The sequence below is a fragment of the candidate division WOR-3 bacterium genome (assembly GCA_039803925.1).
GTDB lineage: Bacteria > Hydrothermota > Hydrothermia > Hydrothermales > JAJRUZ01 > JBCNVI01.
In genome coordinates, this window is the sequence record JBDRZL010000008.1 from 1 (window position 1) to 57,671 (window position 57,671).

The following is a 57,671-nucleotide window of genomic DNA, read 5'->3' on the forward strand; positions in this document are numbered from 1 at the left end:
TCAGAAACCAGGCCACACTTTTTTAAATAGTAATAATCATGAACAAATGGGTACAAAAAAGTATAAAGTTAGCAAAGAGTGAGTTTTATTTAGATAAATTATTGGAAATATATCCTCCAGAAGAAATAAGTAGAGAAAAAATTCTTAACAAAGAGCAATTTCAGCTCTTGAAACAACTCTTTCAAGAAAAAAACTGCAAAGGTTTAGTTAAAGAATTAATCCATTTGAAAAAGCAGGGATTTAAATTTCCAATTGAAAATCCATATGTGAGTTTTTTAACGCATTATGAAGAAGCAATTGATAAAAATCCAAAAACCATTAAAAAAATTTGTGATAAATTGTTTGAAATGAATTTTAACGAATTAAGAGAAAAATTAGAGGCACCTAAAAAGGCTAGTAGAAGAATAGGTCCAATGTTTAAGGTTTGGGTTAGAAGAAAGTTTAATTTTTTAGACATTAATGAATTTAAAAATACAACCGATATAGCTTTTCTAAATGGAGGTGATAAATTCTTAAAAGAATATGCAATAAAAGAATTGAATTGTAAATTTAGAGAATTAAGCAAAGGATTAGATTTTGTGGCAAAGATTAGTAATAAATACATAATAGGAACTGCTAAATTTATTACCGATTTCGGTGGTTCGCAAGGTAATCAATTTAATGAAGCAGTGAGTTTGGTAAAAGAAACCATCTGTCCTTACAATGTAATAAAGGTTGCTATAATAGATGGTGTAGCATGGTTAGGCGGAGAAATGAAATTAACCCTTGAAAAACTCAAGAGCGATGAATTTTGTTTTAGTGCCTTATTATTGGAAGAATTTATAAAAAAGCAGCTATAGAAAATAATTTTTCACAAAAGTAAAATAGCTTCCGAATAAAGAAAAAATTTAAGTATTAAGAATAATGAGAAAAAAATTAGTGAGAGTGTTTTACCAGTTAAAAATGTTGTGCTATTCTACAAAATATTGCTTTTTTGTCTTTTTTGTATTATATTATAAAGATGAAAATTTTTCTAAAGGAACTTAAAGAAGGAAAAACTGATTTTTCTTATACTCTTGAAGATAAAGAAAGTGAAGAGTTATTTAAAGATTCTGAAATTAAAAGAGTAAATTTAAATTCTTCTGGATGGATACAAAGAAAAGGTCTTGACTATATTTTTTATTTACATGTTATAGGTTCCGGAACCTTAATTTGTGCAAGATGTCTTGATGAATTTCAATTTTTTTTCAATGAAGATTACACCTATAATATTTTTCTGGGAAAAGACCCTTCCATCTCAAAAAAAGAATATAACATTTCTGATAGGGATGTAGCATCAATTTATGTTGAAAATTATGAGCTAAATGTTTTACCATTAATAAAAGAAATTGTTCTTCTTACAATACCTATGAAGCCTCTATGTAAAGACAATTGTAAAGGATTATGCCCTGTTTGTGGAGCAAACAGGAATAATAAAAATTGTGGACATGAAACTAAGGAAACTTATTCCCCCTTTACTTATTTACTTAAAAGGATAGAAAAAAAAGAATAAGGGTTCAACCCCCATTTAAAAATTAAAAAAAAAATGCCCGTACCAAAAAGAAGACATTCCCGTGCAAGAGGAAGAAAAAGGAGAACCCACTATAAAGTAAAACCAATTAGTTTGTCAAAATGCCCCAATTGTGGAGAAGCTAAATTACCCCATAGAGTTTGCCCTCATTGTGGATATTACAAAGGTAAAGCTATAATCCAGATAGAGGAAAAAATCAGTTCTTAGTTTAAATGAGGATTGTTCTTGACCTTCTTGGCACAGATAAAGCTCCTTCTTCTGAAATCGCTGGGGCTGAACTCTTCTTAAAAGAAAATCCTAAGTCCTTTTTGTATATAGTTGGAACTCCGGAGTTTAAAAATCAAATAAAATTTAATGGAAGGTACGAGTTTATTGAGGCTGAAAATAGAGTCTATTTTGAAGAAAAACCTTCTGAAGTTTTAAGAACAAAAAAAAATTCCACGATAGCTATTGGTCTTTCACTTTTAAAAGAAGGTAAAGCTGATGCTTTTGTAAGTGCTGGTAATACTGGAGCAATTCTTGCCTACTCAATAAAGATTTTAGGGAGACTTAAAGGTGTTAAAAGACCTGCAATATGTGCCCTTTTCCCTACACATAAAGGTTTTTGTGCTGTGCTTGACGTCGGCGCAAATGCTTTTGTAAGGCCTTTATTTCTTTATCAATTCGGGGTTATGGGTAAGATATTTGTTGAGGAAATAATGGGGATAAAAAATCCAAAAATAGCTTTACTTTCAATAGGTGAGGAAGAAACAAAAGGAAATGAACTTATAATGAAATCCAAGGAGCTTTTTGAAAAGGACCCAAATTTGAATTTTATAGGATTTATTGAAGGTAATGAAATTTTAAAGGGTAAAGCGGATGTTGTTGTGACAGATGGATTTACAGGAAATACTCTTTTAAAATTTGGTGAAGGTGTTGTTGAGTTCACCTATAATTTTTTCCTTGATTCAATAGAAGGTTCAATAAAAAACAAAATAGGGTTTTATTTTATGAAAAATTCCTTTAAATCCTTTTTTAAAAAGGTGAGTTATGAAGAATTGGGAGGGGCCCCTTTGCTTGGAATTAATGGAGATGTTTTTATATCTCATGGAAGAAGTTCTAAAATTGCAATTAAAAATGCTTTAAAATCTGCTTTAAAATTTGTTGAATTAAAAATTAACGAAAAAATTGAAAAGTCCCTTCTTGAGTTTGAAAAGGTTGATATAGAATAAATTTTTAAAACCCCATTAGTTTTGAAAAAGACCTTGAAAAGGAACTCATCTGTATTGTTAAAGGAAAAATTAGAGCACCTAAACAATTGAGTCTCCTTGTTCCAAAAAGAGGTGGTAATAAACCTATGGAGCTTGATACGATAAGTATAATAATGCCTTTAAAACCTGTTATTAAAACAGTTAGAAATAATATGAAAATTATAACAATAATTGATAAGTTTTTGTAAGGTATTTTGTGAATTCTTTTTGCTATTAATTTCGACATTTTTATAGTAAAATAAAAGGAAATAAAAGAGGATAAAAGTATTACTCCAACCATTAGAAAATACTCGCTGTAAGATTTTGGACTGTAAAAAATGTTAAGCATCCAGGCAGCACCTCCTCTTCTTATATGAAGGAAAGGAACAAAAAAGAGTAAAAAACCTCCAGCATAATATAAAAATCTGTTTGCACCCTGACCTATTAAGAAAATATCATCCCCCCTTTGTGCTGTTGCATGACCTGAAAGAAAAGCTCCAATTCCTCCTGTTATGACTGGAAAAAAAGCAGCAAGTGAACCCCCAAGAGAACCTGCAAATATACCCCTTAAAATTCTTTGATAATTTGTTGTTAATTTATCTTCTATTATCTGTGGTGGTAAAATTGGATTTGTGATTATGTTAAGTATAAGCCAGGGTATTGCAAAGAGTCCCAAAAATAAAGGCATAAGATTTTGAAAGGAAGTTTCTGGATCCATTATCCCCCCTCTTAAGACTATATAACCTAAAATTCCGGAAAGGAAAAAAACAAGAATTCCAGCACTTAGAGAACCCCAGGCTTCTTTTAGTCTTTTAAGCCGTGTCCTTGATCTATCAGTTGTTCTTGGCCACTCAGAGAGCAACATAAAGGCACCTATGGAAGCTAAAATCCATTCCATATGGGGATTGAGTAGTTCTCTTATAGGCGGAAGAATGTAGGGTAAAAAGATAGAAAAAATTAATATTAAAAAAGATGCACCTAAAGACCCTGTAAGGGAAAGTAAAACTGCTTCATGAGCTCTTCCATACATCAGAAACTTCTGTGATGGCAAAAGGTAAAATAAAGTGGAATCATCATTTGTAGAAAAATATATCGCAGGTAAAATTCCTGCAAAAGTATAACTAACAATAGATCCTGCAAAAAAATAAGGTATAAGATCTAAAGGTAAAAAATTTGTTTGAACTTCAAGGAATATAAATAAAGCTAAAATGTTGTAAATATGAAGTGCAGGAATCCATGAAAAAAGTATTCCTGTTATTGTTCCTGCAAGGGAAATTAAAAAAGGATAAATTAAATTCATTTTAAAGGTATTACATCATCCTTAATTCTGGGTACAAGCTCAATTTTACCTTTATATTCTTTTAATTCTCCTACAACAATAATATTATCCTTCTCCTTAAATGAACCTTTTAAGTCTTCCCATAAATCACTCCATATCCACACAGTTAATTCACCTGTATCATCTTCAAGAATTACTCTTGTTCCTGCTTTAAATTCTTTAATCTCCTTTATATTTCCCTTTATTTTTAAAAATTCACTGATGTTCTTTTGAATTGCCTCATTTATTTTATATGGATTTTGTGGATAAGAAATTATTTTTAAACTTTTAACATTTTTTTCAATTTTACCTTTGTATTCCTTTTCGTAAACTTCAAACTCAACTATGGAACCTGTAAGAAGTTTAATTGATTCACCTTTATAATTTTTTTCAAGTGTGCTTTTCCATAAGGTAACTTCCTCAATTCCCTTATCAGTTTTAATTCTGAACCTTATTCCTTTTTTAAAAGTATAGCCTGATAGAATTTCACCTTTTAACTTTAAATTTTCATTTTTTTGAGCATATTTAATTTCCTTTTTACCTATAATACTTATGTCACTAACATAGTGGGGTATAATTTCTGGTTTATCTTTATATAGAAAAACTGCTCCCTTTACCTTTATGATAGTTCCTTTTTCAAGAGATAGAATTTTCTCTTTTTCTCTGTAATAAAAGGGAATAAAAACTGTAATATTTGCGTCCTCGTCCTGTATTCTCAAACCTATTGAATTATTCCTATACTGGGTAATTGAATAAATATTTCCTTCTGTTTCTATTCTTTTTCCTGTAAGGGTATCTGTTATATCTTTAATTTTTACATTTTTGGGTTCCTGTATTTTTATTTTTAAATCCTTTCCGTTATTGATAGTTAAAATAAAATTTTCTCTTGCATAAAGTGTTCCTGTAACAAAAACAGAATCAGAAACCGAAGGGTATAAATCCTTTTCTATAAGTTCCTTTGCAACATCTCTGAAAGCCCTCACTTTAATACTACCTGTTCCATCATTAAGCCAGAAGGAAAAATATCCTCCCTTTTCTTCCTCATAATAAGGTGAGGATTCAACAATTCCCTTCATGCTGACTTTTGCAAAATTCATTGTAGGTTTAAGATCTTTAACCTTTACATAGGGTGCAGCTTCTGTTCTTGCTGATATAAAAAGAAAAATAACACCACCAATAGCAAGAAAGAGACTTATCCATCTTAAGAATTCAATTCCAACAGGTTTTAATTGTTCCTCGCCACAATATGGACATATGTCCTTATTACCTATATATCTTCCACAATTGAAACATATTATTGTTTTTTCCATTTTTTCATTTATTATAAGACATAAATAATTTGAAAAAAAATTGTTCTTAATCTTAAAATGTTCTATGCTAATACTTGGAATTTCGGGCTCACCGCATAAAAAGGGAAAAGTTACAATATTATTAAATTCTGTTTTAGAAAAAGCAAAAGAACTTGGTTCTGAAACAGAAATTATTTTTCTTACCGATTATCCTATTACTTACTGTATGGGATGTTATTCCAAAAATGTGATGGATTGTAATCCTGAAGTTTTTAAGGGAGTTTTGCCAGCAGTTTATGAGAAAATATTGAAAGCCGACGGAATTGTATTTGGAACCCCGGTTTATTGGTTTGGACCTTCAGGATTGATGAAAAATTTTATTGATCTTTTAACAGCATTGGAAAATATTGAACCTTTACTCGCAGGTAAAGTTGTTTCTTGTGTTGTTTCCTGTGAGGAGGATGGAGCAATAAGCACAGCTTCCTCTATTATTATTCCTTTAAATTTTATGGGAGCCATAATCCCCCCTTATTCTATTACATATGCTGTAGGACCAATTGAAGAAAATATGGATACACTTTTAGAATGTGAAAGGATTGCAAAAAATATGGTTGAAACAATTAAAAGGACAAGGGATTTAAAAAATGACTTCTGGTTCAGACCTTTAAAGAAAAAGAATGAAAATTAAAAGTATACTTCTACATGGTTTTAAATCCTTTTATGAAAGAGAAGAAATAATTTTCTCAGATAAAATATCTCTTGTTATTGGACCAAATGGTTGTGGAAAAACTAATATTTTTGAGGCTATTAGATTTGTCCTTGGAGAATCAAGGTTAAATAAATTAAGGGTAAGAGAACTAAAAGAGCTAATTTTTGCAGGGAATAAAGAAAAAAAAGCTTTGCCCTATGCAGAAGTTACAATTGTACTGAAAAATGATAAAGGTGAAAGTAAATTTACAAGAAGGGTTTACAGAGATAATTCGCAGGAGTTTTTCTTGAATGATGATAGAATATCTGAAAAACATTACAAAGAAGAAATTGAGAGTATTTTTGGTAAAAAGAGTTATTCCCATTTTCAGTGGGAAGATGTTGAAGAATTAATAAGGAAACCAAAGGAGAGAATAAAAGAAATGATTTTAGAAGCCTGTGAACTTTTTGATTTTGACCATAAAAAGAAAGTTATGGAAAGAAGGCTTGAAAAAGCAGAAAGAGAAATTAAAGCTTTTGAAATTGTTATTAAGGATAAAGAAGAAAGAATAAAGAAACTTGAGGAGGAAAGAAAAAGGGCTTTAAGGTACAGAAGCCTTCAAGAAATTTTAAAGGAAAAGAAATTGCTTCTTGTTAAGGCAGAATATTCAAAACTTTTGAAAGATAAAGCAAAGAAGGAAAAAGAATTGAAAGAAGATGAAGAATTTTTTAAAAAACTTGAGGAGGAAATTTTTATTTTAAAAAAAGAAATTGAAGAAATAAAGTCAGAAAGAGAAAATTTATCTAAAGAGGAAGAACTGTTAAAGAGTTTGAAAATACCCTTAGAAAGTAAAAGAGAGAAAATTCTTTCAGAACTTAACAGAAAATATGGTGAGTTTTCAGGCTTAAAGGACAGAGAAAATTATCTTAAATTATTAATAGAGGAACGAAAAAAAGAAATTGAAAAATTAAAGGAAGTTTTGAGGGATAAAATAGCTTATGAAGAGATTGATGAAACCAGTTTAGAGAAAACTGAAAGAGAATTTTTTGAAATTTCAAAGAAAGTAAGGGAAATTGAAGGTGAATTTTTAAAGTTAAATATTAAAAATGATGAGTTAAATATGAGATTAAATAATATTTTAAAAAGAGAAGAGGATTTAAAAAGAGAGATAATAGAAATGGAAAATAAAAAGAAAATTAAAGAAAATGAAATTGAAAATCTAAAGAAAGAGAGAGAAAAATTAGAGAGTATTTATATTGAAATTGAAAAAAAATATGAGGAACATTTAAAGGAAGAAAAATTTTTAACAAGCACCATAGATAAAATTGAGAGAGAGATAAACATATTAGAAGGAGAACTTTTGAAATTAAAATCAGCAAGAGAAGTTGATGAAAATCTATTACCAGAGCTTTCCTTTTTATCTTCTTATATAGATTTTAGCAAAGAAGATAAATTTATATATGTTATTGATGACTTGCTTGAAGCAAAAATTTTAAATAATGAAAATATAAATGGTATAGAGAAATTCCTTGAAAAGGGAGGGAAAATAATAATTGAAAGAGAGGAATTTAAGGGTGAAATGCCACTTTTTTTAAAACGAAAGGAAGGAATAGGTGACCTTTTAAATACGAGATTTTTAAATTTCAAAGTTTTTAAAAATTTTAAAGAGGGAATAACTGCATGGAAAAATAAAGAATGTGATTATATGGTTACCGAAGATGGATTTGTTATTACTAAGGATGGTGTTTTAAGAAAAATTTTTACTCAAAAAATTGAAAAAAATAAAAGAATTACAGAAATAGAAAAAATGTTACCTGAAAAGAAAAGAAATTTAAAAGAAATTAAAGATAAACTTGAAAGTTTAAAAAAAATTATTGAAAAAATTTTAAAAGAAAGAGAAAATATAAGGGAAAACCTTTTTAAGTTAAATTTAAAAATAAATGAAATAAATTCAGAAATAAACTTTTTATCTCTTAATCTAAAAAAACAAAAAGATGGTTTAGATAAAATAAAAATGGATTCAGAGGAAATAAAAGGAGAGAAGGAAAAAGTTTTATTTAAAATTAAAGAATGGGAAAAAGAGTTAAAGGAACTCAAAGATAAAGAAGAAAATTTTTCAAAAAAAATCAATGAAATTAATTTAATCAGAGAAAAGTTAAAGGAACTAAAGAATGCAAGGGAAAAAGTTGAAATATATGAAAAGTCTTTAAAGGAAAGAGAAGAGGAATTAATTGATGTGAAAGAAAGAATGAAAAATCTGGAAGAAGATTTAAAAAAACTTGAATCTGAAAGAAAAAAAATAGAGGAGGAGCTTTTTGAAATAAATAAAAGAGAAAGTGAACTTGAAGAAAAAATTAAGTCAATAAATGATAAATATGAGGAAAAAAGAAATATTTATCACATAAAGGAAAATAGTATTGATAAAATTTCAGATAAAATTATAAAGTTAAAACAAGAAATTGATGAGATTGAAAAAAATTTAGAATTCTACCCAGATAATATTGAATTTATCCCTGATAATATTTCGATTAAAAAAATAAAGGAAGAAATTGAAGAAATCGAAAGGGAGATTTATTCAATGCATGATGTTAATTTACTTGCTGATGAAGAGTATAAAATTCTTGAAAAGGATTATTTTGAAAAGATAGATGCTTATAAGGACTTAAAGGATAGTATCGATAAATTGAAAGAATCTATAAGAATTATGGAGGAAAGGGGTAAACTTCAATATACGGAATTTCTTGGACTTTTCAAAGAGGAATTAAAAAATGTTTCCTCTGTTTTAATGGGGGGTGAGATTAAAATAAAACCTCTTGATGAAAAGAATATTCTTGAATCCGAGCTTCTTATAGATGTTTCTCCCAGCGGAAAGAAAGTAAGGTCAGTGCTTTTGCTTTCTGGAGGTGAAAGGAGTTTGTTTGCTCTGACAGTTTTATTTACCCTTGCCAAACTTTCACCTTCAGTTTTATTTGCTCTTGATGAAGTTGATGCTGCTCTTGATGATGCAAACACTTTGAGATTCAGAAGTTATGTAGAAAAATTGTCAGAAAGCTCACAAGTTTTAATCATAACTCATAATAAAAGAACAATGGAGATAGCAAATAGAGTTTATGGAATAACAATGGAAAATGGGGTCTCCAAAATATACGGGATTAAATTTGAAGATTAAACAAATTTTTCAGCTTTAGATTATCGTAATAATATTGCAGCTACACTAAGATATGAGAAAGTCCCGAGAATATCTGCTATTGTTGTTACAAGAGGAGCACTGGCAGATGCCGGATCTTTCTTGAATTTAGTTAGGATAAAAGGTAAGGATAGCCCAACTAAACTTCCAATCATAACATTTATAATTATAGCAAGAAAAATACAAAATGTTATTATTAAGGATTTGCTTCTCAATATTCCTATAAAGGAAATTCCTATACCAAGAGTTATACCAAGTGAAGCTGATACTAAAATTTCCCTTAAAATTAAATAAACATAGTCTTTTATTTCTACATTTTTTAATGCCATTGCTCTTATTACAAGAGTTGCAGACTGGGAACCAGCATTACCTGCAGTATCTATAATAACTGGTAAAAAAGTAACAAGAACAATATACTTTGCAATAGTTTCTGTGAAGTTATTAATAATTCCACCTGTTATAAGATTTATAAAGAGTAAAAGTAAGAGCCAGCCAATTCTACTTTTATATAATTTAATTAGTGGAATTTCCTTTATTTTTGTTATTAATTCAGGTCCAATCAAATCAGGATGAATTGCCGAAATCTTTGCAATATCTTCTGTTTGCTCTTCTTCCATAACATCCATAATATCGTCCACAGTGACAATTCCCAAAAGGTGATTCTCATTATCAACAACAGGAAGAGAAATTAGGTTATATTTTTTCATAATTTCAACTGCTTTTTCCTGGTCCTCATAAGGACTTATTGATATAAAGTTATAATCAAGTAATGATTCAATTTTATCATCAGGGTTTGCAAGTATAATTTTTCTTAAAGGTATATCATCAATTAAACGAAAATTTTCATCAACGACATAGATCATATTTATTGTTTCTGCATCTACACCTTTTTTCCTTATGTGCTCTAATGACTTTCTTACTGAAAAATCCTTTCTTATTGCTACATAATCAGGGGTCATAAGTCTTCCAACACTTCCTTTAGGGTAACCTAAAAGTGTAAGTGTTTCCTTTCTTTCTTCTGGTGGTAAGAGATTAAGAAGTTTTCTTGTAAGAGAAGGTGAAACTTCTTCAAAAAGGGATGTTCTGTCATCAGGAGAGAGTTCTGATAAAATAATTTTTATCTCCTCATCTTTTAAACCCCTTATGATTTCCTCCTGAACTTTGCTATCGAATTCTGAAAAAACTTCTGTTTGCAAATCTTTTGGAAGCATTAAAAAGATAGATATTGCCTCTTCTTTTTTTAAATCTTCAAGTAGTTCTGCTATATCTGCTGGCTCAAAACTGCTTAAAGCTGTTTTTAATTCTCTATAATTTTTATTTTTTATAAGCTCTTCTATCTCAGGTTTTAGAAGTTCAGCAAGGGATATTGTTTTTCTTCTTTTTTCCATTGGTTTTTAATTATAAATAAAATTTTTAAATTTTGTAAATTATTTTTCCTTCAAATTTTGAAAAATTTCCGCTTCTGTCCTCTGCATATATTTCAAATTTGCTTTCCTTTTTATTTATTCTCCTTTTAATTACAACTTTTGCTTTTCCTGTTAAAGGGTTAAAACTTGTAGGTTCCCATTCACCATCAAGGTAAAACTCTATATTTTTTACTTTAAAATTGTCCTTTACCCAGAATTTAATTTCAAAATTGGAAGGATTGATATAGTAAATTTTATTTGCAATTATTTCGGGTTTTAAGGTGTCAATTCTCTTAAAAAATTTTCCCCAGGAATAGATTATAAAAACTGAGTCAGAGGAGAAAAAATCATATTTATTTTTAAATCCATTATTTACTAATATAACCTCTTTTTCCTTTTTGTTTTTTACCTTTATTTCGAGAGGATTTTTAAAAAGTATTTCTGCAGAGAATATAAAAAGGGTATCTTCTTTTTCTTTGAAAAATAATGGGTAAGGGAAAAATTGAGTTTCCTTATTTATTTTTATTTCATATTTTTTTAATTTAATATTGTAAGATTTTTCCGGTAAAGGAAAAACATATGATAAATCATTCAATTTTCCATAACTCCCAGGGGAAAGTATAATTTTTTTCTCAGTTGAGTCAATAAATACAATTCCGTCAAATACAAAATAGGTATTTTTTCCCCTTTTTAGATGTTTTGAGTTTTTCTTTTTTATCCAGAATATCAGGGAATCTTTATTACCTTTAAAGTCATAAACAAGAATTTTAAGATTTGTTAATTCCTTTTTTAAACTTATAAAAGTATTCCCAGTCCATAAATTATTCTGTAAATTAATAGGGTGAATATAACTTGATGAAAAGGAGTTATTACTACTTGTATAAAGCGCCCTTGCAATGAAGCTATTATCAAAATTTATGCTATCATATTTTAAATCACATATAAGTGTATCTGAGAGATAAACTTTTAGTCCGTAAATAGCCATTCTGTCTGAATTTTCAGATTGTAAATCATAGGCAGATATCCAAAGGAAAAAGTCAGAGGTTATATAAAGTGTTTCGGGAAAGGGTTTTTTGAATTCATAGGGTGCAAAACTTCCAAAAAGTAAACTTTTACCTATAGGGTATATTTTTATTTTATCAATAACTGGTTTTATTGTATCTTTGATATCAAAAAAATATAAAGGGTTTATAGGTTTATTAAAATTTCTTCTTGTTTCAAGGTGTATATGAGGTATAACTGTTCCACTGTTTCCTGAAAAAGCAAACCTCTCATTTTTTTCAATTTCTAATTCTATATAGAGGTCAATTTCATTTTTTTTGATTTTTTTCTTTTCAAAATATACTTTTTCTTCTATTTTTTCATCAAATTTATCTAAGTGTGCATAAACATATATTAAATTTTCATTATTCTGTATATAAATTGCTTTTCCGTAACCTTCCCATTTATCAACAATTCTAACAATTTTACCAGAAAAAGGAGAAAAAATGGGTATTCCATTTTTTTTATATGTGGAAATATCAATACCTGTATGAAATCTTATACCTCTGTTTTCAAGAAAAGATGATGTAAGTGTTTGGGTAAGAAGGAAAAGAAAAAGCATTTATAAATTTTATCTTATTTCTTAAGACCTATTCCAATGTAGAATCCATCGTAAAAATTATTAGGACCACCTATATATTTAGAATAACCGGCTGAAATTGTTTTATTTTTACTTAAATTTAAATTTATTGAAAAGGTGTTTATTTGAGGATAAAGATAGGTATAAGAAAGTGTCAATAATTCGGGATTATAAATTCCAAGCAAAACTCCTACTTTAAACATATTTGGAAAACTTAAACCACCTTTTAAACTTAAAATAAACATATCTGAAGGCATAGATAATTTTAAAAATAAATCTCCGTAACCCCAGAGACCTGCTTGAGATTTTTCTCCTTCTACTTGCATGCTGTAAATTGCAAATGAATTCTCTACACCTGTTGCAATATTTTTTGTAAATCCATAATAGGCACCACCTGTTAGCTGCAAACCGAGTGCTTTATAATCTTTACTACTTGTATAACCGCATCCACTCTCTGTGTATCTTCCCTTCATATAATATCCATTGGCTCCGAAGTAGAAATTTCCTCCCTTTTCAATCGCTGCCTTGTCATAATTGACAGGCATTACACAGTAATAAATTAAAAAGGGTAAAGAAATTATTAATTTTTTCATAATTTATTATAATAAAAGTTACAGATTGTTTTCAAATTTAAAAATAGATTAAATTTATATTATGATTTTAAAAGAAATAAAGGTAAAAAGTATTTTATCAAAATCAAAAGTTTACGAATATACTATAAATCCTTATGTCGGCTGTCAATTTGGGATGTATTTACTGTTATGCTCAATTTATGAAAAAGTATACTGGTCATAATGAAAAATGGGGAGATTTTGTGGATATTAAAATTAATTCAGCAATATTACTTGAAAAAGAAATTAAAAAGAAGAAAAGAGGAGTTGTTTGGATAAGTGGTGTTTGTGATCCTTATCAACCAGTGGAAAAGAAATATGGCTTAATAAGAAGGATTCTTGAAATTCTCTCTAAAGAAAATTGGAGTGTTATAGTGCAGACAAAGTCTCCTCTTGTTTTAAGGGATTAGGTTTTTCAATTGGAACAGCAGATGAAAATATAAGAAAAATCTTTGAACCCAGGACAGTGAGCATAGAAAAAAGAATTGAAGCTTTAAAAAGATTGAAAGAGGAAGGTTTAAGGACTTATTGTATGGTAGCGCCTCTTTTACCTTTTGCTTTTGACCTTCATCAAAAACTTAAAGGTTCTGTTGATTATGTAATAATAGATAAGATGAATTATCATTATGCGGATCATATTTATAAAAAGTATGGGTTAAAAAAAATGTTAATATAAATTTACTTATTGATTTATTTAAGAAGGAAAAAATTAACACCTATCTTGTTAAATAGTTATTTTTTGAAATTTTTTAATTTTCCATCAAGGTTTAAAAGTAAAGAATTTTCTGCTTTTTTTTGATTCATGTAATTTCTCTGGGTATATTTTTTATTTTATAAACTATTTTGGATTTAATGGATAAAAATCTTTATAATTAAAATTATTTAAAAACTGAAAGGAGGGAAATAAATGGCAATACTTTTATCAAAAGAAACAAGAGTTATTGTTCAGGGAATAACAGGTCGTGATGGCTCATTTCATGCTATAAAAATGAAGGAGTATGGAACAAATGTTGTTGGGGGAGTTACCCCTGGTAAAGGTGGACAAAAGGTTGATAATATACCTGTTTTTGATAGTGTATTTGAAGCTGTTAAAAAAGAAAGTGCAAATACATCAATAATTTTTGTTCCTGCGCAGTTTGCAAAGGATGCAATGTATGAAGCAATAGATGCTGGAATAAAACTTATTGTTACCATAACTGAGGGGATTCCGGCTCAGGATATGGCTGAAATTCTTGATTACATAAGGGGTATGGATGTAAGGATAATAGGTCCTAATTGCCCTGGAATTATTGCTCCTAATATAGCAAAGGTTGGTATAATGCCAGGTCATATTTTTAAGAAGGGAAATATAGGTGTTGTTTCAAGAAGTGGGACATTAACTTATGAAGTTGTGTATCATTTAACAAATAATGGTTTAGGACAATCCACAGCTGTGGGAATTGGTGGAGATCCAATAATAGGGACAAGATTTATAGATGTTCTTGATTTATTTGAAAAAGACCCTGAAACAGAGGGAATTGTTCTGATTGGTGAAATTGGAGGAACAGATGAAGAGGATGCTGCAGAATTTATTAAAAATCATGTATCAAAACCTGTTGTTGCTTTTATAGCAGGAAGAACAGCCCCACCTGAGAAAAGGATGGGTCATGCAGGTGCTATTATTGAAGGAGGAAAAGGAACAGCTGAAAGTAAAATTAAAGCCTTGGAAGAAGCAAAGGTAAAAGTTGCCAGTTTGCCTTCAGAAGTTGTCCTTTTAATGAAAGAATCCCTTTTAAAAGGATGAATTTTTTTTCTTTTTTAATTTTTCTTTTGCCTTGGGAAGAAATAAATAAATTTTATTTAAACAATGTTAATACCTTATATGCCGAGTTTGATGAGATTTTAATTTCTGATGGAGAAAGGACAGAATACAAGGGAAAATTATGGGCAGATAGAAAAGGATACTTAAAATTTTTAATAACAGAGCCTGATTCCGAGCTTTTATTTGTCCGTAAGGATAAAGTTTTTCTATATGATTTTGATGATAAAAAGGAAACAGAAATCTTTTCTTCTCCTTACTTACCAGATTTTTTCCTTTTTAATTTTGAAAATTTATATTTTTTAAAAGAAGAAAAAAATAGGAGAGATACTGTTATCTATGTTTTTGAAAGAAAAGATACGAATTATGTTTATGATTTAATAAAGTTATTTTTGCCTTCAGATGATAAAAAACCCTACAAATTGAATATAATTTCTTCATCACTTTCAGTAGAATATGTGATAGTTTTTAAAAAGTTTATTATAAATCCAATTTTAAGTGAAGAGATTTTTCAAAAGGTTCAATCCCTGAAAAAAGAGAAAAAATAAAATGGAAAATGAAATTAAAAAAGCGCAGGAAAAATTTGAAGAAATTTTGAGAAAACAAATTGAAAGAGTCCAAAGAATTAAAACCGGGGAAGACTGGATTGATTATTCAAAATTAAAACCAATTATAATTGGGATTGCAGGGGGAGATGGAATAGGTCCTTTTATAACTGATGAGGCTTTCAGAGTGCTTAAATTTTTATTAAGTGAGGAAGAAAAAGAAGGTAAAATAGAATTTAAAAAAATTGAAGGACTTACAATAGAGGAAAGGGCAAAAGTTAATAAGGCAGTACCTCCTTATGTTCTTGATGAAATAAAAAAATGTCATGTTCTTCTTAAAGGACCTACTACTACACCAAAAGCAGGGGACCCCTGGCCAAACATTGAAAGTGCAAATGTGGCATTAAGAAAAGAACTTGATCTATTTGCGAATATAAGACCAGTTAGGGTTCCTTCTGAGGGTATTGACTGGATATTTTTCAGGGAAAATACCGAGGATCTTTATGCTGTCGGAAGTGAAGGAATAGATGTAACAGAGGATTTATCTGTTGATTTCAAGGTTATAACTACACCTGGAAGTGAAAGGATTATAAAACTTGCTTTTGAATATGCAAAGAAAAATGGAAAGAAAAGGGTAACAGCAGTTACAAAGGCTAATGTTATAAAAAAGACAGATGGAAGGTTTTTGAAGGTTTTTTATGAAATAGCAAAGGAATACCCTGAAATAGAGGCAGATGACTGGTTTATTGATATCATGACTGCCAAATTAATTGATAAAAAAAGAAGGACTGAATTCCAGGTTCTTGTTATGCCAAATCTATATGGTGACATATTAACAGATGAGGCTGCTGAATTTCAGGGTGGTGTTGGAACTGCTGGAAGTGCCAATGTTGGAAAAAGATATGCTATGTTTGAAGCAATACATGGTTCTGCTCCAAGAATGGTAGAGGAGGGTAGAGCCCGTTATGCTGATCCTTCAAGCATTATGAGAGCTTCAGCAATGCTTTTGAGGCATATTGGTTATAAGGAAAAGGGTGATTTACTTGATATGGCTCTTGATATATGCGGACAGTATGAAAAAAAAGTGTTAATAACAGGAAGATCAACAGGTGCCACAGGTTCTGAGTTTACAGACTATGTAATTGATACTCTTAAAAGGAGAGATTTAAAAGAATACTGGCTTTCTTTTCAGAGCCATATTTGATTATTGACTTTAAAGCAGTAAAGCCTTTTTCAAAGATAGCCCGGTTTTACGATGAACTTATGGAATATGTTTCTTATAAAAGCTGGGTTGATTATTCCCTTTCCTTTCTTGATATTTTTAATGTTAAAAAAAGAAGATTTCTTGATCTTGCATGTGGCACATTAACTCCAACTATTTATCTTTCTGAGTTTTGTGAAAATATTGTCGGTCTTGATAGGTCAATTCAAATGCTTGAAGTTGGAAAAGCTAAAATTCAGAAATTAAAAAATAAAAAAATTAAGCTTATTGTTTCAGATTTAAGAAATTTTCATTTCAAGAAAAATTTTGATGCCATTTTCTGTTTTTTTGATAGTATGAATTACTTGCTTTCTGAAGAAAATCTTTTCAATTGTTTTAAATGTGCTTACGAAAATCTTGAAAGAGGTGGTGTTTTTATATTTGATATGAATACCATTTTTGCTTTAAAAGAAATATGGGATTCAAGAATCGAAGTAAAGGTTCATAAAAATTTTACTTCAATATGGAAAAATGAGTGGATTGAGGAGGAAAAAATTTCTAAACTTGAAATACAAATTGAATGGGAAGAAAACGGTGAAAAAAAATCTGTTAAAGAATTTCACTTTGAAAAAGGTTATAAAGTAGAAGAAATTATAAATATTCTAAAAAAAGCTGGATTCAGAATAGCTAATGTATATGAACATTTGAAGTATAGTGAACCAAATTCTTATACTACAAGAGTGCAATATGTATCAATAAAATGAAATGCTTTATTACGGATATTCATGTTCATTCCCCTTACTCAAGAGCGACAAGCTCAAATATGAGACCTGATATTCTTTCTAAATATGCAAAACTTAAGGGGATTAACTTATTAGGAACAGGTGACATCCTGCATCCTGAATACAGAAGAGAACTTAAAAAAATTTTAAAAGAAAGAGGAGATGGATATTTTGAGGTGAATGAAGTTTTATTCATATTGACTACAGAAATAAGTCTTGTATTTTTGAAAGAAGGGAAAGTGAGGAAAATTCATATTGTTTTAACCTTTCCCGATTTTATAACAGTGGAAAAACTTGAAAAGAAATTATCCCTTTATGGTTCTCTCACTTCTGATGGAAGACCCACTCTATCCCTTGATACTGTTAGATTTATAGAAATTATAAGGGAAATTTCAAAGGATATAATGATTATTCCTGCTCATATATGGACACCCTGGTTTTCCCTTTTTGGTTCCAATTCAGGTTTTGATTCACTTGAAGAGGCTTTTGAAAATTATATATCAGAAATTACTGCTTTAGAAACAGGTCTTTCATCTGATCCTGAAATGAACTGGATGCTTTCATCCCTTGATAAATTTTCTCTTGTTTCCAATTCAGATTCCCATTCACCTGATAGAATAGGTAGGGAAGCTAATGTTTTTAAAGGTTATCTTTCCTATAAAGAATTAAAGGAGGTTTTGGAAAAAAAAGATAAAGAAAAATTTTTATTTACTATTGAATTTTTTCCTGAAGAGGGTAAGTATCATTATGATGGACACAGAAATTGTGGAATCTCACTCCATCCAGAGGAATCCAAAAAATTGAATTATATTTGTCCAAAATGTGGAAGATTATTAACTGTAGGTGTGCTTTCAAGAGTTTATAAGCTTGCTGATAGAGAAATGGGTTATAAGCCCTCAGACTATATACCATATAAAAATCTTGTTCCCTTAAAGGAAATAATATCGCAAGCAATAGGAAAAAGTGAAAATACAAAAGAAACAGAAAAAATATGGGAAATTCTAATAAAAAAATTTGAAAATGAAATTAATGTTTTAATGGATGTTTCTTATGAAGAAATTTCCAAAACAGTGGATTCAAGAATTGCTTTAGGTATTAAAAATATGCGAGAAGGAAAGGTTAAGAAAATTCCGGGTTATGATGGTGTTTATGGAATCATAAAAGTTTATGAGGATATTGAAGTAAAAATTGTAGAAAGGGATGAGGATAATGAAGAAAGAGAGCCCCAAATGTCTCTGTTTTAGAATATGAGATACTTTCATATTGGGATTGATAAACTTACAATTGATGAACTTTTTTTAATTGGAAAAGGTAAGAAAGTTAAAATAGAGCAGGATGTTTTAAAGAAAGTTAAAGAAAATAGGGGAGTTCTTGAGAATATAGTAAATAAAGGTGAAACTGTATACGGAGTTAATACAGGTGTGGGAAGACTTGCTGATAAAATATTAAAATTTGATGAATTGAATGAATTACAGAGATATATAGTAATATCACACTCTTCAGGCTATGGAGAACCTCTTAAAAAGGAAATTGTTAGAATTGCTATGTTTTTAAGGCTTTACATGCTATCAAAGGCTTATTCAGGAGTAAGACCTGAAGTTCTTAATAAACTAGAGGAATTTTTAAATAAGGATATTGTTCCTTATGTTCCTGCCTTTGGTTCACTTGGAGCAAGTGGAGATCTTATTCCTCTTTCTCATATAGCTCTTGCCCTTACAGGTAGGGGAATGGTTATTCATGAGGGCAGAATTTTACCCACATATCTTGTTTTAAAATCAACGAATACATTACCTCTTGAGCTCCAGTATAAAGAGGGTCTTGCTCTTATTAATGGAACTCAGGTTTCCCTTGCTTTTTTAGTTTATCTAATTAAAATTCTTGAAAATATACTAAATATATACGATAGAGCATATTTATTTTCTTTTGTGGCAGTGGATGGAAATTCAGATATATTTAATGAGAACCTTATAGTTTTAAGAAATTCTAAAAATGAGAAAAAAATAGCTAAATATTACAGGGATTTACTTAAGGATTATAAATTTGAAAAGAAGAAAAAGCTTATTCAGGATCCTTACTCTTTCAGATGTATGCCTCAGGTAAGGGGAACATGTGAGGAAATTTTTGAGTTCTGTAAAAGAGTAATAGAAGAGGAAATTGAGTGTGTAAGTGATAATCCTTTGGTTATAGGTGATAAAGTTATTTCAGGTGGAAACTTTATTGGAATCCGACTTTCCTTTGTTTCTGAGAATTTAAAAAAAATAATAGCAGTTTTATCAAATATTTCAGAAAGAAGGATTAATCATTTGATGGGAAGTGAGGTAATTGATATGCCTAAATTTCTTTCAAAGGAACCCGGTAAAAAAACAGGTCTAATGATATTACATAATCTTGTTGTATCTCTTTTATCTTATATAAAAACTTTAACCTTTCCGGATCTTTCTGATTCAATACCAACTTCACAAAATCAGGAGGATTATGTCCCCATGACAATGAATTCCTGTTTAAAACTTTTTGATATGGTTGATAAGTTTAAAGTAATAACTTTTTCAGAACTTTATGCAGGAGTAAGGGCATGTTTGCTATTAAATAAAAAATTACCCTTAGAACTTGATAGTTTTTTATCTTCAAATTTTAAGGATTTAAAGATATTTCTGGAAGATTTAGAACCATGGGAGGTTATTAAAAGGATAAAAAATGTTTTAGATTTTAATTAACCGATGTGAAATTCAAAATCCTTTTTTAAAAGTTCAATAATACTTTTATCTACTTTTTTCTTATCCTGTGAATAGGTTACAAAAAGGGCATTGGCACAGAAAGTATTAATTAATCTCGGATACCCTTTTGTAACTTTATAAATCTCTTTAACTGCTTCCTTTTCAAAAATATTTTCATCACCTCCAGCAACTTTCAATCTATGTTTTATATATTCCTCTGTTTCTGTTTCATTGTAAGGATTTAAAGTATAAGCAATTGCGATTCTCTGCATTATAGCTGGATGTTTTTTTAATTTCTTTTTTAATTCAGGTTGTCCAAAGAGTATAATCTGTAAAAGTTTTCCTTCTGATATTTCCATGTTTAAAAGTAACCTTATTTCCTCAAGGAGATTTTTACTGAGAAGTTGTGCTTCATCAATTATTACTATATATTTAAAAGGTTCACTTTTAAGTTTTTTTTCGAGTTCATTCCTTAAAAATGTTTTGTTTCTTTTTATGTTTTCTTCTAACTTTAAAAATTTCTTAGCAAGTATATTAAGGAATTCTAAAGGAGTTATTAAGGGGTCGTAAAAAACTGTGACTTCTTTACCTTTTTCTCTTAAGTCCTTTTCAAGTAAATTAGCAAGAGTTGTTTTCCCGCACCCTATTTCACCAAGGATAAGTGAAAGTCCCCCCTTTAGTTCAAAGATCTGATATAAAACCCTGGCATAACTTTCCTTTATTTTATCAGCCCAGAAAAAAAAATCAAGGTCTACTGTATTTTTGAAGGGATTTCTTTTAAATCCAAAATATTCCTCAAGCATTTTTAAAGCCTTTCTTTTGCCTTTTGTGCCCATTTTGAATCAGGAGCAATTTCTATTACTCTTCTAAAGCTCTCTTTTGCTTTTTCATATTCCTTTTTCTTTTCATAAGCTATTCCTAAATGGTAAAGGGCTTCAATAAGATTTGGTCCTCTATCAAGGGCTTTTTTGAAAAAAGAAATAGCATCATCATACATTTCTCTGTCAAGGTATATTAAACCTAAATAATAAAGAGCATAAAGTGTCGCTGAAGGATTGTTATCAATTCTTATAACTTTTGCTAAGTGTTCTATTGCTTCACCGTAAATTCCCTTTTTATAACATATAAACCCAATATCTTTCATTGCCAGAGTGTTTCTTGGTTCAAGCTGGAGGACTTTTAGATAAAGAGGAAAGGCATCATCATATCTTCCTGCCTGAACATAAGCCCATCCTAAAAGATTCAAAACCTTTGTGTTATCCGGTGCTTTTTCTTTAACTTCTTCAAGTATCTTAATAGCATTTTCATAGTTTCCTTTTGCTATCTCATTCCATCCTTTTTCTATAAAAGTTGTTATATCAACTTCTGTAATCTGAAGTCTCTGAACAAATTTATATGGATCAATAGTTCCTGCAGCAGATTTAAGTTTTAGAGTTTCTCTTTTTATTTCTTCAAGAAGTTCTAAGAGAAGATCAATTTCATCTTTTACTTCTATATAAAGTTCTTTTAATTCTTCCCTAACTTCATCAAAAGTTGCTCCTTTTTTAATCTTATTTTTTATATCTTCAAATTTTTCAAACAGAGAAGAATAATGTTTACTCTTCACAATCTAACATAATACAAAAAGCAAGGGCATATTTTCCATCATGTGTAATTGATAGGGAAAATTTTTTATTTTTGAATTTTTCCTTAGTCTTTCCGTGAAGTTTAACTTCAGGTTCAAAGCCAGGTTCTCTTATTATTTCTATGTTTTTAAAATAAACACCTTTTCCAAAACCCGTTCCCAATGCTTTCATTACTGCTTCTTTTGCTGCAAAACGACCTGCAAGGTGTGGAAAAGGATTTTTTCTTTTAAGGGCATATTCTATTTCTCTTTCTGTGAAAATTTTTTTTAGAAATCTTTCTCCAAACCTTTCATAGGCTTTTATAATTCTTTCAATTTCTATTAAATCTACACCTATTTTTATATTATTCAATTTCATTTAATTTTTTAACTATATCAAGAAGTTCAAGTGGGTCTTCAATTTCATAGTGGGCACCTGAGTTTTTTGTTCCAAAGGTATCACCATATTTTGCAAAAACCGTTATCATTCCCACTTCCTTTGCTCCATATATATCTCTTTCAGCCCAATCTCCTACCATTATGCTTTCATTGGGTTTAACATTAAGTTTTTTTAAAACTGCAAGAAAAGGTTCTGGTTTTGGTTTCCTTATTCCTGTATCATCCCAGGTTACAACAGCGTTAAAAATCGTATGAAGTCCAACTTCTGCAAGTCTTGTCCAGGCTTGGAGTCTCGGAGCATCAGAAATTACACCCAGTTTTAATCCCATTCTTAAAAGTTCAGTTAATACAAATCTTATGTGGGGATAAAGTATCATATTTGCTGTTTTTGCTTTCCTGTAAGCAACGATTCCTGCTGCAAGTATTTTATAATCAACGTATCCGAGTTCAATTTCTAAGAATCTATCAAAAATTTTTTGATCCTCAATATGAGTTTCTGCATAAAGTTTGAAAATTTTTTCAATTGCTGCCTCTTTTTTTACTTTTAAACCAGCATCAATCATTGCCTCAACTGCCATTTCAACTGATTCTCTTTTCATTCTCATAAAATCTAAAAGTGTATTATCCAGGTCAAAGATGCAGGCTTTTATCATTTTAAAGCTTTACGCGCCCGGTGGGATTTGAACCCACAGCCTCCGCCTCCGCAGGGCGACGCTCTTTCCAGTTGAGCTACGGGCGCCCCTTCTTTAATTTTATTATTTATTTTTTAAATTTTCAAAGTAAGGGTAAATAATTTTTTAGTTCATAATCCGTAACCTGAATCCTGTAATCTTCCCATTCCTTTTTTTTATTTCTAATAAATTTTGTAAATACCTCTTCCCCGAGTGCACTTTTAACAAGTTCACTTTTTTCCATTTCAAGAATTGCAGAATAAAGAGAATCCGGTAAGGAATCAATTCCATATTTTCTTTTTACTTCTTCAGGCATTGCATAAATATCTTCCTCAATGGGTTCTCTTAAAGGATATTTTTCAATTACCCCTTTTAAACCGGCTCTTAATATGACACTAAAAGCAAGATAAGGATTACAGGCAGGGTCAGGAGCTCTGTATTCAATTCTGCAAGATTTTGGCTTATAGGGTTTAAAAGCAGGAACTCTCACTAAAGCTGACCTATTTTTTCTACCCCATGATAAATAAACAGGTGCTTCATACCCAACTACAAGTCTTTTGTAAGAATTTACCCATTGATTTGTAACTGCTGTTATTTCCCTTGCATGTTTTAAAAGACCAGCAATAAATCCCTTTGCTATTTCTGATAAATTAAATTCATCATTTTCAGAATAAAAAGCATTTTCTTCTCCCTTAAATAAAGATATATGGCAGTGAAAACCACTCCCATTTATTCCAAAGACTGGTTTTGGCATAAAGGTAGCATATATTCCGTATTTTCTCGCTATATGCTTTATTATAACCTTTGAAACCTGAACTATATCAGCCATTTTGAGTGCTTTTTGATATCTGAAATCAATTTCATGCTGGGAAAAAGCAACTTCATGGTGAGTTGCTTCAATCATAATCCCCATTTTTCTTAAAGTAAGTAAAGTCTCTTTTCTTGCATTGACAGCTTTTTCAATAGGCAAAATATCAAAATATCCACCTCTATCAAGAATTTCTACTTCTTTATCACTTTTAAAATAAAAATATTCAAGTTCAGGACCAACATAAAAGTCAAATCCCAACTCTTTTGCAAAATTTAAATTTCTCTTCAAAACATGTCTTGGACATGATTCGTAAAAAGAACCATCAGGATATAAAATATCACATATGAAAACAACAGAAGGATTCCCATCAAAGTTTTCAAGGAAAAAGTAGGAATTTAAATCAGGTTTTGCTATTAAATCGGATTCCTCTATTCTTACAAAACCCTCAATAGAAGAACCATCAAACCCTATTCCCTCTTCAAGAGCCCTTTCAAGTTCCTCTCTTGTTATATTGAATCCCTTAACATTTCCGAGAATGTCTGTAAACCATAGACGAATTACCTCTATCCCCCTTGAGTCAATTTCTTTTATAATTTCATTCATATTTTTTCAATTATTATTTTAATTTGGATTTGAACCCTTTTATATTTTAAAATTAAATGATTATAAATTAATTTTTTATAAGGTTCAAATCCTTTTTAACCAATATTTATTAGAATGAATTTATTTTTTACTTTAATTTTTTTAATGTTAAGTACAAGAGAAAAAATTGGTATAGGTAACCTTACACAGAAACCTGAAAAGTATATTAATAAAGAAGTTCTTGTTCAGGGTAAAATTGTGGATGTTTGTCAAGATTCTGGATGCTGGGTTTTAATTGAAGAAAATAAAAATAAAATTTTAGCAAAAAGTATTGATCATAAAATTACCTTTCCTAAGGATTCAAAAGGGAAAATTGTTGAAGTAAGGGGAATTTTAAGAGGTAAAATAAAAAGTTGTTGTGATATCAAGGAACAGGAGAAAGAAGGTCATAAGTGTCCTACACCTGAATATTTTATAGAGATTAAACAAGCAAAAATTATAGAATAGTTAAATTTTTATAGCAAAAAAATCGTAACCTCCTTTTATTTCCTTTAAATTCCCCTTTTTATCTTTTAGAAATAAACCTTCTCCACTTTCAACTTTTCCAATTATTTTAACCCATTCAGGTAATTTATTCTTTTCTATATCGGGAATTGTGAAAAGGATTTCATATTCTTCGCCTGAATTGAGCAAATAATCAATAATATTTTTCTGAAATCTCCTTGTGTATTCAAGTAATTCTTTAGAAAAAGGAAGTTTTTCCTCTTCAATTATTATTTTCACTTTTGAACTATCAGCAAGTCTTTTTGCATCCTTAGCAATACCATCTGAAATATCTATTCCTGAATTTATTTTAATTTTTTCCTTTAATTCAATAATTTCAGCTATCTTAGGTTTTGGAAATTTTAATTTTTGTATTAATTTATTTTTTATGTCTTCATTAATACTCAAATTTTTTTCCAGAATTTCAAGGGATGCTAAAACCTTTCCTGTATCACCTGTAATACATAATAAGTCATTTTCTTTTGCCCCTTTCCTCAAAATAGGATAATCGTCCACTTCACCTATACATGTTATTGTAAAGGAAAATTTATCTTTTACTTTTATAAGATCACCACCGGAAGGAGATATTCCAAAAAATTTTGTTATTTCTTTAATTCCTGAGTAAAATTCTTCTATATCATTTTTTGTAAAGTTTTCGGGTATTAAAAGAGATATAAGAAGAGTTATGGGTTTAGCTCCGCAAGCTGCAAGGTCACTTAATGCACCAGCCGTGCATCTGAAAGCTATTTCTTTTAAAGTGAGATAAGTCCTCCTAAAATGAACATCTTCAGAGTAAGAGTCAGTTGTAAGTGCAAAGATTTTTTTATCAATTTCTAAAATTAATGTATCATCACCAATTCCTTCCCTTATATATGGATGGGGGATTTCAAATTTTTTAACAAATTCAACAAATTCTTCTTCTGATTTAAAAAATTTTTCCATAAATAATTTTAATCTATTTTGTAAAAATAATTGAAAAAGTATTTAAAATAAATTATCATTATAAAATGGAATTTTTATTTGGATTTTCCGGTGTTTTAGCATCAATTTTAGTTCTTGTTCTTGCCATATATGCCGTTTTTGTCAACGGTAAAATGACAAAAGAAATATTAAAAAAGATGGATGAAAAAATTGATTTAATGAGAGAGTATTTAGTTAAGATGGATGAAAGGCTTGAAAAAATGGACTTAAGACTTGAAAAGATGGATGAAAGGCTTGAAAAAATGGATTTAAGGCTTGAAAAAATGGATGAAAGGCTTGAAAAAATGGATGAAAGGTCTGAAAGAATTTCTCAAATTGTAAGGTATGTTGCTGATCTTGTTAAGACAGAGAGTGAAAAGATAATACAGAAAATTAAAGAATAAAAAATTTTATCTATCTATAGCATCTATATCTGTTAAGTATCTTCCTACAATTAAAGTATGAATTTCATAGGTTCCTTCATATGTATGAACGCTTTCCATATTGTTTGCATGTCTCAGTGAGTTATACTCTGTTGTTATACCGTAAGCACCGAGAATTGTTCTTGCTTCTCTTGCTACTTCAAGAGCAACCCTTGTATTATTTCTCTTAACAAGGGATACATGAATATATCTTGCTTTTCCCTTTTCCTTCATTCTTCCGAGATGCAAACATAAAAGTTGTGCCTTCCATATTTTTTCAAACATATCAACAAGTTTCTTCTGCGTAATCTGAAAGGATGCAATGGGTTTTTTAAATTGTTCTCTTACAAGTGCATGTTTATAGCTTTCCTCAAAACATGCCCAGGCAGCACCGACACATCCCCAGGTTATCCCGTACCTTGCTTCGTTTAAAGGCATTAAAGCAGATTTTAGTCCCTCTGTGTTTGGAAGTCTCTGCGATTCTGGAATTCTTACCTCGTCAAGTATCAGTTCAGAAGTATCAGAAGCTCTCAAAGATATTTTGGTTTTAATTTCCCTTGAGGTAAAACCTTTTGTTCCCTTTTCCACAATAAAACCCTGAACTTTTTCATTTTCATCCTTTGCCCATATAATGGAAAGGTCGCACATTGTTCCGTTTGTTATCCACATTTTTCTTCCGTTTATTATCCATGTATTTCCCTCTTTTCTACATCTTGTTTCCATTGAGGCAGGATCGCTTCCAGCATTCGGTTCTGTAAGACCAAAACTTCCTATAAGTTTTCCTTTAGCCATAAGAGGTAAGTATTTTTTCTTTTGCTCTTCAGATCCAAAGGTAAATATGGAATACATTGCAAGGGAAGATTGCACTGAACAGAAACTTCTTATTCCTGAATCACCGTATTCGAGTTCCTGCATCATTAACCCGTAAGCAACATAACCCAGGCCAGCACCTCCATATTCCTCCGGTATAGTTGGTCCAAAAAGACCAAGTTCAGCCATCTGGGGTATAAGATGTTTGGGAAATTCTCCTTTTAACCACCATTCACCTATATGAGGCAATATTTCTTTCTCAACAAAATCTCTTACAGTATTTCTTATTAATTTTTCTTCTTCTCTCAAATAATCGTCCAAGTCAAAAAAATTTTTTAATTCAAAAATTTTAGAATCTGACATTTTAAAAAATTTAAAAAAAAGGAGTCGAACCTTCTATTATTCGGTAATTTTTAGATTTTCTTTTTTTCTATTTTCTTCTAAAGCTCTTTTTCTTGATAATCTGATTCTTCCAAGTTCATCAATTCCTATTACTTTAACAATTACTTCATCTCCAGGTTTAACTTCTTTATTCAAATCTTTAATCCTATATGGAGCCCATTCCGATACATGAACAAGACCTATTTTCCCTGGAAGTATTTCAATAAATACACCGAAATTTTCAACCCTTGTTACTTTTCCCTTGTAATTTCTTCCAATTTCAATATCCTGAACAATCTCTTCAATCAATTTTTGTGCTTCTTCCACATTTTCACTATTTTCTCCATATATAAAAACTTCTCCCTTTGTATCATCAATATCAATTTTTACATTTGTTTTTTCAATTATTCTTTTTATTACCCTTCCACTTGGACCTATAACTTCTCCTATTTTTTCTTTTGGTATTAAAAAGGCTCTTACTTTTGGAGCATATTTTGAAATTGAACTCCTGGGCTTGTTTATTGTTCTTGACATTGTTTGTAAAATAAATTCCCTTGCCTTTTTTGCTTCAAATAGTGCTTTTTCAAAAATTGATAAAGGTAAATAAGGTTTTTTAATATCCAGTTGAATTGCAGTAATACCTTTATCTGTTCCTGCCACTTTAAAATCCATATTTCCGAAGTGATCTTCTGAGCCTATTATATCTGAGAGAAGAACATCCTCACCTTCGTAATCCATCCATCCAATTGAAATACCGGCACAGGCAGATTTTATAGGTATACCAGCATCCATAAGAGAAAGGGAAGCACCACATACAGAAGCCATTGAAGTAGAACCATTTGATTCAAGAATTAAAGACACAACTCTAATTGTATAGGGAAACTTTTCTTCAGGTGGAATTAAAGGTTCAATTGCCTTTTCAGCAAGATTACCATGACCTATTTCTCTTCTTGAGGGACCTTTTAAAGGAGCAACTTCGCCTGTAGAAAATCCAGGAAACATATAGTGAAGCATAAACCTTTTTACTTCTTCTCCTTCAAGTTCACCGAGCTTCTGCGCATCTTCCTTTGTTCCAAGAGTTGTTACACATAAAGCCTGTGTTTCTCCTCTTGTAAAAATAGCTGAACCATGAGTTCTTGGTAAAACTGAAATTTCACACCATATAGGTCTTATTTCATTTAAAGATCTTCCATCCATTCTTATTTTTTCTTTTACTGTTCTTTCTCTAACTATATCCTTTTCAAGATTATTAAGAGCTATATTGATTTCTACTAATTTATCCGGAAAGTCCTTTAATACTTCTTTTTTTATTTTCTCTCTAAGCTCATCTAAAGCTTTTGTTCTTAATACTTTTTCCTGAATAAATAGTTTTTTCCTTAATTCATCTCTGTAATTATTTATTCTTTCAATAATTTCTTTATCAATTTCGATTTTTTTGTAATCGTATTTTTCCTTTCCTATTTCCTTTTGAATTTTTTCCTGTAATTCAATTAACTCTTCTATATATGGCACCGCAAATTTATATGCTTCAATGATATCTTCTTCCTTTATTTCATTTCCCTGAAATTCTATCATACATATTCCCTCTTTTTTACCTGCAAGTAGAAGGTTGAAATCACTAATTTCAAGTTCTGACCTCTTAGGGTTTATCTTTAATTTTCCATTTATCCTTCCAACTCTTACAGCACCTATGGGTCCATTGAAAGGTATATCAGAAATTGAAAGAGCACAGGATGCTCCGATTATACCAAGTAAATCACCTTCCTGTTCCATATCATAGGACAATAAGAAAGACACAATTTCCACTTCATCTGTAAAATCAGGAGGAAAATGTGGTCTTATACTTCTATCTATAGCTCTTCCGTATATTATTTCTTTATCTCTCGGCCTACCTTCTCTTTTTATGAAACCTCCTGGAATTTTTCCTGCAGCAAAAGTTTGTTCTCTGTATTCAACTAAAAGAGGCAAAAAATCAGTTTTTTCTTTTGAAGGTGAAGAAACTGCTGTTGTTAAAACTACAGTTTCTCCAATTTTTACTAAAACAGATCCCTGACTCTGTCTTGCTATATCTTTTATTTCTATTATTAACTCAGAATCTCCTAATTTTAAAGTATAAGTTTTCAATTTATCCTCTAATGGAAAGTTCGTTTATAACTTTTTGGTAGAGTTTATAGTCCTCTCTTTTTAGATAGTTTAGAAGTCTTTTTCTTTTTCCTACAAGTTTAAGAAGACCGTATCTTGTATGAACATCTTTTTTATGTTTCTTTAGGTGCTCTGTAAGATAGTTTATTCTTTCCGTAATTAGAGCAATTTGAACCGGTGCACTTCCAGTATCTTTTTCATTTATCCTGAATTTTTCTATTATTTTTAATTTCTCCTCTTTTGTCAACATATTATTGTAGTTTTTTTTAATCGGGATTTGAACCCTTTTTTAAAAAATAAGTATATCCTATATTTATATCTTTTTCAATTTGTTTTTTTAGTTCTTCAACACTATCAAACTTCATGTCATTTCTAATAAATTTGTGGAATTTTACCTTTAAATTTTTTTTCTTAAACTCACCATTAAAGTTAAAAAGATATACTTCGAAAACTTTTTCTTTTTCATTAAAAGTTGGTCTTGAACCGTAGTAAAGTAAACCCTGGTAGGTTTTGTTTTTTATCTCAGTTTCAACAATATAAACTCCCTCTTTAGGTTTTATCTTTAATTCTGATATTTTTAAATTTATGGTTGGAAACCCAAGTTTTTTACCCCTACCAGAACCTTTAATTTTTGTTCCATTTATGAAAAAGTTGTATCCGAGTAAAGTATTTGCTTCCTCTATTTCTCCCTTTTCTATAAGTTCTCTTATTCTCGTGCTTGAAATTTTTCTGTTTTTGTAAGTTATAAAGGGAAAAATAGTTAAAACTTTACCTTTTTCTCTCGCTATTTCTACCATTGTAAATATATTACCTTTTTTATCTTTCCCAAAAGTATGATCTGGTCCAAGAATAAGTCTTGAAATTTCTAAATTAAGAAGTTTATCTGCAAAAATTTCAGGTGAAGTCTCAGCAAGTTTTTCATCAAAATTTAAAATCCAGACCTCATTTACTTTCAAACTTTTTAAGATTTCAATTTTTTCTTCAAGTGTAGTCAAAAGGAAATTATTTCTGTTTTTATGAAAGAACAAATAAGGGTGGGGTTCAAAAAACAAAACTACTAAGTTAGTTTTAAGAATTTTTGAAATTCTTCTGCCTTCTTCAATTAGAATTCTATGACCTCTGTGAACACCATCAAAGTTTCCAGGTATTAAAACTGGGGGTTTTTCTACTGAGGGAAAATAAGGGAATTCAATCTTCTGAATTTTCAATTTCTTCAATTTTAGAAAAAACTTTTCTTGGATTGAGAAAATCAACATCTATCTGTCCTATCCCTATAAAGTTTTTATTTTCATCGTAAACTCTAACAAAAGAAAATCTTTTTAAATTGGCAGAAAATCTTATAAAACTGCTGAAAGGAACAGGAACACCCTTTTCAAAGTTTGAAACAGCTTCATTTTTTAGAGAAACTTCACCAAAATGAAGAACACCATACTCAAGGGGTTTCAAATTCTGTATGAGGTCATTGTTTGGATCAATTGATTCCTTTATATAAAAGTGCCCAACTCTTTCTCTTAATAGGTTTTCAATAACACCAAGGGTTCCAAGTTTTTCAGCTATATCCTTTGCTAAAGCTCTTATGTATGTTCCCTTTGAACAAGTTACCCTCATTGTAAAACCGTTTTTCCTTATATCAAGAAGATTTATCTGCTTAATAAATACTTTTTTTGATTTAGGCGTAACAAGTATACCTTGTCTTGCAAGCTCATATAATCTTTTTCCGCCTTTTCTGACTGCGGAGTAGGGTGGGGGCACTTGCTCTATTTCTCCTTCAAATTCCTTTATTATTTTTTCCAATTTCTCCTTTGAAAATTCAGGAATTTCTTTACGCTGTATAACTTCTCCTGTAATATCCCAGGTGTCGGTTAAAATTCCCAGTTTTACATCAGCAATGTATACTTTTTCCAGTTCCATTACATAGGGTAAAAGCTTTGTAGCTTTTCCTATTCCTATAACAACAACACCAGTAGCATGAGGGTCAAGATTTCCGGCATGACCTACTTTTTCCACATTTAAAGTTTTCTTCACATGTCTGACACAATCATAAGTTGTCCAGCCCCTCGGTTTTTTTATGTTGAGAAACCCGTTAATTTTTTCACTCATATAATCTTTACCTCCTTATAAAGAAAATTTCTGGCATAAATTTAAGTTCTATTTTTTCCGCAATTTTTTTTCTAATAAAATTTTTTGCTTTTTCAATGATCATATCTATTTTTTCTTCTTCCTTTAACTGGGTATAAAAGATTTTCGCCCTCTTTAAATCACTCGATATCTCTACATCAAGAATTAATAAATTTAATAGCCTGGGATCATCTATATCATTCCTTATTACTTCATTCAGGACTCTCATAATTTCCTTTGAAACTCTTTCAGGTCTGTATGTTTTCAATTTAGTCCTCAGGTAGAAAATTTATCTTTAAAACCTCAATACTGTTTTCTCTCATCAAAAAATCCTTTATTTTTGAAATTCTTTCATTTAGATTATACATGTCTTTTGCTGCTATTGCAATATCAAGCACACTTTTATTCCACAATTCATTATCATCAACTTCTGCTACTGAAACGTTGAAATTATTTAAAATTTTCTGCTTTAAACTGTTTAAAATTTTTCTTTTCTCTTTTAATGAAAAGCTCTCGGGAATTAGAATTTCTATCCTTATACCTCCTATGCTCACTTTAATGTTTTTTCTTTTTTGATTTTAATAAATACTTCAATTATGTCACCTTCTTTAATATCTGAATAATTTTCTATATGAAGGCCACATTCTTTACCCGATTCAATTTCAGAAACATCTTCCTGGTAGTGTTTAAGAGAATCTATTTTACCTTCATGAATAACTTCACCGTTTCTTTTTACTCTTGCAAGGTATCCTTTAACAATTTTTCCGCTTTTAACCAAACAACCTGCTACAAAACCAAGTTTTGATACCCTAAAAACTTTTTTTACTTCAGCTTCACCAACTACTTCTTCTACCTCTTCAGGTTCAAGCATTCCTACTAATAATTTCTGAATTTCATCTAATGCATGGTAAATGATTTTATGTTCCATAATAAGTATTTTTTCATTTTTTACAAGATTCCTTGCCTTTGAATCCACTCCTGTATTAAAGGCAAGTATTACCCCCTTAGAGGCTGATGCAAGTAAAACATCGTTTTCTGTTACCATTCCAATGCCTTTATGAATTACATTTACCTTTATTTCTTCATATTGCATTTTAGAAAGAGTATCAGATAAAGCGTCTACTGAACCCTGAGTATCAGCCTTTATTATAAGAGGCAATTCTTTTAATTCACCTTTTAAAATCTTTTCCTGTATATTTGTTAGGGCTGTCTGAAGCTCAGCTCTTTTTATCTGCTCTTTTTTCAATTCCTTTCTTCTTTCAGCTTCTTCTTTAGCTTCTTTTTCAGATGGCATGGTAATAAGTATATCTCCTGGAGTTGGTAGCTCTTCTAAACCCTGAACTACACATGGTGTTGAGGGATAGGCTTCCTCAATAACCTGGTCCCATTCATTATATAGATTTCTTACCTTACCCCAAGTAGTTCCAACTAAAACCGGATCTTTTTTTCTTAAAATACCTCTCTGAACTATTACAGTGCAAAGAGGTCCTCTTCCTTTATCAAGTTTAGTTTCTATAACAACTGCCCTTGCTCTATCTTTTAATGATGTTCTTATATCTAACTCTTCAGCAACAAGTAGGATTGCTTCAAGTAAATTATCAATTCCCATTCCTGTTTTTGCTGATATTGGTACTACAATTGTTTTCCCACCCCATTCTTCTGGAACAAGCCCTTCTTCTGCAAGTTCTGCCATAACTTTTTCTAAATTGGCATTTGGAAGATCCATTTTATTTACTGCTACAATTATAGGAACACCTGCAGCTTTTGCATGGCTAATAGCTTCTCTTGTTTGCTCCTTTACGCCTTCATTTGCAGCAACAAGGAGGAGAGCAATATCAGTAACTTGAACTCCTCTTGCTCTTAAAGCTGTAAATGCTTCGTGTCCTGGTGTATCTATAAAAGTTATTTTATGACCCTGATACTCAATCTGATACGCACCAATATGCTGGGTAATTCTTCCAGGTTCTTTTTCTGCCAGTTTAGTTTTTCTTATGTAATCAAGAAGTGTTGTTTTACCATGGTCAACATGTCCAAGAACTGTAATAACTGGTGGTCTTCTTTCCCCAAGTTCTTCTTTTTCTTCTTCAACCAATTCCTCTGCTTTAATCTCTACTTTAAACCCAAATTCTTCTCCTATTATCATCATTGTTTCTACATTAATGACTTGATTTATTGTGGCAAAAACACCATGGGATATACATTTTTCTATTACTCTTGCAGGATCTACTCCCATCATTTTTGCAAATTCACCCACAGTTAATGCTCCTGGAATGTATAGAATATTTTCCTTTACTTCTTCAAGGGTTTCTGTCTCTTCCTTTTCTTTTTTAATTTTTTTCTTTATTTTAGGCCCTGTTCTTAGTCTGGAAAGAGTCTCCTTTAATTTATGTTCTATTTCTTCTTCTGTTAATACAGGTCCTTCTTCAACAGTTTTTAATTCTTTCTCTTCTTCACCCCATATTTCTTTTTTCTTTTTTAACATTTCCATCTCTTCTGTTTTTTTTCTCTCAATAAATTCTTTTATTTTCTTTTCTGTATCCTCATCAACTAAGCTTGTATGTGATTTTACCTCAATTCCCATTTCTTTCATTAATTCTTGTAAAGCTTTAGAAGACATTTCCAGCTCTTTTGCTAAATCCCTAACTTTTTTACCTTTTTCCCTCGGTTTTCTAACCCTTTTTACTTCTTTTGTCTCCTTTTTAGTTTTTTCTTTTAATTTTACCTTTTTTTCTTTTTTCTTATCTTTTTCTTTTTTTTTCATCTTTCAAATTTCTCCTTATTTTCATTTAAAATTTTTCTAATTTCATTTTCTTCCAGCTTCATTGCTTCTAATCTACCTCTAAGTTCGTGTATTGAAAAAACTCCATCTGTCTCTTTCTTTAATTCAACTTTTATCTCTTCAGGCAAAATCATTTCCTCAATAAGAACTTTTTTTCTTCCTTCCCATTCACTCTGGGATATAACCCATATCTCAATGCCTACAAGTTTTGAGGCAAGTTGAACATTCTGTGAACCTGTTCCTTTCGCAACCTTTATCTCTTCATCAGGCACAACAGCAATAATTTTATTTTCTTCTTCAATCATTTGGATTGGTCTTGCAGGTGAGAGGGCATTCTTAGCAAATTCTTTTTTATTTTCTGACCACGGGATAACATCAATTTTTTCTCCTGCAAGTTCTCTTGTGATTATCTGTATCCTTGAACCTCTCACACCGATACAGGCACCCTGAGGATCAACTCTCGGATCATGGCTTCTTACAGCAATTTTTGCCCTTTCTCCAGGAATACGAACAATTCCCATTATTTCAACTATTCCATCAAGAATTTCAGGAACTTCAAGCTCCAGTAATTTCTTTAAAAAATTAGGGTGGGTTCTTGATATTTTTACAAGTGGTCTCCTTCCAGAGGTTTCAACACTCAAAACAAGACCTCTTACTTCAGCTCCGATTCTATATTTTTCTTTTCTAATCTGTTCCTCGGGCGGCATAAAACCATCTGCCCTACCCAGTCCTAAATATACGCCAGATTTATCTACCTTTTGAATAATTCCTCTTACTATATCACCAATTTTTGTTTCAAAGTCCTTATAAATTCTTTCCTTTTCCGCTTCTTTTATCTTTTTTGTAAAAATCTCCCTCATTCTATATACTACACCTCTTCCAAGTTGTTCTATATCCATTTCAATTTTGATACTTTCTCCCGGAACAACAAGAGGTTTTATTTTTTTTGCATCCTGGTAGGTTATCTCATAGTTTGGATTTTTTAATTCATTAACTACCTTCTTTAAAATCCATATTTTAATTTGTCCCACCTTATCATTGATTTCAACTTCAACAGGGAAGGCATTATCCCTATAATACTTTTTAATAGCTATTTCAAAGGCATCTTTAAGTGATTTTATAACATATTCCCTATTAATCCTTCTCAATCTTGTTATTTGATCAATGTATTCCATAAGTTCATAAGTCTTCATTTAAATTTCCTCCATTTCACATAATTTAATTTTTTTTACTTCTTCCACCGGTATTTTAATTAAATTTTTACCAATTACAATATAAAATAAATTTTCCTTAAAATCAAGTAGATGTCCCTTAAACTCACGATCTTTTGTTATTATTTTTATTCTTTTACCTTTAGCCCATAAGTATTCTCTTTCAGATTTAAGTTCTCTATTTAGTCCTGGAGATGTGACTTCAATTTCAGGTTCTATATAAATACCTTCCACTTTAAGAATATTAATTAACCTTTCTGCCCATTTTTCAGTATCTTTAGCGGTGATACCGTTTTTTTTATCTATTGTTAAAACTATTCTAAATTTTCTACCTGTACCTTTAACTTCTAAATCAAGGAGATATATATTTTCTTCCTCCAGTTCTTTTTCTAATATATTCATAAGGGCTTTTTTAATACTATCTGCATCAAACATTATTAAGTTCCTTTTTCTTTTTTTCTATAATTTCTTTTGTTTTTAAAGTAATATCTTTCAAATTTACCTCTATTTTTTCTTTACTTTCTCTTACGAAAATATCTATTAACCCTTTTTCAATATTTTTACCAAGTGTTATTCTGATCGGTACACCTATAAGATCAGCATCCTTGAATTTAATACCCGGAGTTTCTTCCCTATTATCTATTATATAATCTATTTTATTTTCTTTAAACTCTTTTTCAATCTTTTCAGTCAAATTTTTGTCTAAATTAAAATCAACAATATGAACCTCAAAAGGTGAAATAGTAATGGGAAGTGAAAGACCATTTTCATCCTTATAAAGATCAGCAGCAGATAATAGAATTCTTCCAATTCCTATACCATAACTTCCCATAATTATTGGTTTTTTTGAACCATCTTTATCTGTAAAATATGCTCCCATTGTTTCAGAATACCTTGTACCAAGTTTAAAGATGTGGCCAACCTCTATTGCATTTTTAAAAATTAGTTCCTCAGAACAAAAATAACATAAGTCTCCTTCCTTAGCCTCTCTTATATCCCCGATTTCCATTATTTTGAAATCTTCTTTTGGCACTATTCCCTTTATATGATAATCTTCTTCACCAGCTCCAATTACTCCACCTTCAATCTCATAAGCATATTCATCAATAATAAGGGGTAAATTACAATTTAATGGTCCAACAAAACCAGCAGAAACACCGAGTATTTCTTTTACTTCCTCAGGTTCAACAATTCTGATCGGAGAGTTTAAAATTGAAGATAACTTTCCAATGTGTAATTCATAGTCACCTCTAACAGCAGCAAGTATTGGTTTTTCTTCTTTCATTACAAGAATACTTTTTATTATACCTTCAAGGGGAATTGAAAGGAATTCTGAAACTTCTTGAGCACTTTTTATCTTTGGTGTATAAACTTTTTCCTTTTTTTTATTACCTTTAAAACTTTTTATTTTAGGCTTTGATTTTGCCACTTCCTTATTTGCTTTATATCCGCATTTTGGACATATAACCAGTTTATCTTCTCCATAAAGACTTTCCACCATAAATTCACCTGATTCCTTACCACCCATAATTCCGGAAGAAGCCTGAACAAAATGAAATTTTAAACCGCATTTTAAAAAAATTTTTTCATAGGCTTTTTTATGCTTTTCATAAGATTCGTCCAAACCCTCCCAAGTAGCATCAAAAGAGTAAGAATCTTTCATTGAAAATTCTCTGCATCTTAAAAGTCCTCCTCTTGGTCTTGGCTCATCTCTAAATTTTGTTTGAATCTGATACCATATCTGTGGCAAATCCCTGAAGGATTTTATTTCATTTTTTGCAAGATATGTAACTATTTCTTCATGAGTTGGAGATAGGGCAAATTCTGAACCTTTTCTATCTTTTAATCTGAAAATATCATCACCAAAAGATTCCCATCTTCCTGATTCTTCCCATATAGATTTAGGTGATAAAGCAGGCATTAGCATTTCCTGGGCTCCGATACTATTCATTTCTTCTCTTACAATATTTTCAATTTTTTTTATACTTTTAAAACCTAAAGGCAAGAAAACAAAAACTCCTGCAGCAAGTTTTCTTACATATCCTGCCCTCAATAAAAGGGCATAAGCAGGATTATCTGCTTCTCTTGGTACTTCCCTTAGAGTAGGAATAAAAGATCTTTCAAATTTCATACTGTAATTATAAGAAATTATTTTTTAAAAAGTGAAACATAAAAATTTCCTATTTTTTCCCAGTCGTAATTCTGTGCTAAGTTTATTCCCTCCCTTATAAATTTTTCTCTTAAATTTTCATCTTCAATTATTGTTATAATAGCTTTTTTAAGAGACTCAACATCTCCTGGTGGAACAATTAACCCATTTACACCATTTTCTATTACATCTCTTATTCCACCTACATCACTTGCTATAACAGGAACACCTGCACCCATTGCTTCTAATATAACTGTTGGAAGTCCTTCTGTATCACCTTCCTCTGTAATAATTGAGGGAACTACAAGAAGATCAGATTCATTTAAAATTTTCGGAATTCTCTCCCTTTCAACCCAGCCTAAGAAATTTACATAATTTTCTAAATTTAGTTCTTTTACCAATTTTTTTAACTCTATTTCTAAGGGACCTGTTCCTCCAAGATTTAGTATTACATCTTTATAAATATTTATTACTTTTTGTAATGCATAAAGGAGATATTTAATTCCCTTTTTTTCAACAAATCTTCCTAAAAAAAGAATTTTGAATTTTTCTTTTTTAATTTTTTTATCTTTAACAAAAGAAATTTTCATACCCATGGGTTTTACAAAAATTTTTTCTTTTTCTGAAGGACTCTTTTTATTTAAAATTTTTAAAATTTTTTCTTTTAATATGTTACTTACACAAATTATATAATCAGAGTTATTGTAAATAAATTCTGTTAAAATTTTTCTAAAAGGGAGTTTTTCTATTGTATAAACATCAATGGCATGTGCAGTTGTTATATGCTTAATTTTAAGAAACTTTTTGAAAAAAGAACCTATTAAACCACTCGGAATTATCCAATGAGAATGAATGATATTTATTTTTAATTTTTTTATTAATCTGTAGGTAAAATAAAAGTAGGAGATAAAAAAAAAGGGAACCTGCAATTTTGCAAGAAAGCTTTTTTTGATATTTCTCATAATTCCACCCTCATAACATAATTTCTGTAAATTTAAAGGGAAAAAATAAGGAAATCTATAAACTTTCACACCATCTAACTCTTCAAAAAACTTTGAATTTTTATGATGAGGTGCTAAAACTATAACTTCAAATCCTTTATTTTTTATTTCTTTTGATAATTCAAGTACAAATGAAGGTGTAGTATCATTTTTGTACCTTGGAAAAGTTGTTGTTAAAACAAGAACTTTCATTAATTTAATTATTAAATTTCTTCAGTTTCCTCCTTTTTTTCTCTATCAAAATAATAAATTTTTTCTTTATTTAAAGAAGGTCCCCTCCTTCTAAGGATTGCAGGTTCTTCATCATTTCCATTTTCATCAAATTTTGTGAAATTCAAGTCCTTAAAAGGATGAAAATTAGGTTCTCTTTTTTCTGAAGTATCTGAAATTCCCGAAGCAATTAATGTAATTTCTATCTTACCCTCCATTTCCTCACTGTAGTCAAGACCTGTTATGATTTCTGTGTTCTCTGAATCTACTTCATTCATTACAAAGTCCATAACTTCATTAATTTCTCTTATGGTTAAATCGTTTCCTCCAACTATATTTAAAAGAACTCCCTTTGCGTGTTTAACTCCTTCTGTATCAATGAGAGGAGAAAAGATTGCCTCTCTTGCAGCATTTTTAGCTCTGTTTTCTCCTTCAGCAATCCCAATTCCCATGACAGCTTTACCTCCATATTTTAAAACAGTTTTTATATCAGCAAAGTCAACATTTACATACTGGGGTTTCTGAATAACATTAACTATTCCTTTAACAGCTTGAAAAAGGACTTCGTCAACCTTTTTAAAGGCTTCTTTCAAAGGCAGGTTTTCGTTTCCATTTTTTAATAATCTCTCATTTGGGATTACAATATAGGAATTAACATAATTTTTAAGTTCATTTAAAGCTTGTAGAGCTTTTCTTTGTCTTAATGGTCCTTCCATCAAAAAGGGTAGAGTAACAACCGCCGTAGTGAGAACATTGAGTTCTTCTTTACAGAGTTTAGCTATTACAGGGATTCCTCCGCTACCTGTTCCTCCTCCAAGACCTGCTGCAAGGAATATCATATCTGCATCCTTAAGTATGTTTCTGATTTCTTCAATGGATTCTTCTGCTGCTTTTTTTCCTATCTCAGGATCACCACCAGCTCCTTGTCCTTTGGTTATATTTTTTCCCAGTTGAATTTTTATATTTACAGGTATTCTATTTAAAGCCTGGACATCTGTATTTGCAACTATAAGTTCCACATTTTCAACTCCTTTTTCTGTCATATATCTCACAGCATTGGATCCACCGCCACCTATACCTAAAACTTTTATTCTTATTGGCTTTATTGAGCTTTCATTTAATTTTATCATTCCGTGCTCCTTTTTTTTAAAAGGGATTAGAACCCTTATCAAAAGTTTTCAAAAAAGTACTTTATATTCCTGAAAATTTGTGAAATTGAAAATCCCTTTTTTATTTTTCTTGAAAGCGAACTATAACCAGATGTTCTTAAAATGTAGCCAATTTTCAAGGCACCGAGAGCTGCTGTATATGAAGGGTCCGTTATTATATCAGTTGAAAGTCCTCTAAAATTTTTTGGTTTACCAACAATGCAGGGAACATTGAAAAAATTCTCTGCAACTTCAGTTATCCCTTTTAATTTTGCAATTCCACCTACAAGCACAATTCCTGCTGGTAATTTTTCTATTTCAATTACTTTTTCAACATACCATTTTACCCTTTCAAATATTTCTTCAATTCTTGCAAATATTGTTTCTTTAACAAATGAAATCTTAATTTTCTTGGAAGGTCTTTCTCCAATTCCTTCAACTTCTATTTCCATGTTATTATCTTTTTCCTCATATACGTTACTGAAAAGTTCAAGTAATTCTTTTGCCTTTTTACTTGTTATTCGTAAAATTTTTATAAGGTCATTGATAATGTATTTACCACCTATTGGAAAAGAGTCAGCATAAATTAAAGAACCCTTATTCCATACTGCAATATCCACAGTTCCCATTCCAATATCCATCAAAAAGACACCTTGATTTATTTCCTCTTCTTCAAGAACAGCATAGGAAGAAGCAATTGGTGAAAAAACAAAATTTTCTATTTCAAAATTTGATTTCCATGCCACCTTTCTTAATGTATCAAGTATATTTTTCTTTGCTTTTAAAATAAATGTTTCTACCTCAAGTTTTGTTCCCATCATTCCTACTGGTTCTTTTATACCCTTCTGGTCATCAATAGTATATTCATTAGGATGAACATAAATAATTGATTTTTCCGAAGTATTTGATCTTTGAACTGCTGTATTTATTACCCTTATTCTATCACTTTCGTCAATTTCCCCATCAGGATCTTTGACAGGGACAAATCCCTTTACAATTTCACTTTCAATATAGCTTCCGTTTATAGTTAAAATTATTTTTGTTCTCTTTTTTGGAACATCACCTTTTAATCTAAAAGCCTGTTCAACTGCTTCTCTTAATGAGTTTGAAACTTTTTCAATATTCTGAATCACACCTGATTCAATTCCCCGAGAATCTATTTTGGGTGAATAACCCTCTATTTTTATACTTCCATTTTCAGGGATTCCAAATACAGAGATAACCTTTGAAGTCCCTAAATCAACACTAACAATTCTCTTTCCCTCCATTTATTTGCCTCCTTCTAAAAAAGATAAAATTTCAAGGTTTAAGGAATCTTTAAATTCCTTTAAATTTTTTAAATAATTGATTTTTTTATCAAATCTTCCAAGACCGAATCGAATGATTTTTTTATCTTTGGTATAAATTGTAAGGCTTGAAGGATCCACATACTCTATCTTTCTATAAAATGGAGGATCCATCTCTTTTATTTTTTTTAAAAGTTCTGAAGAAGGATAAAGGAAAGAGTTAAATTTAAGACTATCTGGTTCCATTTTTACATTTAAATTTAAAATTTGTGGTAATGAATCTATAATTTCTTTATCCTTCATCTTTAAAAGAAATCCAGTAGATGTTAAAAAGCTTTCTCTTCCATAACTTGCGATTATTTCTCCATAATAGTTTGGATTAACTTTATTTGCTTTTTTAAATCCAAATAAAAATAAAAGGAGAATGAAAAATTTCCTTTTACCTCTCATTTAAAATTTCCTCTGCATATATAAGTTCTCTTTTTAGTTTTATTCCAAATTTTTCGTAAACTTTTTCCTGCACAATTTTTATAATTTCCTTTATATCGGAAGATTTAGCATTGTTTACATTTATGATAAAGTTGGCATGTTTTCTTGAAACTTCAGCACCTCCAATTCTTAAACCCTTTAAACCTGCAAGCTCAATCAATTTTCCAGCAGGTTGCTCTTTTGATGGATTCTTGAAAACACATCCTGCTGAAGGATATTCAAGAGGTTGAGTTTCCCTCTTTTTATTTAAAATTGATATAATTTCTTCTTTTATTACTTTTTTATCTTTTTTTTCCAGTTTGAAATAGGCACTTATTATAATTCCCTTTGTATAACCTTTCCTGTAAGAAAATTCAATTTCTTCCCTTTTTAATTTTTTTAAGAATCCATTTTCATAAACAAATACTTCTTTTAAATATTGTGATATTTCTTTTCCCATGCTTCCCAAGTTCATATAAATTGCTCCTCCGACAGTAGCAGGTATTCCTGCGATAAATTCAAGTCCACCTAATCCCTTTTCCGATAGACTTTTGATCAGTTCTGAAAACTTAACCCCTGCATCAGCAATTACTCCGTCATCAGTGTATATAAATTCTTTTAAACTGGAAGTTGAAATAACAAGGACATCGAAAACACCGTCAGGTAGTAGAATATTTGAGCCTCCTCCAATAAAGAGAGTTTTTAATCCTCTTTTTTCAGCAAATTCAAGGGCATCAAAAATTTCATCTATATTGCGCGGTTCAGCATAAAAAGAAGCTGTTGAGCTAATCCTTAAAGTATTTTTGTTTTTTAAATTTATATTTCTTTTTATAAATTTTTTATTAGTTAATACTATCATATATCTCCTCCACGATTTTGTAAACATTGCCTGCACCAACAGAACATATAAGATCCCCTTCTTTCACTATATTTAAAATTTTTTCTTTCAGATTCTTTTCTCCATCATAAACAGAATTTGAATATTTTTTGAGTTCCCTAAGTATGAGTTTATGAGTTACTCCTTTTATTTTCTTTTCACCTGCAGTATAAATTGGTAAAACTATTACAATATCTGCAAGACTTAAACTTTCCGCAATTTCCTTCCATAATATTTTTGTTCTTGTGTATCTATGTGGTTGAAAGACTACAAGGATTCTTCCATTTTTCCAAAAGTTTTTTGCTGTCCTTAAAAATTCTTTTATTTCTGTTGGATGATGTGCATAATCGTCTATAAGACCAATTCCCTTTTTTATACCTTTAAATTCAAATCTCCTTTTTACACCTTTAAATTCCATTAAAGTTTTTTTTGTTATGTAAAAAGGAATTTTAAGTAAGTAGGAAACACCAATTGCTGCAAGAGAGTTCAAAATGTTGTGCATTCCAGGTATATTAAGCTCAAATTTTCCAATATTTTCTCCTTTTACTTTTACTTCAAATTCACTTCTCGTTTCCTTTAAATTTATGTTGTAAGCATAGATATCATTAAATTTTTTAAAACCATAACTTATTTTTTTTCTTTCTACTCCCTCTGCAATTTTTCTTAAGTTTTTGTCATCACCACAATAAACTATACCACCATAAAAGGGGACTTTTAACATAAATTCTTTAAAGGCTTCCTTTAAGGCTTTCATTGTTTTATAGGTATCAAGATGTTCCTTATCAATATTTGTTATCACTCCTATACTTGGAAAGAGATGAAGAAATGATCTGTCCGATTCATCTGCTTCTGTTACAAGAAATTGTCCCCATCCAAATATTCCACCTGTATCCATACCTCTTATTATTCCACCAACAATTGTTGTTGGTTCAAGACCTGCATTTTTAAGTAGATTAGAGATCATTGTTGTTGTAGTTGATTTTCCATGTGCTCCTGTTATACATATTGAGAATTTGATTTTTGTGAGTTCAGCAAGCATCTCTGCTCTTCTTATTACTGGAATTCCTCTTTTTTTAGCTTCTTTAATTTCAATATTATCCATAGAAATTGCACTGGAATAAACAACGAGATCCTGATCCTTTATATTTTCCTTACTGTGTTTGTAAAATACTTTTATTCCGAGAACTTCAAGTCTCTTTGTAGTTTCACTTTTTCTTATATCACTTCCTGTTATTTCAAAACCCATATGTTTTAAAATTTCAGCCATCCCTGACATCCCTGAGCCACCTATTCCAACGAAATGGATCTTTTTTATTCCTGTATAGACGAATAACATGACTTTATCTCCCTTTTTAAAATTTTTCTCCAGTCAGGTAATTCTTTAAAGTTTTCTTTTTCTTTAAAAATTTCATCTATTTCCTTTTTTAAAATAAAAGGATCCATTTTTTCTTCAATAAGGATTTTAAATGTTCCATATCTTTTAGCAAAAAGGGCATTGTAATACTGGTGATTATCTACAGCATAGGGGAATGGAATAAAAATTGCTTTCTTCTTTATTTTTAAAATTTCAAAAACTGCTCCAGCCCCTGATCTTGATACTACAACATCACAGGCAGAATAAAAGTTTTCCATGTCATTTCTAAAAGGAAAAAGATAAAAATTTTCTCTTTTTAATTTTTCTTTATATTCTTCGTAAAATTTACCAGCAAGAGTGAGTATAGTGTCCGCTGTGATTTCAGAATATTTGTAAGATAATTCAATAAGTTTTTTAGCACCTTGACTCCCTCCTAAAAAGAGTATGGTTCTTTTATCAAGGGGAATATTAAGTATCCTTCTTGCTTTTTCCCTTGGTATTAATTTTAAATTTCTAACGGGATTAGAAAGTAAAATACATTTTTTTCTTAAGAATTTTTCTGTTTCTTTAAAACTCACAAAAATTTTTTTAGAAAATTTACTGAAAATTTTTGTAACAACCCCGGGTATTGAATTCTGTTCAAAAACAAATATTTTTTTTCTCATAATAAGTGAAGGGATAAAAAAAGGAAAGGAAGCATAACTTCCGAAAATAAATATCATATGAGGGTTAATTTTCAAAGTGAACAAAAAACTCTGAAAAGTTCCCTTTAAAATCTTAAAAATGTTTAAAAAAATTTTTTTAAAGTTTTGACCTTTAAAAGGTGCTGAATCAAATTTAAAATCATAATTTATATTAAAATCTATATTATCCTTCAAGGAAACTAATAAATAAGTTTTGAAATTTAAACTTTCAAGGAATTTTTTTACTTCCAGTGCAGGAAAAATGTGACCACCGGTTCCACCTGTTATTATGAATACCTTGACCATAATAACTCTATTTTCTCCTCCTTTAAAATTTCTCTATTTGCAATGATATTGTAGCAGGAGCCAAATAAAAAAGAATAAGTTATTCCCGAAGAACCACCATAGGAAATAAGAGGAAGTGGTACACCTGTAACAGGAAGAATTCCAAGATTTACAGAAATATGAACAAAAACATTGAAAAATGTAAAAATAACAGTTCCGAGCACATAGGTTTTAAAAAATTCATCTTCTATTAAAAGAGCATTATCAATTAGACTTTTAATTAAAACCAAATAAATAAAAATTAAAATAGAGATACCCAAAAATCCTGTTTCCTCTGCAATTAGAGAAAATATAAAGTCCTTTGATAGATCTGGTAAAAATTTATATTTAATTTTTCCTTTGCCGATACCAACCCCAAAAATTCCCCCTCTTGATATTGCTATTTTTGCCTGTTTTACCTGGTATACTACTTCCCCGCTCCTATAACTTTTTATTCTACTCATCACATAACTTTTTTTTATAAATATAAGGGAAAAAAGTAATAAAGGTAATATAATAAATGCTATTAGAAAGTATTTGAATTTTATACCTTTGAGGAAAATAAGTGTTCCTGTTACAAATATTATAGAAACTATCATTGAAAAGTGAGGTATAAGGTAAAGAAAGATAAGGGCAAGTAAAAAATAAGTTAAAAAACCTGATACTCTTAGAGGATTTTTAGGCTCACTTAAAAAATTGGAAATCTGAAGTAAAAATCCAATTTTAAATATTTCTGAAGGTTGTATTGTGAAATCATAAAATGTAATCCATCTGTATGTATTTTTTATTGAGATATCCAAAATAATTGGAACTAATAGGAAAAATAAAAGTGACCAGCTTATTAAAAATCTTGTACTTTTGAGAAAAGATAAAGGAATAATAATTCCCATAAGAAAGGAAATCACATTTAAAATATTTCTTGAAAGAATTTTTAAAATTGTTTCAAGAAAAACTTTTTCACCCTTAAATATCCAGGAATAAAAATTAGAGGAGAAAAGAAAGATAAAGGATAAAAGAGATAGTATAAAAACCGATAAAATTAAATTTCTTTCACCCATCTTTTAAAATCCTCACCACGTTCTGCATAGTTTTTATACTGATCAAAACTTGATAGTCCCGGAGAGAAAAGAACAATGTCTCCTTTAACAGAACTTCTTTTTGCCTCATAAACCGCATCCTTTACAGTTTTGACTCTTTTTATCTCTTTTAAGCCACTTAAATTATTTTCAAGAAATTCACCAGCTTCTCCATAAAGAATTATTTTTTTAACCTTCTTTTTAACTTCCTCTTTTATTGTATCAAAGGAAATATTTTTATTTTTCCCGCCAAGTATAAGAATTATATTTTTGCTGTTAAAAGATTTTAAAGCATAAAGAACAGAATGGGGGTTTGTAGATTTTGAATCATTAATCCATAAAATATCATTTTCCTTTTTAACAATTTCAAGGCGATGAGGTAGTGGTTTTAATTTTTTTAAAATTAGAGCAATTTTTTCCTTATTTATACCCATAAGATAACTTACTAAAATGGAAAAAGCTAAATTATACTTATTTCCAGGACCTATGAAATTTTCAAACTCATCTTCTATTATTTCTCTTTTGTCAAAAAGATTAATCATAAATTTTCCTTGTGAGTAATAAATTCCATTTACTTTTTCTCTTAAAGATACATAAAGGATATTGATATTATTCTTTTTTATATCTTTTAAATTTTCATCCTCATAATTCAAAATTAGATAATCACCTTCTCCCATATTTTTGAAAATCTTTAATTTGGATTTTTTATATTCTTCAAAGGAATTATGGGAATCAAGATGATCTTCTGAAATATTTAAAATACAGGCGATATCAGGTTTAAATCTTTTTATAAATTGAAGCTGAAAACTTGAAACTTCAAGAACAAAAATACCATCTCTATAATAGAGATCAGTTAAGGGTTTTCCTATATTTCCTCCAAGAAATACTTTCTTATCTTTTAAATTTTCTTTTAGTATATTGTATATAAGTTGTGTAGTTGTTGTTTTACCGTTTGTTCCTGTTATTGCAATTATTTTTCCATTTATTAAATTAAAGCCAAATTCAAGTTCTGGTATTATAGTTTTATTGTTCTTTATCAAGTTTCTGAATTGATGATGATTTAAAGGTATTCCCGGTGATAATATAATTCTATCAAATAAAGTTAAAAGATGCTCATTCTGGAATTTTTTATCTATTACAAAGGGTTTTAATCCTTCTTTTAACATAAAGGAGAAAACAGATTTTCCAGAAGAACCGAATCCCCAGATTGCGTTTTTCATCTGATTTTCAAAGTGCTTACTGCTATAAGAGAAAAAATTAATGATATTATCCAGAATCTTACCACAATTTTTGGTTCAGAAAGTCCCTTTCTTTCAAAATGATGATGGATAGGTGCAATTAGAAATACTCTTTTTCCGAATCTTCTATAAGAAAATACCTGTATCATAACACTTAAAGTTTCTATAACAAGAACAAAACCTGCAATTGGTAAAAGAAGTTCATGTTTAATAAGAGCAGCCATTGATGCAATTCCTCCTCCAATTGCGTGAGAGCCTGTATCCCCCATAAAAATTTCAGCAGGATATGAATTGAACCATAAAAAACCAATTGTTGAACCGAGAAGAGCTGAGCCGAATACAGATATTTCCCAGGATTTTGGTATAAAGAGAACATTTAAATAGTTTGCTAATTTGAAATGTCCTCCTATATAAGCAAGAACTATGAAAGCAAAAATAATAGGAGCTGCAACACCTGCTGCAAGACCGTCAAGTCCGTCTGTTAAGTTAACTGAATTTATTGTACCAAGATACACGAAAAATATTAAAAAGGGGTAAAAAAAATCAAGGGAGAGAAGTATATTTTTGAAGAAGAGCATCTGTGTTTTAAACCTGATTTCAGGGCTGTAAATAAAGAAATAAAAGGAAATAAAAATTAAGGTAACAATAACTTGTAATAAAAATTTAGGAACTTGGTTAAGTCCTTTTCTGTTTTTAGTTTTTCTTATATCATCAAGAAATCCTACAAAAGAAAAACCCAAGAAGGAAAGAAGTGCAGCATAAATAAAGGGATTTTTAAGATCAGCCCAAAGTAAAAGGGAAATTATTACACTTATAACAATTATTAATCCTCCTGATGTAGGTGTCCCCTCCTTTTTTCTATGATGTTCAGGAACATCTACCTTTATTTTTTCTCTTAAGTTAAATTTTTTTGAAAGCTTTAGATAGTAAGGCATTATAATAATAGTGAGTAAGAAAGAAGTAACAGCAGCATAGGCAGCTCTGAATGTGACATATCCAAATAAATTAAAGGGAGTCCATAAATTTTTAAGAGGATATAAAAATTCAAGGAACATTTATTACACCCTCCAAAATTTTTTCCATTTCCATTTTCCTTGAACCTTTTATTACAATCAGAACGTTTCTCTCTAAGATCTCTTTTAATTTTTCTTTCATTTTATTTTTGTCAGTATAATGGGAGGAAAAAAGACCCAATTTTTCACTTTCTTCTGAAGTAAATCTTGAGTATTCTCCAAAGGTAAAAACAGCATTATAATTTTTTGCTTTTAAAATTCTCGCTATTTCCCTGTGATAAAACTCTGAATATTCACCAAGTTCTAACATATCTCCCATAAAAAGATATTTTTCCTTTTTATTGAAAAAGGTTCCAGTTTTTATTGCATCTTCCATGGAAAGGGGATTTGCATTATAGGCATCAAGAATTATTGTGGCATCCTTATAATTTATTAACTGCATTCTGAGTTCAGGGAATTTAAAATCATCAAATATATCTTCACTTATGTTAAGTTTAAGTAGAAAAGAGGTTTTTAAAGCTGAGAGTGCATTTTCTACCATACCAAAACTTGGTACATTTATTCTGAAGGTGAAATCATTTTTATAGATAAAGTATTTACCATCCCATTTTAAACTTTTTTCTTTAACCTCATAATATACTATTTTTGCTTTTGTTTTTATTAGATGAATGTAAGGTGAATTTTTATTAACAACCAAAAAACTCTCAGATGACAATTTTTCAAAAAGTTTTGATTTTTCTTCTGCAACTTTTTCAATATTTTTAAGTCCTTCAAGATGTCCTGGACCTATTTTTGTTAAAATTCCTAAATCAGGTTTTATAATTTCACGAAGTTCCTCCATTTCACCTTCTTTATTTATCCCTGCTTCCATTATTATATAATCAGTTTCAAGAGGTGCATTTAAAAGTGTTAAGGAAGCACCGATGAAATTGTTATAGCTTTTTGGAGATGGAAAATTTCTCCTGTTATTTTTATTCATTATATGTGATAACATGAACTTTAAAGTGGTTTTTCCAACAGTTCCTGTAATTGCAATAATTTTCCCCTTTAAATTTTTTCTCCTTTCTTTTGCAAGTTCAATTAAAAATTTGAGAGTATCTTCAACAAAAATTATTTTTTCATTTTTGAATCTGTTTTCAAATTCTTTTGGTAAAATAGCAAGTTTAGCTCCCCTTTTTAGTGCATCCTCTACAAAATAAGCTCCATGAGTTTTTTCTCCTTTCAAAGCAAAAAATATATCACCCTCTTTAATTTCCCGAGAGTCAATTTTTACAGATTTTAAATCTTTTAAAATTTTTTCAATTAATCCTTTCATGATTTTTCCTCAAGTATTTCAATAACAACATCCTTATCTTTAAAGGGAATTTTTTCTCCCTTTATTTCCATGTAGTCCTCATGACCTTTACCTGCAATTAAAATAATATCACCTTTTTCAGCCATTTCTATCCCTTTTTTTATTGCTTTTCTTCTGTCCGGTTCAATTATTACTTTATCAATTTCGCCCTCAGGAATTCCTTTTTTAATATCCTCTATGATTTTGATGGGGTCTTCAAATCTTGGGTTATCATTTGTAAGAATCAGTATATCAGTATATTCTGAGGCAATTCTTCCCATCATGGGTCTTTTTTCCTTGTCCCTGTTGCCTCCTGCTCCAAAAATAGTAATAAGCTTTTTAGGATGTAAACTTTTTAATGTTTCAAGAGAAGCATTTAAAGCATCAGGTGTATGTGCGTAATCTATGTATATATAGAATCCCTTTTTAGAATGAATTTTTTCAAGCCTTCCTTCAATTCCTTCAAATTCAGTTAAAGGTTTTAAAAAATCCTCTTCTTTAAATCCGAGTTCTTTAAGCATTGCAAAAACAGCACATATGTTATAGGCATTAAATTTACCTATAAGTTTTGTTTCAAAATCTATTTCTCTTTTATTATACTCAATTTTCAATCCCATACCTTGAGAAGATATGTATTTGATAAAAATTCTGTAATCTAATTCTTCAAGATAAAATCCATAACTTTTTTTATTTATATTATCAATTTCTTCAAAGATTCTTTTTCCGTATGGATTTTCAACATTGATAATAGCCGGTGCATTTTTATCTAAAAGATAAAAAGCCTTTTTCTTTGCCTGGTAATAATTTTCCATTGTTTTATGGAAATCAAGATGGTCCCTTGTTATTCCAGTATATATAAGTCCCTCTAAGGTAATATCATAAATTCTCTTTTGTTCAAGACCATGGGATGTAACTTCCATAAAAAGGTAATCTATTTTTTCTTTCTCCATCTCCTTAAAAATTCTGTAAAGATAAGTTGCAGGAGGTGTTGTGTAACCTTTGAAAATTATTTTATCTTTTACTCTTGAACTTAATGTTCCTATTACCCCATTTTTAATTCCGAGTTTATCAAAAACAAAAGAAAGGTAATTGGTTATTGTTGATTTTCCATTTGTTCCTGTAACACCTATGATTTTAAATTTAGGTTTTGAATAAAACCTTTGCAGAATCTTATGCATTGTTTCATAAACATCTTCTGTAATAAACTGAGGCACATGAATTTCATTTATTTTTTCATCTGTTACAATACAAATTGCCCCCTTTTCTATTGCTTCTTTTATAAAATTTTTTCCGCTTGTTTTTGTTCCCTTTAAAGTAATAAACACGTAATTTTTTTCTACCTCTTTTGAATTTTCTGATATACCTTTTACTTCTTCATTTTTAAAGTTTATAAACTCTCCTTTTAAATTTTTGAATAAATCTTTAAGGTTCATATAAAGCTACCTCTTTTATAAGTAAAATTTCTTCAACAATTTTTTTGAACATTTCTGGTATAATTTCAGAGGAAAACCTTACATTCTGTGGTTCATCAAGACCGAGATATATTAAATATTCTGGATTTTCTTCCGGAAAAAAACCAACAAAACTCATTACAGAAAGTTCGTTTGAATATTTTCCATTGATTACCTTCTGTGAAGTTCCGGTTTTGCCGCAAATACTTAACCCTTCAATTTTTGCTTTTTTACCGCTTCCTTCTTCAACAACTTTTCTTAAAAAACTTTTTATTATCAAACATTCCTCTTTATTAAAGATTTTTCTTGTTATGATTTTGCTATTAAATTCTTTAAAGTTTTTTTCATCCTTGATTCCCTTAACAAGCACAGGGTGAAGCAAATACCCGTTATTTGCTATTGCAGAATAAAAGAGAGCAATCTGGATTGGACTTACAAGTAATCCCTGGCCAAAGGAAAAAGTTAATAAATCAACTTTTGTTAATTTTTTCTTTTTTTCAATCAATCCACTACTTTCACCTGGGAATAAAATACCTGTTGGGTTCCCAAATCCGCATCTATATGCAAAATTTATAAGTTCCTCCATTTTTAATCTTTCTGCTACTTTTGAAATTCCTATATTTGAAGAATTAACAATTATTTCCTCAAGGGTGTAGTAATTTTTTTTCTTCTTTTCAATTTCTGGGTCATTGATAATAACATCTTTTATTATTATTGGTTTGGAAACGTCAAATAACTCATTTAGTTTTACTAAAGAATTTTTTATTGCATATATAGCTGTAAGTGGTTTAAAGACTGACCCCGGTTCAAAGAGGTACTGGATATTATTATTTCGGAAGCTTTCCTCGTTAAATTTATAATAATTTTCTGGGTCGAAAAAAGGATAAGAGGATAAGGCAAGAATTTCACCGTTTGATGGATTTATAACGCAAGCCCAACCTTTTTTAGCACCATACTTTTCGGCGTAATCTTTAAGAATTTTTGAGCAGATTTTTTGTATTCTTATGTCAATTGTTAAAATAATATCCTTTCCATTTTCAGGTAAGATTATTTTGCTTTCAGGAAGTTTGCTATATTTACCGTCTGCTGTTCTAAAAAGTTCAATCATTCCGTCTTTTCCTTTAAGGATGTTATCAAATTCAAATTCAATACCTTCTAACCCTCTATCTTCTGAATTAACAAATCCAATTAAGTTAGATGTAATAAAGCCAAAGGGATATTTTCTTGTCCATTCATCATCCTTTATTATTGAAATGGCAAGTGGTATAAGATTTCTATCATAAATATCACCTCTTTTTGCTTTGATTTTTTTAATTCTTATAAATTCCTTTTCTCCTTCTTCTTCATAAATTCTTCCCTGGGGTAAGATCTGAAAGTTTATAGCCTTATAAAAAATTAAAAAGAATGAGACTAAAATTATATTTTTAAAAATTTTAATTCTGAAAGTTTCTTTATTTTTCAACATAGTATTTTTCCTTTTCTGAATCAAAGAATAAAGCTTTTAAAAATTCCATTTTTTTATTAATTGCTCTATATTCCAGCTCAAGAAGTTCTTTTTCCCTTTTATATACTTCCTTTGATTTTTCTATTACTTTACCTCTTATGAAAAGTAAAAGGAAAAGGTAAAGGAATAATATTAAAATTAATGTTCCTCTTTTAATCTTTTTTTTCATATTCTTTCCCCTGCCCTCAGTTTACATGAATTGCAATTTGGTTTTTCTTTTATTTCTTTTTCTGAGGGTGTAAGTGGTTTTTTAGTAATAACTTTAAAAGAAGTAGTTTTTAAAAAGTTTTTTATTATTCTATCTTCAAGAGAGTGATATGTAAGAAATACAGCTATTCCACCTGATTCCATTATTTGAGGTAAAAAGGAAAGAGTTTTTTTGATGTTTTCAATTTCTTTATTTATCCATATTCTGAAAGCCTGGTATACTTTTTGCAATATTTTTTCTTTATTGTATTTTATATTTTTTAAAATTATTTTGTTAAATTCATCAGTGTATTTTACTTCTTTTTCCTTTATTCCTTTATAAATGTTAAGAGAAACTTTTTTATAATTTTTTAATTCACCATATTCTTTAAGGATAGATTCAATTTCTTTAAGAGTGAGTTTTTTCAATTTTTTATAAAGTTCTTCATTTTCGTATGGATTATATCTCATATCAAGGATTTCCTTTCTTTTGAAGGTAAATCCCCTGTTTGAGGAAGATACATGGTAGAAGGATAGACCAAAATCAAATATTATTCCATCAATTTTATTAGTTCTCTCTTTTTCTAAAACTTCCGGTATTTCTGTGAAGCTGTTATTGAAGATTTTGAAATTTTTGAAATTTTCAAAAGTTTTTTTCCCTCTTTCATAGAGGAAAGGGTCTTTTTCAAAGGCAAAAAGTTTACCTTTAGTTTTTTTAAGTATTTCAATAGAATGTCCTCCTGTTCCAAAGGTGGCATCAACAATAATTTTTTTATTTTCAGGTTTTAAAATTTCAATAACTTCCTTTATCATACAGGAAGGATGTATTTTTATTTCAGAATTTGAAATTACCGAAGTATTCGTCATAGTTTATTTCCTCTTTTACTTTTTCAATGGTTTCTTCATATCTTGCAGGGTCCCATATTTCAATCCATGCAAACATTCTTACAAATCTACATTCCCTTTTTATTCCAGCGTATTCAGCAAGATGCCCTGGTATAAGGATTCTTCCATGGTTATCAAATTCTGTTTCAACAGCATCACCAAGTAAAAGCCTCATAAGGGTTCTGTTTTTGAAATCTCCTACACCTTTTTCCCTGAAGGCATTTTCAAAATTTTTCCATTCCCTTTCAGAAAAGACCCATATACATTTTTCAGGTCCTCTTGTTAAAATTATTTTACCATTTCCATCAGGGGAGAGCGCCTTACGCAAATCATGGGGGAAGGAAACTCTCCCTTTTTCATCAACCGGATTAATTCGGTTATTCCTTCCCACTTTTTCCCACTTTTTGACACCAAAGATTATAAGATAATGGTATAAAATTGTCAAGGATTTGTGGAAAATTATGTGGAAAACTTAAAAGTTTGAATGCTTTTTTGTAAAAAATTGCTCTCTTAGAGTTTGTTTTTAAAATAAGAACTTTTTTAATTTTTTTTCGTCTAATTAATATGAGAAAAAACAAAATTTTTCTTTTGATTTTTTTTATTTCAGAATTTATTTTTGCAGAGGAAAAAGTTCAAAAATTCTTTCCAGTTTTCAAAGGAAATTCTAAAATAAAAGGTTTTGTTATTGATGGAAGGACTAAAGAAGCTCTTCCCTATGCTACCTGTACCCTTCATAGAGAGGAAGAAGATAAAGTTTTAAAGGGAACACTTGCTGATGATAAAGGATTTTTCCTTTTAAAGGAAATTCCCCCTGGAAAATATTCTTTAAAAGTAGATTTTGTTGGATATAAACTAAAAGTTTTATCAAATATAAATATAAAACCAAAAGATACTCTTATAGACCTTGATAAAATTGAACTTGAACCTGCTTTTTATGAAACTGAAGCTGTTGAAGTGACAAAAAGTCCCCTTCCAGTTAAATTTGAAATTGATAAAAAAGTTATTAATTTAAGTGAAGAACCTGCTTATAAATCAGGAACTGCCCTTGAAGTCTTAAAAAACATACCATCAATAAATGTCGATATAAGCGGTAATGTGAGTTTAAGAGGAAGTGAAAATTTCCAGGTTTTTATAGATGGAAAAAAAACAGGAATTGACCCAAATATAATTTTAAGTCAAATCCCTGCTTCCTCCATAGATAGGATTGAAATTATAACAAACCCTTCTGCTAAATATGACCCTGAAGGAACAAGTGGAATATTGAACATAATATTAAAAAAGGGTGAGGAAAAAGGATTAAGTCTAATTTCAAACTTAAATATTGGAATGTACGATAATTACGGTGGGGACGGGATTTTAGCTTTCAAAAAAAATAACTTAAAAGGATTAATAGGTTTTAATTATAACAAAAGAAGATTTCCAAATTTAATTGAACTTTCAAGGAATATAGAAGGAAATTCTTTATTCTCAAAAGGTGAATATACAAGGGGTTCAACACCTTACAGTTTAAGATCAGAAATTGAATATAATTTCAAGGAAAAAAACACACTTTTCTTTTCGGCAAATTTAGGAGAATGGAGCATGCTTTTTGATTCAAGGACAGAGTATTTAGACCAAAATAAAACTTCTCTTCTTTTTTTGACAGAGAGTCACTTTAATAGAAAAAGTCCTTACATTGATCTAAATTTCAGTGAAAAAACAGAATTCAGTAAAGATCATGAGTTCTCCTTTGATTTTATTTACAGTCTTAGAAAAGGAGATGAGTATAACCTTAATTATACAAAAGATCCAAGAGATAGTATTCTTTCAGGTTCTAAAAGTGAAGAAAAGGGACCATCAAAAAGGATAAATTCAAGAATAAATTATATCTATCCACTTTTCAAAAACTTTAGGTTTGAGGTAGGAGGTGAGGGAGAGTTTTCAAGAAGTGAAGATGAAGTTTTTTATTATGAATATGATTCAATTAAGAAGGATTTTGTATTAAATGAAAATTTTAACAAAGAAATTCTTTATAAGGATGATCGCTATGCACCCTACTTACTTTTTAAAGGAAATATATCTAAATTCAGTATTCAATCAGGTTTAAGGATGGAATTAACAGATAGAAAAATAAGCTTCAGGGACACAAATTTTGATTACATATTAAGGAGATGGGATTATTTTCCTTCTCTTCATTTCTCTTTAACTTTAAAAGAAGGTACTCAGATTAAATCAAGTTATACAAGAAGGATAAAAAGACCGAGACCCTTTATGCTTGAGCCTTTTATTACTTATATGGATGCATACAATGTTAGAAAAGGTAATCCTGATTTAAAACCTGAATATACGGATAGCTATGAGTTTTCTTTGATTTTCCCTTTTTTAAAGGGAACTCTTATATTAGAGACTTATTTAAGGGAAATTTACAATACTATTGAAATGGTGAGAGTGCCTTATAATGATTCTGTTTTTATGATGACAAATGAAAATGTAGGAACATCTTATACTGGAGGTTTAGAAATAACTTATAATTTTTCACCTTTTAAATTTATGTCACTGAATTTTTTGGGTGATTTCTACTATTACAGGTTAAAGGGTAATTTATTGAACGAAAGTTTTGAAAAGGAAAATTCAAGTTACAATTTAAGGTTGAACATTAATTCTTTTCTACCCAAATCACTTAGAATACAGACAATCTTAAATTATGAAGGGGAAAGAGAAACTTCCCAGGGTAAGAGGGGAAAAGTTTATTATGTGGATCTTTCTCTTCAGAAATTTTTTCTTGGTAGAAATTTAGCTTTAAATCTTCAGGTAAGGGATATTTTTGGAACTTCAGGACACTTATATGAAATTAAAGGTGTTAACTACTATTTTTTCCAGAGTTTTAATCCTAAAACCCCTCTTTTTGTTCTTACAGTGACTTACAACTTTAATAATTTTAAATATGAAAAGGGAAAAAGAAAAGAAGTTGAGGAAAGAGAACCTGTAGAAGAAATGGAGTTTTAAAAAGAAATTTATCCTTTAATTTTTTTATAATTAATCTATGGTAATTATTCTTTTTACTTTACTTTTTCCTGAAAGAATAATATCACCTGAGGCTATTATGGGTTCTCATATTTCAACTCTTAACTCACCTTTATCTTGTTTTTATCAACCTGCACTTATCCCTGATAGATTTTCCCTTGCTTTTTCCTACACAAAACCTTATGAAGGTTTACCTATTAATTCCTTTGAATCCGCCTTTTCATTCCCCCTTTTTAAATTTCAAGGAGCTCTTGGATTTTCCTATTTTGGTGAGGATATATATAAGGAAAACTTTTTGCTTTTAGCTTTAAATTACAAAAATTCTCTTTTCTCTATTGGAACGAGTTTTAAATTACTTTCCCTTAATATTCCTGAAGTTATAACTTTCAATGAACCTACTTTTGATTTAGGAACTGTTTTTTATTTTCCCCTTGATATAAAAATTGGTGCCTTTACAAGAAATGTTTATAGGAGTAAAAAATATAAAGAGGATATACCATCTCTATTTGTCCTTTCCTTAGGTTTAACCAATGAAGCACTCTCCTTTTTCTTTGATCTTATTTCAGAGGAAAATCATCCCTTTACTTACAGTATAGGTTTTAAAATACCCTTAGTGTCTTCTTTTTACTTAAGGGGTGGATTAAGAAGTGGAGAGAAGACTTTTGGTGCAGGATTTGGAGTAAATTTAAAGTTTTTAAACTTAGAGGGAATTTATAGGGTTCACCCATTTTTAGGTTATTCCTTTGCCCTATCCCTTTCCCTTTATAAAGGATAAATTTGAAAAAAGTTTTAGATTTTACTAATTTTTTAGAAAATTCAATTTTTAAAAACGCCTTTGAATTTTTTTTAAAAAAAGAAATAGACTTTTATATTGTTGGTGGAGCTATAAGAGATTTTCTTTTAGGTAAAAAGGAAATTAAAGACCTTGATATACTACTTTCCTTTAACCCTGCTGAGATTATAAACGAGCTTTCAAGAAAAGTTGAAGGTTTTCCTTTTTTACTTGATAAAGAAAGAAAGGAATGGAGAATTGTAATTAAAAATAACTTTACCCTTGATATAGGTGAAATTGAAAAAGATATTGAAACTGACCTATCAAACAGGGATTTTAC

The 57,671-nt window shown here is 29.8% G+C and carries 57 protein-coding genes and 1 tRNA gene (1 of these 58 running past the window's edge); 19 read left to right on the plus strand and 39 right to left on the minus strand.

Annotated elements, in window-relative coordinates; genetic code table 11:
- The first annotated feature begins 38 nt into the window (after positions 1-38).
- From ABIN17_04660 to plsX, 4 genes are all read left to right on the plus strand, one after another.
- The gene (locus tag ABIN17_04660; protein MEO0284348.1) at positions 39-839 is read left to right on the plus strand and encodes a hypothetical protein; all 801 of its coding nucleotides are present in this window, start codon (positions 39-41) and stop codon (positions 837-839) included.
- A 161-nt stretch (positions 840-1,000) separates the two neighbouring features.
- Positions 1,001-1,531: a DUF177 domain-containing protein gene (locus tag ABIN17_04665; protein ID MEO0284349.1), complete on the plus strand. Its 531-nt coding sequence runs from the start codon at positions 1,001-1,003 to the stop codon at positions 1,529-1,531.
- 33 nt (positions 1,532-1,564) lie between these two features.
- On the plus strand, positions 1,565-1,756 hold the full coding sequence (gene rpmF / locus ABIN17_04670; GenBank protein ID MEO0284350.1) for a 50S ribosomal protein L32: 192 nt from the start codon (positions 1,565-1,567) through the stop codon (positions 1,754-1,756).
- A gap of 5 nt (positions 1,757-1,761) precedes the next feature.
- On the plus strand, positions 1,762-2,760 hold the full coding sequence (plsX, locus tag ABIN17_04675) for a phosphate acyltransferase PlsX (protein ID MEO0284351.1): 999 nt from the start codon (positions 1,762-1,764) through the stop codon (positions 2,758-2,760).
- Between the two features lie 4 nt (positions 2,761-2,764).
- Here the strand turns inward: plsX and ABIN17_04680 are convergent, their stop codons facing one another.
- Together ABIN17_04680 and ABIN17_04685 are read right to left on the minus strand one after the other, a co-directional pair.
- Entirely contained in the window at positions 2,765-4,078 is a 1,314-nt protein-coding gene (locus tag ABIN17_04680; protein ID MEO0284352.1) for a tripartite tricarboxylate transporter permease, read from the minus strand.
- The gene (locus ABIN17_04685; protein MEO0284353.1) at positions 4,075-5,406 is read right to left on the minus strand and encodes an OB-fold nucleic acid binding domain-containing protein; all 1,332 of its coding nucleotides are present in this window, start codon (positions 5,404-5,406) and stop codon (positions 4,075-4,077) included. Before ABIN17_04685 ends, ABIN17_04680 begins: the two co-directional genes overlap by 4 nt.
- Before the next feature lie 64 nt (positions 5,407-5,470).
- Here ABIN17_04685 and ABIN17_04690 point away from each other — a divergent pair, with 64 nt between their 5' ends.
- Both ABIN17_04690 and ABIN17_04695 read left to right on the plus strand, forming a co-directional pair.
- On the plus strand, positions 5,471-6,073 hold the full coding sequence (locus ABIN17_04690) for a flavodoxin family protein (protein ID MEO0284354.1): 603 nt from the start codon (positions 5,471-5,473) through the stop codon (positions 6,071-6,073).
- Positions 6,063-9,242: a chromosome segregation SMC family protein gene (locus tag ABIN17_04695; GenBank protein MEO0284355.1), complete on the plus strand. Its 3,180-nt coding sequence runs from the start codon at positions 6,063-6,065 to the stop codon at positions 9,240-9,242. Before ABIN17_04690 ends, ABIN17_04695 begins: the two co-directional genes overlap by 11 nt.
- A gap of 20 nt (positions 9,243-9,262) precedes the next feature.
- Here the strand turns inward: ABIN17_04695 and mgtE are convergent, their stop codons facing one another.
- Genes mgtE through ABIN17_04710 form a run of 3 tightly spaced genes read right to left on the minus strand, consistent with a single transcriptional unit; the run spans position 9,263 to position 12,880 of the window.
- A complete protein-coding gene (gene mgtE / locus ABIN17_04700; protein MEO0284356.1) occupies positions 9,263-10,648 on the minus strand; it encodes a magnesium transporter in 1,386 nt (461 codons plus the stop codon).
- Between the two features lie 25 nt (positions 10,649-10,673).
- Entirely contained in the window at positions 10,674-12,269 is a 1,596-nt protein-coding gene (locus ABIN17_04705; protein MEO0284357.1) for a M23 family metallopeptidase, read from the minus strand.
- A gap of 14 nt (positions 12,270-12,283) precedes the next feature.
- Positions 12,284-12,880 carry a hypothetical protein gene (locus ABIN17_04710; protein ID MEO0284358.1) on the minus strand — a complete coding sequence of 199 codons (597 nt, stop codon included), beginning with the start codon at positions 12,878-12,880 and terminating at the stop codon, positions 12,284-12,286.
- A gap of 179 nt (positions 12,881-13,059) precedes the next feature.
- Here ABIN17_04710 and ABIN17_04715 point away from each other — a divergent pair, with 179 nt between their 5' ends.
- From ABIN17_04715 to ABIN17_04750, 8 genes are all read left to right on the plus strand, one after another.
- Entirely contained in the window at positions 13,060-13,308 is a 249-nt protein-coding gene (locus ABIN17_04715) for a hypothetical protein (GenBank protein ID MEO0284359.1), read from the plus strand.
- On the plus strand, positions 13,260-13,574 hold the full coding sequence (locus tag ABIN17_04720) for a hypothetical protein (GenBank protein ID MEO0284360.1): 315 nt from the start codon (positions 13,260-13,262) through the stop codon (positions 13,572-13,574). The genes ABIN17_04715 and ABIN17_04720 overlap by 49 nt, the downstream gene beginning before the upstream one ends.
- A 231-nt stretch (positions 13,575-13,805) precedes the next feature.
- On the plus strand, positions 13,806-14,681 hold the full coding sequence (sucD, locus tag ABIN17_04725; GenBank protein ID MEO0284361.1) for a succinate--CoA ligase subunit alpha: 876 nt from the start codon (positions 13,806-13,808) through the stop codon (positions 14,679-14,681).
- Positions 14,678-15,244 (plus strand): hypothetical protein, encoded by a 567-nt coding sequence (locus ABIN17_04730; GenBank protein ID MEO0284362.1) that lies wholly within the window; start codon positions 14,678-14,680, stop codon positions 15,242-15,244. The genes sucD and ABIN17_04730 overlap by 4 nt, the downstream gene beginning before the upstream one ends.
- Position 15,245: 1 nt before the next feature.
- Complete coding sequence (locus ABIN17_04735; protein MEO0284363.1) at positions 15,246-16,445, plus strand: isocitrate/isopropylmalate family dehydrogenase; 1,200 nt, start codon at positions 15,246-15,248, stop codon at positions 16,443-16,445.
- Positions 16,442-17,206, plus strand: a complete 765-nt coding sequence (locus ABIN17_04740) for a class I SAM-dependent methyltransferase (GenBank protein ID MEO0284364.1) — start codon at positions 16,442-16,444, stop codon at positions 17,204-17,206. Before ABIN17_04735 ends, ABIN17_04740 begins: the two co-directional genes overlap by 4 nt.
- A complete protein-coding gene (locus ABIN17_04745; protein ID MEO0284365.1) occupies positions 17,203-18,468 on the plus strand; it encodes an endonuclease Q family protein in 1,266 nt (421 codons plus the stop codon). The genes ABIN17_04740 and ABIN17_04745 overlap by 4 nt, the downstream gene beginning before the upstream one ends.
- Positions 18,469-18,471: 3 nt before the next feature.
- Complete coding sequence (locus ABIN17_04750; GenBank protein ID MEO0284366.1) at positions 18,472-19,938, plus strand: aromatic amino acid ammonia-lyase; 1,467 nt, start codon at positions 18,472-18,474, stop codon at positions 19,936-19,938.
- On the opposite strand, the gene ABIN17_04755 is transcribed toward ABIN17_04750, so the two are convergent.
- From ABIN17_04755 to glnA, 6 genes are all read right to left on the minus strand, one after another.
- Positions 19,935-20,741, minus strand: coding sequence for an AAA family ATPase (locus ABIN17_04755; GenBank protein ID MEO0284367.1), 807 nt, complete (start codon positions 20,739-20,741; stop codon positions 19,935-19,937). The two genes, ABIN17_04750 and ABIN17_04755, sit on opposite strands and share 4 nt — an antisense overlap.
- A gap of 2 nt (positions 20,742-20,743) precedes the next feature.
- Positions 20,744-21,544, minus strand: a complete 801-nt coding sequence (locus tag ABIN17_04760; protein ID MEO0284368.1) for a tetratricopeptide repeat protein — start codon at positions 21,542-21,544, stop codon at positions 20,744-20,746.
- The gene (gene acpS / locus ABIN17_04765; GenBank protein ID MEO0284369.1) at positions 21,534-21,914 is read right to left on the minus strand and encodes a holo-ACP synthase; all 381 of its coding nucleotides are present in this window, start codon (positions 21,912-21,914) and stop codon (positions 21,534-21,536) included. Before acpS ends, ABIN17_04760 begins: the two co-directional genes overlap by 11 nt.
- Positions 21,907-22,593 carry a TIGR02253 family HAD-type hydrolase gene (locus ABIN17_04770; protein ID MEO0284370.1) on the minus strand — a complete coding sequence of 229 codons (687 nt, stop codon included), beginning with the start codon at positions 22,591-22,593 and terminating at the stop codon, positions 21,907-21,909. Before ABIN17_04770 ends, acpS begins: the two co-directional genes overlap by 8 nt.
- A 12-nt stretch (positions 22,594-22,605) precedes the next feature.
- Positions 22,606-22,679 (minus strand) — tRNA-Arg (locus ABIN17_04775).
- A 35-nt stretch (positions 22,680-22,714) separates the two neighbouring features.
- Positions 22,715-24,025, minus strand: a complete 1,311-nt coding sequence (gene glnA, locus ABIN17_04780; GenBank protein ID MEO0284371.1) for a type I glutamate--ammonia ligase — start codon at positions 24,023-24,025, stop codon at positions 22,715-22,717.
- 114 nt (positions 24,026-24,139) lie between these two features.
- On the opposite strand from glnA, the gene ABIN17_04785 reads away from it, so the two are divergent.
- On the plus strand, positions 24,140-24,511 hold the full coding sequence (locus tag ABIN17_04785; protein MEO0284372.1) for a DUF4920 domain-containing protein: 372 nt from the start codon (positions 24,140-24,142) through the stop codon (positions 24,509-24,511).
- Here ABIN17_04785 and thiL read toward each other — a convergent pair whose 3' ends face one another.
- Positions 24,512-25,489, minus strand: a complete 978-nt coding sequence (thiL, locus tag ABIN17_04790) for a thiamine-phosphate kinase (GenBank protein ID MEO0284373.1) — start codon at positions 25,487-25,489, stop codon at positions 24,512-24,514.
- 65 nt (positions 25,490-25,554) lie between these two features.
- Here thiL and ABIN17_04795 point away from each other — a divergent pair, with 65 nt between their 5' ends.
- Complete coding sequence (locus ABIN17_04795; protein ID MEO0284374.1) at positions 25,555-25,911, plus strand: hypothetical protein; 357 nt, start codon at positions 25,555-25,557, stop codon at positions 25,909-25,911.
- A gap of 6 nt (positions 25,912-25,917) precedes the next feature.
- Here the strand turns inward: ABIN17_04795 and ABIN17_04800 are convergent, their stop codons facing one another.
- The 27 genes from ABIN17_04800 to ABIN17_04930 are packed head-to-tail and all read right to left on the minus strand — an operon-like array spanning position 25,918 to position 53,947.
- Positions 25,918-27,102, minus strand: a complete 1,185-nt coding sequence (locus ABIN17_04800; GenBank protein ID MEO0284375.1) for an acyl-CoA dehydrogenase family protein — start codon at positions 27,100-27,102, stop codon at positions 25,918-25,920.
- Between the two features lie 36 nt (positions 27,103-27,138).
- A complete protein-coding gene (locus ABIN17_04805) occupies positions 27,139-29,244 on the minus strand; it encodes a polyribonucleotide nucleotidyltransferase (GenBank protein ID MEO0284376.1) in 2,106 nt (701 codons plus the stop codon).
- Between the two features lies 1 nt (position 29,245).
- A complete protein-coding gene (rpsO, locus tag ABIN17_04810; GenBank protein MEO0284377.1) occupies positions 29,246-29,512 on the minus strand; it encodes a 30S ribosomal protein S15 in 267 nt (88 codons plus the stop codon).
- Between the two features lie 16 nt (positions 29,513-29,528).
- Positions 29,529-30,479, minus strand: coding sequence for a riboflavin biosynthesis protein RibF (gene ribF / locus ABIN17_04815; GenBank protein ID MEO0284378.1), 951 nt, complete (start codon positions 30,477-30,479; stop codon positions 29,529-29,531).
- Positions 30,451-31,362 (minus strand): tRNA pseudouridine(55) synthase TruB, encoded by a 912-nt coding sequence (gene truB / locus ABIN17_04820; GenBank protein MEO0284379.1) that lies wholly within the window; start codon positions 31,360-31,362, stop codon positions 30,451-30,453. The genes ribF and truB overlap by 29 nt, the downstream gene beginning before the upstream one ends.
- A gap of 7 nt (positions 31,363-31,369) precedes the next feature.
- The gene (rbfA, locus tag ABIN17_04825; protein ID MEO0284380.1) at positions 31,370-31,648 is read right to left on the minus strand and encodes a 30S ribosome-binding factor RbfA; all 279 of its coding nucleotides are present in this window, start codon (positions 31,646-31,648) and stop codon (positions 31,370-31,372) included.
- A gap of 1 nt (position 31,649) precedes the next feature.
- Positions 31,650-31,934: a DUF503 domain-containing protein gene (locus ABIN17_04830; protein MEO0284381.1), complete on the minus strand. Its 285-nt coding sequence runs from the start codon at positions 31,932-31,934 to the stop codon at positions 31,650-31,652.
- Positions 31,931-34,141, minus strand: a complete 2,211-nt coding sequence (gene infB / locus ABIN17_04835; protein MEO0284382.1) for a translation initiation factor IF-2 — start codon at positions 34,139-34,141, stop codon at positions 31,931-31,933. Before infB ends, ABIN17_04830 begins: the two co-directional genes overlap by 4 nt.
- Complete coding sequence (gene nusA, locus ABIN17_04840) at positions 34,138-35,352, minus strand: transcription termination factor NusA (protein ID MEO0284383.1); 1,215 nt, start codon at positions 35,350-35,352, stop codon at positions 34,138-34,140. Before nusA ends, infB begins: the two co-directional genes overlap by 4 nt.
- Complete coding sequence (locus ABIN17_04845; protein ID MEO0284384.1) at positions 35,353-35,805, minus strand: hypothetical protein; 453 nt, start codon at positions 35,803-35,805, stop codon at positions 35,353-35,355.
- Positions 35,798-37,501: a proline--tRNA ligase gene (locus ABIN17_04850; protein ID MEO0284385.1), complete on the minus strand. Its 1,704-nt coding sequence runs from the start codon at positions 37,499-37,501 to the stop codon at positions 35,798-35,800. Before ABIN17_04850 ends, ABIN17_04845 begins: the two co-directional genes overlap by 8 nt.
- A gap of 17 nt (positions 37,502-37,518) precedes the next feature.
- A complete protein-coding gene (locus ABIN17_04855) occupies positions 37,519-38,712 on the minus strand; it encodes a glycosyltransferase family 4 protein (protein ID MEO0284386.1) in 1,194 nt (397 codons plus the stop codon).
- A gap of 11 nt (positions 38,713-38,723) precedes the next feature.
- Positions 38,724-39,860, minus strand: a complete 1,137-nt coding sequence (gene ftsZ, locus ABIN17_04860; protein ID MEO0284387.1) for a cell division protein FtsZ — start codon at positions 39,858-39,860, stop codon at positions 38,724-38,726.
- Positions 39,861-39,898: 38 nt separating this feature from the next.
- Positions 39,899-41,146, minus strand: a complete 1,248-nt coding sequence (gene ftsA, locus ABIN17_04865; protein ID MEO0284388.1) for a cell division protein FtsA — start codon at positions 41,144-41,146, stop codon at positions 39,899-39,901.
- A complete protein-coding gene (locus ABIN17_04870; protein MEO0284389.1) occupies positions 41,147-41,614 on the minus strand; it encodes a hypothetical protein in 468 nt (155 codons plus the stop codon).
- Positions 41,604-42,491, minus strand: coding sequence for a UDP-N-acetylmuramate dehydrogenase (murB, locus tag ABIN17_04875; protein ID MEO0284390.1), 888 nt, complete (start codon positions 42,489-42,491; stop codon positions 41,604-41,606). The genes ABIN17_04870 and murB overlap by 11 nt, the downstream gene beginning before the upstream one ends.
- Positions 42,475-43,845 (minus strand): UDP-N-acetylmuramate--L-alanine ligase, encoded by a 1,371-nt coding sequence (gene murC, locus ABIN17_04880; protein MEO0284391.1) that lies wholly within the window; start codon positions 43,843-43,845, stop codon positions 42,475-42,477. The genes murB and murC overlap by 17 nt, the downstream gene beginning before the upstream one ends.
- Positions 43,821-44,852: a UDP-N-acetylglucosamine--N-acetylmuramyl-(pentapeptide) pyrophosphoryl-undecaprenol N-acetylglucosamine transferase gene (locus ABIN17_04885; protein MEO0284392.1), complete on the minus strand. Its 1,032-nt coding sequence runs from the start codon at positions 44,850-44,852 to the stop codon at positions 43,821-43,823. Before ABIN17_04885 ends, murC begins: the two co-directional genes overlap by 25 nt.
- A complete protein-coding gene (locus ABIN17_04890; protein ID MEO0284393.1) occupies positions 44,834-45,928 on the minus strand; it encodes an FtsW/RodA/SpoVE family cell cycle protein in 1,095 nt (364 codons plus the stop codon). The genes ABIN17_04885 and ABIN17_04890 overlap by 19 nt, the downstream gene beginning before the upstream one ends.
- Positions 45,910-47,166, minus strand: coding sequence for a UDP-N-acetylmuramoyl-L-alanine--D-glutamate ligase (murD, locus tag ABIN17_04895; GenBank protein ID MEO0284394.1), 1,257 nt, complete (start codon positions 47,164-47,166; stop codon positions 45,910-45,912). Before murD ends, ABIN17_04890 begins: the two co-directional genes overlap by 19 nt.
- Positions 47,163-48,239 carry a phospho-N-acetylmuramoyl-pentapeptide-transferase gene (gene mraY / locus ABIN17_04900; GenBank protein ID MEO0284395.1) on the minus strand — a complete coding sequence of 359 codons (1,077 nt, stop codon included), beginning with the start codon at positions 48,237-48,239 and terminating at the stop codon, positions 47,163-47,165. The genes murD and mraY overlap by 4 nt, the downstream gene beginning before the upstream one ends.
- On the minus strand, positions 48,229-49,512 hold the full coding sequence (gene murF / locus ABIN17_04905; protein ID MEO0284396.1) for a UDP-N-acetylmuramoyl-tripeptide--D-alanyl-D-alanine ligase: 1,284 nt from the start codon (positions 49,510-49,512) through the stop codon (positions 48,229-48,231). Before murF ends, mraY begins: the two co-directional genes overlap by 11 nt.
- The gene (locus tag ABIN17_04910; GenBank protein MEO0284397.1) at positions 49,509-50,963 is read right to left on the minus strand and encodes a UDP-N-acetylmuramoyl-L-alanyl-D-glutamate--2,6-diaminopimelate ligase; all 1,455 of its coding nucleotides are present in this window, start codon (positions 50,961-50,963) and stop codon (positions 49,509-49,511) included. Before ABIN17_04910 ends, murF begins: the two co-directional genes overlap by 4 nt.
- Positions 50,953-52,446: a penicillin-binding protein 2 gene (locus ABIN17_04915; GenBank protein ID MEO0284398.1), complete on the minus strand. Its 1,494-nt coding sequence runs from the start codon at positions 52,444-52,446 to the stop codon at positions 50,953-50,955. Before ABIN17_04915 ends, ABIN17_04910 begins: the two co-directional genes overlap by 11 nt.
- Complete coding sequence (locus ABIN17_04920; GenBank protein ID MEO0284399.1) at positions 52,433-52,654, minus strand: hypothetical protein; 222 nt, start codon at positions 52,652-52,654, stop codon at positions 52,433-52,435. The genes ABIN17_04915 and ABIN17_04920 overlap by 14 nt, the downstream gene beginning before the upstream one ends.
- Positions 52,651-53,538 (minus strand): 16S rRNA (cytosine(1402)-N(4))-methyltransferase RsmH, encoded by an 888-nt coding sequence (rsmH, locus tag ABIN17_04925; protein ID MEO0284400.1) that lies wholly within the window; start codon positions 53,536-53,538, stop codon positions 52,651-52,653. Before rsmH ends, ABIN17_04920 begins: the two co-directional genes overlap by 4 nt.
- Entirely contained in the window at positions 53,507-53,947 is a 441-nt protein-coding gene (locus ABIN17_04930) for a division/cell wall cluster transcriptional repressor MraZ (protein MEO0284401.1), read from the minus strand. Before ABIN17_04930 ends, rsmH begins: the two co-directional genes overlap by 32 nt.
- Before the next feature lie 197 nt (positions 53,948-54,144).
- Between ABIN17_04930 and ABIN17_04935 the strand changes: the two genes are divergently transcribed.
- The 3 genes in view from ABIN17_04935 to ABIN17_04945 are tightly spaced (at most 37 nt apart) and all read left to right on the plus strand, a layout consistent with a single transcriptional unit that may run on beyond the window.
- Entirely contained in the window at positions 54,145-56,541 is a 2,397-nt protein-coding gene (locus tag ABIN17_04935; GenBank protein MEO0284402.1) for a TonB-dependent receptor family protein, read from the plus strand.
- A gap of 37 nt (positions 56,542-56,578) precedes the next feature.
- Entirely contained in the window at positions 56,579-57,334 is a 756-nt protein-coding gene (locus tag ABIN17_04940; GenBank protein ID MEO0284403.1) for a hypothetical protein, read from the plus strand.
- A gap of 2 nt (positions 57,335-57,336) precedes the next feature.
- Positions 57,337-57,671, plus strand: the 5' portion of a protein-coding gene (locus tag ABIN17_04945; GenBank protein MEO0284404.1) for an HD domain-containing protein. It continues 1,081 nt past the right edge of the window; 335 of the gene's 1,416 nt are visible here — the first part of the coding sequence; it begins with the start codon at positions 57,337-57,339; its stop codon lies off the right edge, out of view.

What these genes read in the sequence shown, in the direction of transcription:
- glnA (MEO0284371.1), bottom strand. Translation starts at nt 24,025, where the DNA reads ATGAATGAAATTATAAAAGAAATTGACTCAAGGGGGATAGAGGTAATT.
- sucD (MEO0284361.1), top strand. Translation starts at nt 13,806, where the DNA reads ATGGCAATACTTTTATCAAAAGAAACAAGAGTTATTGTTCAGGGAATA.
- murC (MEO0284391.1), bottom strand. Translation starts at nt 43,845, where the DNA reads ATGTTATTCGTCTATACAGGAATAAAAAAGATCCATTTCGTTGGAATA.
- rpmF (MEO0284350.1), top strand. Translation starts at nt 1,565, where the DNA reads ATGCCCGTACCAAAAAGAAGACATTCCCGTGCAAGAGGAAGAAAAAGG.
- ABIN17_04665 (MEO0284349.1), top strand. Translation starts at nt 1,001, where the DNA reads ATGAAAATTTTTCTAAAGGAACTTAAAGAAGGAAAAACTGATTTTTCT.
- rpsO (MEO0284377.1), bottom strand. Translation starts at nt 29,512, where the DNA reads ATGTTGACAAAAGAGGAGAAATTAAAAATAATAGAAAAATTCAGGATA.
- ABIN17_04685 (MEO0284353.1), bottom strand. Translation starts at nt 5,406, where the DNA reads ATGGAAAAAACAATAATATGTTTCAATTGTGGAAGATATATAGGTAAT.
- mraY (MEO0284395.1), bottom strand. Translation starts at nt 48,239, where the DNA reads ATGTTCCTTGAATTTTTATATCCTCTTAAAAATTTATGGACTCCCTTT.
- murD (MEO0284394.1), bottom strand. Translation starts at nt 47,166, where the DNA reads ATGAAAAACGCAATCTGGGGATTCGGTTCTTCTGGAAAATCTGTTTTC.
- ABIN17_04660 (MEO0284348.1), top strand. Translation starts at nt 39, where the DNA reads ATGAACAAATGGGTACAAAAAAGTATAAAGTTAGCAAAGAGTGAGTTT.
- ABIN17_04705 (MEO0284357.1), bottom strand. Translation starts at nt 12,269, where the DNA reads ATGCTTTTTCTTTTCCTTCTTACCCAAACACTTACATCATCTTTTCTT.
- murB (MEO0284390.1), bottom strand. Translation starts at nt 42,491, where the DNA reads ATGATAGTATTAACTAATAAAAAATTTATAAAAAGAAATATAAATTTA.
- ABIN17_04745 (MEO0284365.1), top strand. Translation starts at nt 17,203, where the DNA reads ATGAAATGCTTTATTACGGATATTCATGTTCATTCCCCTTACTCAAGA.
- ABIN17_04695 (MEO0284355.1), top strand. Translation starts at nt 6,063, where the DNA reads ATGAAAATTAAAAGTATACTTCTACATGGTTTTAAATCCTTTTATGAA.
- ABIN17_04770 (MEO0284370.1), bottom strand. Translation starts at nt 22,593, where the DNA reads ATGATAAAAGCCTGCATCTTTGACCTGGATAATACACTTTTAGATTTT.
- ABIN17_04730 (MEO0284362.1), top strand. Translation starts at nt 14,678, where the DNA reads ATGAATTTTTTTTCTTTTTTAATTTTTCTTTTGCCTTGGGAAGAAATA.
- ABIN17_04755 (MEO0284367.1), bottom strand. Translation starts at nt 20,741, where the DNA reads ATGCTTGAGGAATATTTTGGATTTAAAAGAAATCCCTTCAAAAATACA.
- ABIN17_04870 (MEO0284389.1), bottom strand. Translation starts at nt 41,614, where the DNA reads ATGAGAGGTAAAAGGAAATTTTTCATTCTCCTTTTATTTTTATTTGGA.
- ABIN17_04735 (MEO0284363.1), top strand. Translation starts at nt 15,246, where the DNA reads ATGGAAAATGAAATTAAAAAAGCGCAGGAAAAATTTGAAGAAATTTTG.
- ABIN17_04910 (MEO0284397.1), bottom strand. Translation starts at nt 50,963, where the DNA reads ATGAACCTTAAAGATTTATTCAAAAATTTAAAAGGAGAGTTTATAAAC.
- infB (MEO0284382.1), bottom strand. Translation starts at nt 34,141, where the DNA reads ATGAAAAAAAAAGAAAAAGATAAGAAAAAAGAAAAAAAGGTAAAATTA.
- ABIN17_04850 (MEO0284385.1), bottom strand. Translation starts at nt 37,501, where the DNA reads ATGAAATTTGAAAGATCTTTTATTCCTACTCTAAGGGAAGTACCAAGA.
- ABIN17_04885 (MEO0284392.1), bottom strand. Translation starts at nt 44,852, where the DNA reads ATGGTCAAGGTATTCATAATAACAGGTGGAACCGGTGGTCACATTTTT.
- ABIN17_04920 (MEO0284399.1), bottom strand. Translation starts at nt 52,654, where the DNA reads ATGAAAAAAAAGATTAAAAGAGGAACATTAATTTTAATATTATTCCTT.
- ABIN17_04940 (MEO0284403.1), top strand. Translation starts at nt 56,579, where the DNA reads ATGGTAATTATTCTTTTTACTTTACTTTTTCCTGAAAGAATAATATCA.
- plsX (MEO0284351.1), top strand. Translation starts at nt 1,762, where the DNA reads ATGAGGATTGTTCTTGACCTTCTTGGCACAGATAAAGCTCCTTCTTCT.
- truB (MEO0284379.1), bottom strand. Translation starts at nt 31,362, where the DNA reads ATGAGTGAAAAAATTAACGGGTTTCTCAACATAAAAAAACCGAGGGGC.
- ABIN17_04855 (MEO0284386.1), bottom strand. Translation starts at nt 38,712, where the DNA reads ATGAAAGTTCTTGTTTTAACAACAACTTTTCCAAGGTACAAAAATGAT.
- murF (MEO0284396.1), bottom strand. Translation starts at nt 49,512, where the DNA reads ATGAAAGGATTAATTGAAAAAATTTTAAAAGATTTAAAATCTGTAAAA.
- rsmH (MEO0284400.1), bottom strand. Translation starts at nt 53,538, where the DNA reads ATGACGAATACTTCGGTAATTTCAAATTCTGAAATAAAAATACATCCT.
- ftsA (MEO0284388.1), bottom strand. Translation starts at nt 41,146, where the DNA reads ATGGAGGGAAAGAGAATTGTTAGTGTTGATTTAGGGACTTCAAAGGTT.
- ABIN17_04845 (MEO0284384.1), bottom strand. Translation starts at nt 35,805, where the DNA reads ATGTTTGATGCAGATAGTATTAAAAAAGCCCTTATGAATATATTAGAA.
- ABIN17_04800 (MEO0284375.1), bottom strand. Translation starts at nt 27,102, where the DNA reads ATGTCAGATTCTAAAATTTTTGAATTAAAAAATTTTTTTGACTTGGAC.
- ABIN17_04690 (MEO0284354.1), top strand. Translation starts at nt 5,471, where the DNA reads ATGCTAATACTTGGAATTTCGGGCTCACCGCATAAAAAGGGAAAAGTT.
- ABIN17_04715 (MEO0284359.1), top strand. Translation starts at nt 13,060, where the DNA reads ATGAAAAAGTATACTGGTCATAATGAAAAATGGGGAGATTTTGTGGAT.
- nusA (MEO0284383.1), bottom strand. Translation starts at nt 35,352, where the DNA reads ATGAAGACTTATGAACTTATGGAATACATTGATCAAATAACAAGATTG.
- ftsZ (MEO0284387.1), bottom strand. Translation starts at nt 39,860, where the DNA reads ATGATAAAATTAAATGAAAGCTCAATAAAGCCAATAAGAATAAAAGTT.
- ABIN17_04915 (MEO0284398.1), bottom strand. Translation starts at nt 52,446, where the DNA reads ATGTTGAAAAATAAAGAAACTTTCAGAATTAAAATTTTTAAAAATATA.
- mgtE (MEO0284356.1), bottom strand. Translation starts at nt 10,648, where the DNA reads ATGGAAAAAAGAAGAAAAACAATATCCCTTGCTGAACTTCTAAAACCT.
- ABIN17_04750 (MEO0284366.1), top strand. Translation starts at nt 18,472, where the DNA reads ATGAGATACTTTCATATTGGGATTGATAAACTTACAATTGATGAACTT.
- ABIN17_04890 (MEO0284393.1), bottom strand. Translation starts at nt 45,928, where the DNA reads ATGGGTGAAAGAAATTTAATTTTATCGGTTTTTATACTATCTCTTTTA.
- ABIN17_04785 (MEO0284372.1), top strand. Translation starts at nt 24,140, where the DNA reads ATGAATTTATTTTTTACTTTAATTTTTTTAATGTTAAGTACAAGAGAA.
- ABIN17_04795 (MEO0284374.1), top strand. Translation starts at nt 25,555, where the DNA reads ATGGAATTTTTATTTGGATTTTCCGGTGTTTTAGCATCAATTTTAGTT.
- ABIN17_04710 (MEO0284358.1), bottom strand. Translation starts at nt 12,880, where the DNA reads ATGAAAAAATTAATAATTTCTTTACCCTTTTTAATTTATTACTGTGTA.
- thiL (MEO0284373.1), bottom strand. Translation starts at nt 25,489, where the DNA reads ATGGAAAAATTTTTTAAATCAGAAGAAGAATTTGTTGAATTTGTTAAA.
- ABIN17_04680 (MEO0284352.1), bottom strand. Translation starts at nt 4,078, where the DNA reads ATGAATTTAATTTATCCTTTTTTAATTTCCCTTGCAGGAACAATAACA.